48 protein-coding genes and 1 pseudogene (1 of these 49 running past the window's edge) are annotated in these 57,671 nt (G+C 54.0%); 39 read left to right on the forward strand and 10 right to left on the reverse strand.

Annotated elements, in window-relative coordinates:
- The 8 genes and pseudogenes from IK012_RS12505 to IK012_RS12540 form a co-directional block, all read left to right on the forward strand.
- Positions 1-616 (forward strand): annotated as a pseudogene (locus tag IK012_RS12505) (Asp-tRNA(Asn)/Glu-tRNA(Gln) amidotransferase GatCAB subunit B); the annotation flags it as partial.
- On the forward strand, positions 616-978 hold the full coding sequence (locus IK012_RS12510; RefSeq protein WP_290955111.1) for a hypothetical protein: 363 nt from the start codon (positions 616-618) through the stop codon (positions 976-978). The pseudogene IK012_RS12505 and the gene IK012_RS12510, both read left to right, overlap by 1 nt.
- 206 nt (positions 979-1,184) lie before the next feature.
- A complete protein-coding gene (locus tag IK012_RS12515) occupies positions 1,185-2,018 on the forward strand; it encodes a TIGR02147 family protein (RefSeq protein ID WP_290955112.1) in 834 nt (277 codons plus the stop codon).
- Positions 2,011-2,733, forward strand: coding sequence for a hypothetical protein (locus IK012_RS12520; RefSeq protein ID WP_290955114.1), 723 nt, complete (start codon positions 2,011-2,013; stop codon positions 2,731-2,733). Before IK012_RS12515 ends, IK012_RS12520 begins: the two co-directional genes overlap by 8 nt.
- 10 nt (positions 2,734-2,743) lie before the next feature.
- Complete coding sequence (locus IK012_RS12525) at positions 2,744-4,174, forward strand: hypothetical protein (protein ID WP_290955119.1); 1,431 nt, start codon at positions 2,744-2,746, stop codon at positions 4,172-4,174.
- Between the two features lie 32 nt (positions 4,175-4,206).
- Positions 4,207-5,601, forward strand: a complete 1,395-nt coding sequence (locus IK012_RS12530) for a hypothetical protein (RefSeq protein ID WP_290955121.1) — start codon at positions 4,207-4,209, stop codon at positions 5,599-5,601.
- 51 nt (positions 5,602-5,652) lie between these two features.
- Entirely contained in the window at positions 5,653-6,777 is a 1,125-nt protein-coding gene (locus tag IK012_RS12535; protein WP_290955123.1) for a hypothetical protein, read from the forward strand.
- Between the two features lie 60 nt (positions 6,778-6,837).
- Positions 6,838-7,572: an IMP cyclohydrolase gene (locus tag IK012_RS12540; RefSeq protein ID WP_290955125.1), complete on the forward strand. Its 735-nt coding sequence runs from the start codon at positions 6,838-6,840 to the stop codon at positions 7,570-7,572.
- A gap of 1 nt (position 7,573) precedes the next feature.
- Here IK012_RS12540 and IK012_RS12545 read toward each other — a convergent pair whose 3' ends face one another.
- Positions 7,574-8,131, reverse strand: a complete 558-nt coding sequence (locus tag IK012_RS12545; RefSeq protein ID WP_290955127.1) for a methylated-DNA--[protein]-cysteine S-methyltransferase — start codon at positions 8,129-8,131, stop codon at positions 7,574-7,576.
- 70 nt (positions 8,132-8,201) lie between these two features.
- Here IK012_RS12545 and IK012_RS12550 point away from each other — a divergent pair, with 70 nt between their 5' ends.
- Complete coding sequence (locus IK012_RS12550; RefSeq protein ID WP_290955133.1) at positions 8,202-10,004, forward strand: FISUMP domain-containing protein; 1,803 nt, start codon at positions 8,202-8,204, stop codon at positions 10,002-10,004.
- A 16-nt stretch (positions 10,005-10,020) separates the two neighbouring features.
- Positions 10,021-12,555 carry an FISUMP domain-containing protein gene (locus tag IK012_RS12555; protein ID WP_290955137.1) on the forward strand — a complete coding sequence of 845 codons (2,535 nt, stop codon included), beginning with the start codon at positions 10,021-10,023 and terminating at the stop codon, positions 12,553-12,555.
- A 79-nt stretch (positions 12,556-12,634) separates the two neighbouring features.
- On the opposite strand, the gene gatA is transcribed toward IK012_RS12555, so the two are convergent.
- From gatA to IK012_RS12575, 4 genes are all read right to left on the reverse strand, one after another.
- A complete protein-coding gene (gatA, locus tag IK012_RS12560; RefSeq protein WP_290955139.1) occupies positions 12,635-14,053 on the reverse strand; it encodes an Asp-tRNA(Asn)/Glu-tRNA(Gln) amidotransferase subunit GatA in 1,419 nt (472 codons plus the stop codon).
- A complete protein-coding gene (locus IK012_RS12565) occupies positions 14,053-14,382 on the reverse strand; it encodes a DUF4321 domain-containing protein (RefSeq protein WP_173379036.1) in 330 nt (109 codons plus the stop codon). Before IK012_RS12565 ends, gatA begins: the two co-directional genes overlap by 1 nt.
- Before the next feature lie 101 nt (positions 14,383-14,483).
- A complete protein-coding gene (gene ung, locus IK012_RS12570) occupies positions 14,484-15,161 on the reverse strand; it encodes a uracil-DNA glycosylase (RefSeq protein ID WP_290955142.1) in 678 nt (225 codons plus the stop codon).
- Positions 15,162-15,214: 53 nt separating this feature from the next.
- The gene (locus IK012_RS12575; RefSeq protein WP_290955144.1) at positions 15,215-16,579 is read right to left on the reverse strand and encodes a class I SAM-dependent methyltransferase; all 1,365 of its coding nucleotides are present in this window, start codon (positions 16,577-16,579) and stop codon (positions 15,215-15,217) included.
- 96 nt (positions 16,580-16,675) lie between these two features.
- Here IK012_RS12575 and IK012_RS12580 point away from each other — a divergent pair, with 96 nt between their 5' ends.
- From IK012_RS12580 to IK012_RS12590, 3 genes are all read left to right on the forward strand, one after another.
- Entirely contained in the window at positions 16,676-18,112 is a 1,437-nt protein-coding gene (locus tag IK012_RS12580) for a fibrobacter succinogenes major paralogous domain-containing protein (protein ID WP_290955146.1), read from the forward strand.
- A 205-nt stretch (positions 18,113-18,317) separates the two neighbouring features.
- Positions 18,318-19,763 carry a glycosyl hydrolase 53 family protein gene (locus IK012_RS12585; protein WP_290955148.1) on the forward strand — a complete coding sequence of 482 codons (1,446 nt, stop codon included), beginning with the start codon at positions 18,318-18,320 and terminating at the stop codon, positions 19,761-19,763.
- Between the two features lie 114 nt (positions 19,764-19,877).
- Positions 19,878-21,056: an iron-containing alcohol dehydrogenase gene (locus IK012_RS12590; protein WP_290955149.1), complete on the forward strand. Its 1,179-nt coding sequence runs from the start codon at positions 19,878-19,880 to the stop codon at positions 21,054-21,056.
- Between the two features lie 163 nt (positions 21,057-21,219).
- Here IK012_RS12590 and pheT read toward each other — a convergent pair whose 3' ends face one another.
- Positions 21,220-23,655 (reverse strand): phenylalanine--tRNA ligase subunit beta, encoded by a 2,436-nt coding sequence (gene pheT / locus IK012_RS12595; protein ID WP_290955151.1) that lies wholly within the window; start codon positions 23,653-23,655, stop codon positions 21,220-21,222.
- Positions 23,656-23,782: 127 nt separating this feature from the next.
- The gene (locus tag IK012_RS12600) at positions 23,783-26,635 is read right to left on the reverse strand and encodes a TIGR02171 family protein (protein WP_290955153.1); all 2,853 of its coding nucleotides are present in this window, start codon (positions 26,633-26,635) and stop codon (positions 23,783-23,785) included.
- A gap of 77 nt (positions 26,636-26,712) precedes the next feature.
- Between IK012_RS12600 and IK012_RS12605 the strand changes: the two genes are divergently transcribed.
- The 11 genes from IK012_RS12605 to IK012_RS12655 all read left to right on the forward strand — a co-directional run bounded on the left by IK012_RS12605 (position 26,713) and on the right by IK012_RS12655 (position 39,824).
- Positions 26,713-27,312 (forward strand): riboflavin synthase, encoded by a 600-nt coding sequence (locus IK012_RS12605; protein WP_173343137.1) that lies wholly within the window; start codon positions 26,713-26,715, stop codon positions 27,310-27,312.
- Positions 27,299-28,555: a bifunctional 3,4-dihydroxy-2-butanone-4-phosphate synthase/GTP cyclohydrolase II gene (locus IK012_RS12610; protein ID WP_290955155.1), complete on the forward strand. Its 1,257-nt coding sequence runs from the start codon at positions 27,299-27,301 to the stop codon at positions 28,553-28,555. Before IK012_RS12605 ends, IK012_RS12610 begins: the two co-directional genes overlap by 14 nt.
- Position 28,556: 1 nt before the next feature.
- Positions 28,557-29,021 carry a 6,7-dimethyl-8-ribityllumazine synthase gene (ribH, locus tag IK012_RS12615; RefSeq protein ID WP_290955157.1) on the forward strand — a complete coding sequence of 155 codons (465 nt, stop codon included), beginning with the start codon at positions 28,557-28,559 and terminating at the stop codon, positions 29,019-29,021.
- 18 nt (positions 29,022-29,039) lie between these two features.
- Positions 29,040-29,486, forward strand: a complete 447-nt coding sequence (gene nusB / locus IK012_RS12620) for a transcription antitermination factor NusB (protein ID WP_290955159.1) — start codon at positions 29,040-29,042, stop codon at positions 29,484-29,486.
- On the forward strand, positions 29,479-32,562 hold the full coding sequence (locus IK012_RS12625; RefSeq protein WP_290955161.1) for a DUF2723 domain-containing protein: 3,084 nt from the start codon (positions 29,479-29,481) through the stop codon (positions 32,560-32,562). The genes nusB and IK012_RS12625 overlap by 8 nt, the downstream gene beginning before the upstream one ends.
- 15 nt (positions 32,563-32,577) lie before the next feature.
- On the forward strand, positions 32,578-33,498 hold the full coding sequence (locus IK012_RS12630; RefSeq protein ID WP_290955163.1) for a glycosyltransferase family 2 protein: 921 nt from the start codon (positions 32,578-32,580) through the stop codon (positions 33,496-33,498).
- Between the two features lie 33 nt (positions 33,499-33,531).
- Entirely contained in the window at positions 33,532-34,245 is a 714-nt protein-coding gene (locus IK012_RS12635) for a polyprenol monophosphomannose synthase (protein ID WP_173378690.1), read from the forward strand.
- A gap of 5 nt (positions 34,246-34,250) precedes the next feature.
- Entirely contained in the window at positions 34,251-35,897 is a 1,647-nt protein-coding gene (locus IK012_RS12640; RefSeq protein WP_290955165.1) for a glycosyltransferase, read from the forward strand.
- Between the two features lie 68 nt (positions 35,898-35,965).
- Positions 35,966-36,223, forward strand: a complete 258-nt coding sequence (locus IK012_RS12645) for a Trm112 family protein (RefSeq protein WP_290955167.1) — start codon at positions 35,966-35,968, stop codon at positions 36,221-36,223.
- Positions 36,224-38,737, forward strand: a complete 2,514-nt coding sequence (locus IK012_RS12650; RefSeq protein ID WP_290955169.1) for a tetratricopeptide repeat protein — start codon at positions 36,224-36,226, stop codon at positions 38,735-38,737.
- Positions 38,724-39,824 carry a type IV pilus twitching motility protein PilT gene (locus tag IK012_RS12655; RefSeq protein WP_173378694.1) on the forward strand — a complete coding sequence of 367 codons (1,101 nt, stop codon included), beginning with the start codon at positions 38,724-38,726 and terminating at the stop codon, positions 39,822-39,824. Before IK012_RS12650 ends, IK012_RS12655 begins: the two co-directional genes overlap by 14 nt.
- Before the next feature lie 286 nt (positions 39,825-40,110).
- Here IK012_RS12655 and IK012_RS12660 read toward each other — a convergent pair whose 3' ends face one another.
- Positions 40,111-40,863: an endonuclease gene (locus tag IK012_RS12660; protein WP_290955171.1), complete on the reverse strand. Its 753-nt coding sequence runs from the start codon at positions 40,861-40,863 to the stop codon at positions 40,111-40,113.
- A 270-nt stretch (positions 40,864-41,133) separates the two neighbouring features.
- On the opposite strand from IK012_RS12660, the gene IK012_RS12665 reads away from it, so the two are divergent.
- Positions 41,134-42,483 (forward strand): cyanophycin synthetase, encoded by a 1,350-nt coding sequence (locus tag IK012_RS12665; RefSeq protein ID WP_290955172.1) that lies wholly within the window; start codon positions 41,134-41,136, stop codon positions 42,481-42,483.
- A 57-nt stretch (positions 42,484-42,540) separates the two neighbouring features.
- On the opposite strand, the gene xseA is transcribed toward IK012_RS12665, so the two are convergent.
- Positions 42,541-43,839, reverse strand: coding sequence for an exodeoxyribonuclease VII large subunit (xseA, locus tag IK012_RS12670; RefSeq protein ID WP_290955173.1), 1,299 nt, complete (start codon positions 43,837-43,839; stop codon positions 42,541-42,543).
- A gap of 195 nt (positions 43,840-44,034) precedes the next feature.
- On the opposite strand from xseA, the gene IK012_RS12675 reads away from it, so the two are divergent.
- The 11 genes from IK012_RS12675 to IK012_RS12725 all read left to right on the forward strand — a co-directional run bounded on the left by IK012_RS12675 (position 44,035) and on the right by IK012_RS12725 (position 55,523).
- On the forward strand, positions 44,035-44,430 hold the full coding sequence (locus IK012_RS12675) for a hypothetical protein (protein ID WP_290955175.1): 396 nt from the start codon (positions 44,035-44,037) through the stop codon (positions 44,428-44,430).
- Positions 44,430-45,584, forward strand: coding sequence for an OmpA family protein (locus IK012_RS12680; protein WP_290955177.1), 1,155 nt, complete (start codon positions 44,430-44,432; stop codon positions 45,582-45,584). Before IK012_RS12675 ends, IK012_RS12680 begins: the two co-directional genes overlap by 1 nt.
- Positions 45,585-45,588: 4 nt before the next feature.
- Entirely contained in the window at positions 45,589-45,795 is a 207-nt protein-coding gene (locus IK012_RS12685; RefSeq protein ID WP_290955182.1) for a type II toxin-antitoxin system Phd/YefM family antitoxin, read from the forward strand.
- A gap of 279 nt (positions 45,796-46,074) precedes the next feature.
- The gene (gene leuA2 / locus IK012_RS12690; protein ID WP_290955184.1) at positions 46,075-47,637 is read left to right on the forward strand and encodes a 2-isopropylmalate synthase LeuA2; all 1,563 of its coding nucleotides are present in this window, start codon (positions 46,075-46,077) and stop codon (positions 47,635-47,637) included.
- Between the two features lie 3 nt (positions 47,638-47,640).
- Positions 47,641-47,976, forward strand: a complete 336-nt coding sequence (locus tag IK012_RS12695; protein WP_290955186.1) for a hypothetical protein — start codon at positions 47,641-47,643, stop codon at positions 47,974-47,976.
- Positions 47,977-47,988: 12 nt separating this feature from the next.
- Complete coding sequence (locus tag IK012_RS12700) at positions 47,989-49,722, forward strand: fibrobacter succinogenes major paralogous domain-containing protein (protein WP_290955188.1); 1,734 nt, start codon at positions 47,989-47,991, stop codon at positions 49,720-49,722.
- 142 nt (positions 49,723-49,864) lie between these two features.
- Positions 49,865-50,803 (forward strand): fibrobacter succinogenes major paralogous domain-containing protein, encoded by a 939-nt coding sequence (locus IK012_RS12705; protein WP_290955190.1) that lies wholly within the window; start codon positions 49,865-49,867, stop codon positions 50,801-50,803.
- 30 nt (positions 50,804-50,833) lie between these two features.
- Entirely contained in the window at positions 50,834-52,162 is a 1,329-nt protein-coding gene (locus tag IK012_RS12710) for an FISUMP domain-containing protein (protein ID WP_290955192.1), read from the forward strand.
- Complete coding sequence (locus tag IK012_RS12715; protein ID WP_290955194.1) at positions 52,162-53,400, forward strand: pyridoxal phosphate-dependent aminotransferase; 1,239 nt, start codon at positions 52,162-52,164, stop codon at positions 53,398-53,400. Before IK012_RS12710 ends, IK012_RS12715 begins: the two co-directional genes overlap by 1 nt.
- Positions 53,401-53,530: 130 nt before the next feature.
- Positions 53,531-54,634: a glycosyltransferase family 4 protein gene (locus tag IK012_RS12720; RefSeq protein WP_290955196.1), complete on the forward strand. Its 1,104-nt coding sequence runs from the start codon at positions 53,531-53,533 to the stop codon at positions 54,632-54,634.
- A 253-nt stretch (positions 54,635-54,887) separates the two neighbouring features.
- On the forward strand, positions 54,888-55,523 hold the full coding sequence (locus tag IK012_RS12725; RefSeq protein ID WP_173380072.1) for a hypothetical protein: 636 nt from the start codon (positions 54,888-54,890) through the stop codon (positions 55,521-55,523).
- A gap of 124 nt (positions 55,524-55,647) precedes the next feature.
- On the opposite strand, the gene IK012_RS12730 is transcribed toward IK012_RS12725, so the two are convergent.
- Positions 55,648-56,232 carry an FKBP-type peptidyl-prolyl cis-trans isomerase gene (locus tag IK012_RS12730; protein WP_173380071.1) on the reverse strand — a complete coding sequence of 195 codons (585 nt, stop codon included), beginning with the start codon at positions 56,230-56,232 and terminating at the stop codon, positions 55,648-55,650.
- 74 nt (positions 56,233-56,306) lie between these two features.
- Between IK012_RS12730 and IK012_RS12735 the strand changes: the two genes are divergently transcribed.
- The 3 genes in view from IK012_RS12735 to IK012_RS12745 are tightly spaced (at most 19 nt apart) and all read left to right on the forward strand, a layout consistent with a single transcriptional unit that may run on beyond the window.
- Complete coding sequence (locus tag IK012_RS12735) at positions 56,307-57,038, forward strand: metallophosphoesterase family protein (protein ID WP_173380070.1); 732 nt, start codon at positions 56,307-56,309, stop codon at positions 57,036-57,038.
- A gap of 12 nt (positions 57,039-57,050) precedes the next feature.
- The gene (locus IK012_RS12740; protein WP_290955200.1) at positions 57,051-57,512 is read left to right on the forward strand and encodes a 23S rRNA (pseudouridine(1915)-N(3))-methyltransferase RlmH; all 462 of its coding nucleotides are present in this window, start codon (positions 57,051-57,053) and stop codon (positions 57,510-57,512) included.
- A gap of 19 nt (positions 57,513-57,531) precedes the next feature.
- A protein-coding gene (locus IK012_RS12745) for an FISUMP domain-containing protein (protein ID WP_290955201.1) crosses the window boundary here: on the forward strand, positions 57,532-57,671 show its 5' portion. Its footprint extends 664 nt past the window's final position; the window shows 140 of its 804 coding nt (coding positions 1-140); it begins with the start codon at positions 57,532-57,534; its stop codon lies beyond the right edge, outside the window.

Genomic DNA, 57,671 nt, shown 5'->3' on the forward strand with positions numbered 1-57,671 from the left:
CCCGGAACCGGACATGGTTCGTCTCGTGACTGACCCGGCCTTTGTGGAAGAAATCCGCCGCACGCTTCCGGAACTGCCGGATGCCCGCCGCAAGCGCTTCATGGACGACTTCGGTGTTTCCGAATACGACGCCCAGGTGCTGACCGAAGACCGCGACGTGAGCGAATGGTACGACACCGCCGCCAAGAACTGCAAGAACGGCAAGGTGCTCGCCAACTGGGTGATTACTGAACTTTTGGCCAAGATGAAGGATCTCGAAGGTGGCCTCGCTGCCCTCAAGATCAAGCCGGAACAGCTCTGCAAGCTCGTGAACCTCATCGCCGACAACACCATCAACGGCAAGATTGCAAAGACGGTCTTCGCCGAAATGTTCGAGACCGGCAAGGATCCCGAAGCTATCGTGAAGGAGAAGGGCCTCGTGCAGGTGACCGACACCGGCGCTATTGAAGAAGTGGTCCGTGCCGTGTGCGCCGAAAACGCAGCCCAGTTTGCCGAATTCAAGGCGGGCAAGGTCGCTCTGAAGGGCTTCCTCGTGGGTATGACCATGCGCAAGTCCGGCGGCAAGGCCAACCCGGGCCTCGTGAACCAGATTCTCGACAAGCTCGCGAAGGAATAATGGTCGCAATGAGGAACGGCATGATTGTATGTCATGGCGGACGCCGTTCCGCCATCGCCGTTCTCGTTTTATGCGTTTTATTGCTTTTTGCAGTACCTTCTTTTGCGGCGGACGTTCCGAACAAGTGCGACAGTCTCAATGTGAGCACGTTGAACATGACGCAAGAAGAAATTGCGCAAGTTTGCGGCATCGATTCGACAAAGCTTGCCGAGGGCCCGTCGCTACAGGAACTGAACGAAGAGAATCCCAAGTACATCAAGCGAGACTACAACCACAGGCAGCAGGTCATTGTCGGCAGCGTGGTGATGTTTTGCGTGGCCTTGGCCATGGTCTTGATGAACAATTATAACCCGAAACGGTAGTTTTTTACGGACAACTTAAATGCCGCTGTAGTTCGGCGGCGCCTCCTTGTTTTTTGAGGGGGCTTTTTTTGTATTATACATGATGTATAGTATTTATTTTAAAACTTAATTTTATTTATGAAAAATGTTGAATTTTTGCAAAAAACGTCTATTTTGTATAGTATTTTCTATTGACATTCGAAAAATAAGAACGTATATTAATATACATGAAATCGATACTCGAATATAAGGACTACCACCTGTATATGCAGGACTATTATGAAGAACGCAAGCGTCAGGGTGCGTTCTCGTGGCGCGAGTTCTGTAAGAGTGCCGGGTTTTCTTCGCCTAATTTCTTGAAGCTTGTTTGCATGGGGGACAGTAAACTGGGCAAGCCGAAGGTTGAAAATGTCGCGAATGCCATGGGACTTGTCGGGTTCGAAAAAGATTATTTCCGCGCGCTTGTCGCGTTCGGCAATGCGAAGAAGGATTCCGACAAGAAGGCTGCCCTTGTCGAAATGGAAAAAATCGCAATGGAACACAAGGTGCGCGTCGTTGACGGTGATGCCTTCCAGTATTATGAATCTTGGAAGTACCCTGTCTTGAGGGAACTTATCCCGATGATGCCGGGTGCCAACCCCCGCGATATCGCCGATGTTTGCAAGGAGCACGTGTCGGCCGAAGAAGTCCGGGACGTTTTGAACTTCTTGGTCAAGGCCGGGTTCTTGAAGAAGAACGGCGAGAAGGTCTATTCGCAGACGGAGCAGACCGTCATCGGCTCGAAGGAGGCTTTGCCCATCGCTATCCGCGCCATGCACAAGGAAATGGCGAACATGGCGGCGCGTGCCGTCGACCGTTATTCTCCGAATGAACGCTACTTCACCGGGGTCACGCTTAGCGTGAATGAAGAAGCGAACAGGAGGATTATTGCGGAAATAGATGCCTGCTGCAAGAAGGTTCTCTCTATCGCGAATGAATATGTGGATCAGGATCAGGTTTGTCGAATTAATTTCCAATTTTTCCCTGTTACCGATAAGGTGAAGGAGACGTCCCATGCTTAGGATTCTTTTTCTTGCCATAGGCGCTATTTTTTCTGTATGCATGGTATCGTGTTCTGGCGATGATGTTGCTGGTGGGACAATCGATCCGAGTACCATTGCACTGGGTGAAAGTTCGTCTGGTAATGCAGATGTTGAAGAAATGAGCAGTTCGAGCTGTGAAAATTGCAATATCAATATAAGGCCGAATGACGACGAAAGTTCCTCGAGTCAGCGAGCCGATGCGGGAAGTAGCAGCTCGGGGGGCGACGAAAGAAACACTCCTATTCAGGAATCGTCTTCGTCGGCAACGGAACAATCCGATGTTATCGTGACGGCAAGAAATTTCTCTCTCGAGTGCTCGGTCGATGTCATCTACGTGGACCTGGCAGAGATTCCTGCGTCGGAAACGCCTTCCGTTTCTAAGGACGTACTGGCGCCTTACGCTTCCAAGTCTATCGCTGCGGATTCTGTCAATATTATGATAAGCGATTACTTTGCGATTCCATGTGGTGAGAGCGAGGCGGAAGCTTTTGTAAAACAAACCAATGAGCCGGGAAATGCCTCATTTGGTCTTGCTGGCGATACGCTGTACGTCGATGTTACTCGGAGTAAGTCCATGACATATGGATGTGCGTGCGTGGCGCTGGTGAAATTTACGCTGGATGCTAACAATTCCGGCATACAATATACAGTATTTGAACAAACAGAAGCGATTCCGCTGGAAGAGCTTGAATAAGGAGGCTAACATGAAAAAGATACTTGCTACAGCTGCGGCTCTGTCGCTCATGCTCATTGCTTGCGGAGATGATTCGCCCGCGAGTGCCGGCGGCCTGGGCTCGGGAGGAATAATTCAGAGAACGGTTGTTTCTCATTCAGGAAAGTGCACTTCTCCTTATGACTTCGCACTGAAAAAGGAACAAGTCTCGGAAGAACTGCCCAAGGCGTACTTGAATCATGGCGAAGGCGGTTACGAGATACTGATTCAGGATGTGACTGAAAATTGCGGCATGATGGGGAATTGGATGGCTGAACGTGAAGGCGATACCTTGCGCATTTGGCTTGCTGTGGATTCTTCGATGAACGTGACGGATTGTATCTGCACGATGGATCGTTGGTTTGATATTTCGGCTGATGATGCTGATGTCAAATACTTCGAGTATTCTGGAGATGTTTATCAGGTGGTGCTTGGCCCGGCTCCAGCCAAACAGTCTTCCTCCAGTGTAGCCGAATCTTCGTCGAGTGATACGGAGTCTTCCTCTTCGTTTGCGCTCCCGGTTGAATCGTCTTCGTCGGTGGTTGTAGCTGGGGATTTGCACCACATAATTACGGATGCCAACGGACAATGCGGTGCGAATAGTAGAAGTAGCGATCCCCTGGTGGATGCAAACGTGGACTATCCCTCTTTAGATACGGTTCGCGTTCGTGAAGCGGCTATCCCTCCGGTTGCCTATCGCTATGTCGGTACCGAAAGGACGGGCTTTACCATCGAAAACCTTTCGATTACCTGCGGCCTTGTTGTCGATACCCTGGATGTCAATGTTTCGGGCGACACGGTTTACGTGAATGCGACTTTCGACCGCACGAATGCGCAGAGGTGCATTTGCAATTTCAAGATTGAGTTTGCCGTGGAAAACGACCCGGCCTACTCGCATGCGACGGTCCTCGTCTTTGACGAAAATCCCGATTACGAAGGTAATGAACCGGACATTCTGCCGATTGTCGATATGGACGTGGTTTCCATTGAAGAGGTTGTGGGCACCAAGCAGGCGAAGGACATCAACCTTATGTGCAAGAACGATCGCCAGACGACCAACGCGCCTGTGATGGCGAGCGATGCGCTGCTCCCGGGAAAGATCGATACTACGGAGAAGGTTACTGTTGCGGGCCGTGTGGTCGGTGACGACGGGTTCGATACCATCATTATTCCTGAAGTGATGATGCCTTGCGAAATCGTTTTTGAAAAGTTTGATGTCCATGCGTCCAACGGAACGCTGTATGTCGAACCGAAAGTGGATCCAGATAGCCCGATAACCAATTGCATCTGCCCGACACGTGTTACCTTCAAGATAGAGCATAACGAGGCGTTCTCCAATACGAATTATCTCGTCTTTGACGGGGGAGAGCCGATGCCCTTGAAGAATGGTGTCGTCGTGGATGCATCTGTTCTTGATAACTGATGTTTGACTTTAACTGAAGAAGGAAAATGAATATGAGAAAGATTTTTGCATGTGCTACCGCTTTGTCGCTTATGCTTGTCGCCTGTGGGGACGATGCCTCTTCGACATCGCCTAAACAGTCGACCGGAGGGGAAAAGAAAACGAATGCGGCGAGCAGTTACCATCCTGGAGAGTGTCTTACCGAGATTGCTTGCGCAAAGAATGAGGACGGAAAGGCCTACCTGATTTCTGGAGAAAACGGTGGCTATCAATTGGTTGTCCAGTTGGTGCCGTTCCCGCGCAGCGCTTGGATTGAAGGCGATTTCTTCTCTGAACGTTCTGGAGATACCTTGTATGTCTGGGATGAAAAGAAATATTCAGATGAAACCATAGCGATGCAGCAACCTTGCGTTGCAGACCTCGTGTTTGATATTTCTGCGGAAGATGCGGATATCAAGTTCTTTAAACACTTTGACGATGTTTACGAGGTGGTACCCGGTCCGGTAGCGAAATACGATATCGTATGCAATATAGAGTCTTCTTCGGGCATGAATAATCCTGCCTCGAGCGGGTCGGTCGAATCGTCCAGTTCGCAGGGCACGTCTTCTGCGGTACAGCCGGGTTCTTCGTCTAGCGTGACGCCGCCGAGTTCATCTTCGCGCCAGGTTTACAACGGCCCTGTGCCGCTGAAAAGTATCACGGCGACTTGTCAAGATAAGGACATGACGGATGTTCCGGTTGTACCTCCGTCACCTACGGCATATCTCAGCGTCTCCAACAGCTTTGCGCAAATTGACTTGTTCAATGTCAATCTGACGTATGCTTGCGATTCCGCATCGCAGATGGCTTTCTGGGATAGTCTGAAGGCGGACAATACCGTGGCATCGGTTATCGGGGATACGCTCTTCGTGAACTTCAAGCGCTTCGACGAGAAGGGCGTGGAGTACAAGTGCGGATGCACGGCCAAAGTGGAATTTACGTTTGACGAGCAATATGCCGGCTTTGGCTACACGGCGTTCGAGAACAACAGGCCTCCGCTTGAACTGGGGCATAGACTGGTCAACCAGCCGGATCCGAGCTACCAGAAGATTGAAAAGGCCGATGCGAAGTGCGTCAACAATGACCCGACGGAAGATCCGCTGACCGATGCCGCAATCCCTCCCGTGGCGCATATGCATGTGAACGGCGATTCGGCGCAGATTGTTATTGAAAGCGTTGAGGTTGTCTGCGGAACGGAAATCGAGAGCGTCGAGGTTCAGGTAAGGGACGGTATGCTTTATGTGACGCCGTATTACGATCCTGCGAGTAGGCTGGCGGATTGCATCTGCTCGACGAAGATTAGCTTCAACGTGAAGGCGCTGGACCTGTATAAAGAGGCCACCTTGCTGGTCTATGACGATGGTAGCGGCTTTAATCTCAGCAACAAGATGCGTCTGATTGTAGAATAATTACATTTTAATCGGGCGGACGAAAACAAGGCCGCATTTCAGGAGGTAAATATGAAAAAGATTTTTGCTCTTGCGGCGGCCTTTGCTTTCTTGCTCTTGCCGCTCTCGTTCATGGCCTGCGGTGGCGATTCGCCGGCGGATGCCGATGGGAAGAAGGTAAATGGGGAGGGGAGTCTCCATGTCGGAGAGTGCGATTATTCTGAAAATTATTGCTCGTGGGAAAAGAATGCGTTCATATTGCAAAGCGATGAGGGCGGCTATCAGGTACTTCTCAAGGGAATACAGGTAACATCCATTAGGATTGATGGCGATTATTTCTCCGAACGTTCTGGGGATACCTTGCATGTGTGGGATGATGTCGAAAGGGTTGACGAGATAAAGATAACGCTGGATTGCCCTGTTGAAGCCAAGTTCGATATATCCGCGGCAGATGCTGATATCAAGTATTTCAAGTTCCATAGTGATGTCTATAAGATTCTGCCCGTTGATTCGAGCTATGAAAACTCATCTTGCCATGTTGATACGAGCGCTTTGGAGAAATCTTCTTCCTCTGGCCAGGATGTAGAGTCTTCTTCAAGTGTGGGTGAGGTGCCTTCTTCTAGCCAAGATGTTGAGCCCTCTTCCTCTGACGGGGATGTGGAACAGTCCTCTTCGAGCGTTCCACCGCAACAGTCTTCTTCAAGCGTACCGCCGGAACAGTCTTCCTCGAGTGTACCGCCGGAGCAGTCTTCTTCGAGTGTCCCACCGCAACAATCATCTTCGAGCGTACTGCCGGGAGATTATTCACCCCGCGATACGATAAAAATGAGCTTCAAGAACTGTTACGAAAGTCCTTACAACAGGCCGGCCCCGTTGAATAAACCGGCCTTGCTGAAAGAGGCTGCGGAAGATTTTCCGCTGGCGTACCTCTATCACGAAGGCGACAAGTACCAGCTGATGATTCCGAAGGTTCGTGACTACTGCGGTTTCGAAAAGGTGATGATGGACGTGGGGCGTTCTGGTGACACGCTGAAGCTCGATATCGTGGCGATGATCGCGACGGCATGCTTGTGCACGAGCGACCATTGGTTCGATATTGAGGAGAGGGATGCTGACATCAAGTTCTTTGCTCTCAAGCTTTACCAGAAAAAACTGCAGGTGTATGAAGTGGTTCCCGGCCCCGCACCGGAAGAGTAAATCGCCTTGAATTTTTTAAAACCAAAGGAGGCCCGGCCTCCTTTTTTTATATTTGGGATCATGAAGTACACAGACGAAGCAAAACAGAATTTCAAGGCTCTCTCCAACAACCCTTATCCGGGACGCGGCATCGTACTCGGCGAAAGCGCCGACGGCAAGTCCTACGTGCAGGTCTACTGGATCATGGGCCGTAGTGTCAACAGCCGCAACCGCGTTTTCGAAATCGAAGCCAAGACCGGCTTCATGAAGACGAAGGCTTTTGACGAATCCAAGCTCACCGACCCGCACCTGATTATCTACTACCCGGCCCGCCACACGGCCGACGTCCAGATCATTACGAACGGTGACCAGACCGACACCATTTACGACGCCATCAAGCTCGGCGGCACCTTCGAGAGCGCCCTCCGCACGCGCCAGTACGAAGACGACGCCCCGAACTTCACACCGCGCATTTCCGGCATCCACTACAAGAATGCTGAACCTGCCGTGTACAAGCTTTCCATCCTCAAGAGCCGTAACAACAGCGAAGAAGCCGGCTGCGAACGCATGACGTTTGAATACGAAAAGGCCCTGCCGGGTCTCGGCCACTTCATCAGCACCTACGAAACTGACGGTAGCCCGATTCCCTCTTTCAACGGTTTCCCGAAACTGATGCCGATCTTCGACAACGCCGAAGACACGCTCAAGAAGTACTGGGCCGCCCTGAACAAGGACAACAAGGTCTCCCTGATGGTCAAGTGGATTGACAAGAAGACATTCAAGGCCAAGACCCTGATTGTGAATAAAAATAAATAGTTTATTCTAAATCGAGTTCGTTTTGGATGGCGCCTTCCATGCACAGGAGGCGCCTTTTCAAATCGGTACCGAGGGCGTAACCGCCAATCTTGCCGCGGCTCGTGACCACGCGGTGGCAGGGGATGATGACCTGCAGCGGGTTGTTGTGCAGGGCGTTTCCGACGGCGCGCTCCGCTTTCGGGTGACCGATGGCCTCGGCGACCTGCTTGTATGTCCATGTCTTGCCGTAGGGAATGTTCCTGACGGCCTCGAATACCTGGATTTGAAAGTCCGTGCCCGGAATCTGGATGGGCACGCTGAATTCCTGCAGTTTGCCCGCGAGGTAGAGGTTCAGTTCCTGCACTGCGGTGCGGTAAGTCTTTACTGCGGCGCCCTTCAGGGCGGAATCTTGTTCTGCGGCGGCGTAGGCGCAGGCTTTTACCGAACTCGGGACGATTGCGGAATCTTCTGCACCCGCAAACTGCAGGCCACAAAGGAAGCGCCCTTCGAACGAAAAGGTCCATTGCCCCCACATGTTGCGGTGGCAGACTGTTTGAATGCCTTTAACCTGCTTTGCCATGACGTAAATATATACATTTTTTATACTTTATATTCAGATTATTGCGCAGAATATCGTAAGGAGAAAAAACATGGACTGCAGACAGGTTCTTTTGGGCGCACGGGCGATTTTGTGGGCCGGTGTGGCTATGATCGCTCTTACCAGTTGCGGCGATGACGACAGTTTCTCCCCGGTGGCGAAAGACCGCGGCTACGACTACAATGTGACTTCAACATCGGGCCTTTCGGAATACCCCTGCAATGCGAGGCGTGAGGGCCGCGATGCAGTTGTGGGGCGCGAAAGGGTTATGTATACGTGCGTCTTCGATCGCGTCGATTCCGTCTATCTCTGGGTGGGCGACGGCGATACGCTCACTGCCGAGGGTCGCGAGATCATCCGCGAGGAATCATCGAGCAGCATAGAATCTTCGGATAGTGACGGTTCCTCGTCAAGCAGCTATTCGTCTTCTTCCAGCTACTTGTATTCTACAAAATCATATGGCGGCTATAGCAAAGATTCTTATTCTTTTGCGCTGGATTCTAGGGATGACTTGCTTAATCCGGATGTGACTTATGGGACATTGGTAGATGAACGCGATGGTCAGGTCTATAAGACGGTTGTCGTTGGAAATAGAGTCTGGATGGCGCAAAATTTGAATTTTGCGGGTAATGACGATTTCCCTTATGTGGAAGATGGATCCGTCTGTTTCAATTACGATGAAGCCAATTGCGCGTTATTGGGTCGCCTGTATTCTCGCGTTGCGGCAATGAATAACCCAGATTGTGCTCTCAACAAACCTTGCAATATTGGAAATTCTGCTATTCGCGGTGTATGCCCGAATGGTTGGCATGTTCCTACCTATGCGGACGCAACGGCTCTGCAGGATGTCTTTCGTTCTAGGCTTTCGGAGGCGAAGTCCGCAAAAACGTGGGAGGGTGGCAGATATGGTGCAGGCTCCAATTCTTCGGGTTTTTCTATGCCTGCATCGGGTTGCCTTGATCTTGGAGATGAAAATTTCGAAAACGGAGGAAAGGTTGGGTATGTTTGGGCCTATATACAATCGCCAAATATGAAATATCTGATTTTCCTTGGCTCGAATGATTATGTGGACATACACCCCGGTTATGATTACGATATTCTCATGTCGGTTCGCTGTGTTTCGGATGATACTCTAAAGGTTGCATCTTCGTCCAGTTCGTCTAGTAGCTCTTCAAGCAGTTCGCTGTCTTCGTCGAGCCGAGAATTGTCTACTCCTATAACGGAAAAAGGCGAACAGTTTAACCCCGATATTGATTACGGAACCATGACCGATCCGCGTGATGGCAAGACTTATAAGACTGTGGTCGTTGAAGGAAAAACTTGGATGGCTGAAAACCTGAATTTTGCAGGCAACGAAGATTTCCCGCTTGCGGAACAATATTCTCTCTGCCCCTATGATGAAGAAGAAAATTGCGAACTGTATGGACGTCTATATACCCGCGAGGCCGCAATGAATTCAGATACGTGTGCGAGCGATAGATACTGCGGCTTGGCCGACCCGCTTCAGGGAGTTTGTCCGGCTGGTTGGCATATTCCGTCTGAGACGGAAACTACGGACTTGAAAGATTTGGCGTCGGACTCTTTCTTGACTCTGACATCTGCGAGGGGGTGGGGAAATGATACATTGTCGGTCTATTCTGGAGATGATACGTACGGACTCTCCTTCTTGCCGGCAGGAGAAAAATCGAATAATGATTATAAATATTTTGGTGCGAATGCATTCATGTGGGCCAATATCCCGGATGATGAACAACGCTATTTTATAATTAGCGCGTCACCAAAGGAAGTCTCTATCCATAGCGGCTATAGTAAAAGCGAGCTTTATCTCAGTGTCCGTTGCGTAAAGGACGAATAATTCCTTAGGAGGAAGTATGAAAAACTTCGTAAATTGCGAAATTGCTGTTTTGGCCGTTACGGCTGTGTTGGTGCTTGGCGGTTGTGGTGACGACGAAAGTTTTTCTCCGGTTTCGAAGGGCCGAGATTATGATTACGTGTACACGTCTGCGAAGGATTTGTCGAAAACTCCGTGCAACGAGATGCGCAAGAATCGCGAAGCCGTAATCGGGCGCGACAAGGATCGATACGAATGCAGGTTCGACTATCAGGATTCCGTATATATCTGGGTAGGTTACAGTGATACGCTTACGGCGGAAGGTCGTGAATATCATCGTACGGAATCTTCGAGCAGTTCCTCGCGAACGAAAACCAATGTGGATGCCCGCCTGAAGGAGAAGGGCGAGCAGTTTAATCCCGATATCGACTATGGGACGATGACGGACCCGCGCGATGGCAAGGCTTATAGGACAGTTGTCGTCAATGGCCTTACCTGGATGGCGGAAAACCTGAACTACGCTGATAATGAAGTAGGTGAATCTCTTTGCATTAACGATGAGGAAAATCTATGCGAACTGTACGGGCGCCTGTATAGCCGTGATGCGACAATGAATTCTTCTCGTTGTGAATATAGAGCAACGTGCGATTATTTGACGAGTGAGTTGATTCAGGGTGTTTGCCCAGATGGATGGCGTCTCCCGACAGTAGAGGAGGCGGAAGGTCTCGTAAATCTCGAGGATGGTGTCTCTAGGTCCTTGATGTCTGCGAAGAGCTGGGGGAGCGATACTATGACGGTTAAGCCGGGAACCGATGATTACGGATTGTCCTTTGTTGCGGCTGGGTTCTTTTCTCAGGGTTCCGTGAATCCGGAGAAAAACGGCTTTAATGAACTGGGAGAAGCCGCTTTTATGTGGGTTGCTCAACTATCGGGCAACCGCAGCCAGTATTATTTTTTGATACGTGGGTGGGATTCTACAGCAGTAGTCAATAATTACTACGATCATGAAGTTTACAACAGCGTCCGTTGTGTGAAGGGGGCTGGTAGCGTGCCGGGCTCGTGGAGAGTGTCTTCAAGTAGCGTGCAGAGCTCGTCGAGCATGAGTTCTTCGAGTTCCTCGGAACTTTTCGATTGGACTTTGCCCAAAGAGACCTACTTGAATCCTGAAATTGATTACGATACCATAATAGACTCCCGTGATGGCAAGGTCTATAAGACGGTGAAAATTGGCGAACAGACCTGGATGGCCGAAAACCTGAACTTTGACCCTGGTCAGGGAGGTCCTGACGGTGCAAAATACGATTGGTCCTGGTGCTACAATAATGAGCCCCAGAACTGCGACGTGGCAGGCCGCCTGTATACCTGGGCGGCGGCAATCGACTCGGTGAAGCTGGCGAACGACGCGGACAACCCGCTGGTCTGCGGAATGGGCAAAAGCGGTACATTCTGGACTACAGTACAGGGCATTTGCCCGGAAGGTTGGCATTTGCCCTCGACTAGGGAATGGAGTGACCTAAAGGATGCGGTTGGTGGCCTTCCAGGCAAGAATCTCAAGTCGCAGACGGGATGGAATGGCGACGGGAATGGCACGAATATTACCGGTTTTTCTGCGATTCCCGCTGGCTGGCGTCACAATGGCATCTTTGGCAATAACGGCATCATCGCATACTTCTGGGGGTCTTACGGCTCCTACGAAAACAAGGCGGAATATATGGAATTGTTCGCGCACCCCGATAGTTGGGAAGTGTATTACCTCGAAAAAGACTATGGGTTTTCAGTCCGCTGCATAAAGGACGAAGTTCTTCCGGCATCATCCAGTAGTTCTTCCAGCCAGTCATCATCCAGCGTAAAATCGTCTTCAAGCTTCAGTTCGTCTAGCGTAAAATCATCTAGCAGTGTAAGCTCTTCAAGTTCCGTGAGCAGTTCCTCGAGAATCAAGCAGGCAAACGCCGAACCTCTCCTGGAAAACGCTGGCGACCAGTTCAACCTGGACATCGATTACGGCACACTGATCGACGAGCGTGACGGCAAGACATACAAGACTGTGGAAGTCGGCAACGCAGTCTGGATGGCCGAAAACCTGAACTACGCCGGCAACGAAATAGGAGAATCCGTCTGTTTCAACGACGAAGACCGTTTCTGCGAATTTTACGGACGCCTGTATAGCCGTGACGCAGCGATGAATAGCACGGATTGCGCATTTTTGTCCGGCTGCAATTTGGGCTCCGCTCCTGTCCAAGGAATCTGCCCTGACGGGTGGCACATTCCGACAAATAAGGAGGGGCAAGCCCTTGCAAATTTTGCAGGCAAACTCGCACTCCCGTTGAGGTCGGCAAAGGGATGGGAAACAGAATTTACACCCGGGACAGATGAGTATGGGCTTTCTTTTCTGGGTTCTGGAAGTTTCTCCAGCAACATAGGATTCCATTCTTTTGGTAAATATGAAAACTTATGGCTCTATTTTGCATCTACAAGCCAATACTACCTTGGGGTAAACGGTTCAACAAATGAAGCAGAAGTCTGGGTCTATGGTAGCCATGAGATTTATAGTTCAGTCCGTTGCGTGCAGGATTAGCGCTAATAGGTGTTTGTCGAGATTTGCAAAAAAGCCTGTCCATAAAAGGACAGGCTTTTATAATGCTTTTGACTTGAGGCTACTTGTTCAACGCCTCTGTTGCGGCGGCGACGCTCAGCAGGTCGGCTTCCTGGAATGGCTTGCCGATCCACTGGAGACCTACGGGGAGACCACCGGCCATGCCGCACGGCACGCTCACGCCAGGTAAGCCCGAAAGGTTCAGGCTCACGGTGTAGATGTCGCTGAGGTAAACGGCCATCGGGTCGGATTCGTTCATGCCGCACTTGAGCGGGAGACCCGGCATCGTGGGGCTAGCAATCACGTCGCAGCTTTCGAATGCCTTGTTGAAGTCGTCGGTGATGAGGCGGCGGACCTTCTGGGCCTGCACGTAGTAGGCGTCGTAGAAGCCTGCGGAAAGAACGTAGCTTCCGAGGAGGATACGGCGCTGGACTTCCTTGCCGAAGCCTTCGCTGCGGGACTTGGCGTACAGGTCGAACAGCTTGCGGGCTTCCTTGCTGCGGTAGCCGTAGCGCACGCCGTCGTAACGGCTGAGGTTCGAACTGGCTTCTGCAGTTGCGATGATGTAGTAGCTCGATACGGCGTAACCGATGTGCGGGAGGCTCACTTCCTTCAGCGTGGCGCCTTCGGCTTCGAGTTTCTTGAGCATGCCTTCGATGGCGGCCTTGCATTCCGGATCGAGACCTTCGGCGAAGTATTCCTTGGGAACGCCGATGACCTTGCCCTTCACGCCAGCGTTGAGCTTCGCGCCGAAGTCTTCGGGTTCGCGGGTGCTCGTGGTGTTGTCGTGCGGGTCGATGCCGCAGATGGCTCCGAGGAGCGTGGCGGTATCCCTGACGGTTGCCCCGAAGGGGCCGATCTGGTCCAGAGAGCTTGCGTAAGCGAGCAGGCCGTAACGGGAAACGCGGCCGTAGGTGGGCTTGAGGCCCACGACGCCTGTGCAGGCGGCGGGCTGACGGATAGATCCACCGGTGTCGGAGCCGAGCGCACAGGCGACCGTGCCACTGGCCACGGCTACGGCCGAACCGCCGCTGGAACCACCCGGAACGCGGGTTTCGTCGAGCGGGTTCACGACCTTGCCGAAGTACGATGTCTCGTTGCTCGAGCCCATCGCGAATTCGTCCATGTTCGTCTTGCCCACGATAACGGCACCGGCGGCTTCGAGCTTTTCGATGGCGGTTGCGGTGTAGGGGGCTACGAAGTTTTCGAGAATCTTGGATGCCGCCGTAGTGCGCGTGCCTTCGATGCACATGTTGTCCTTCACGGCGACGGGAATGCCGTCGAGTGCTCCGAGGCTCTTGCCTTCGGCGCGGCGCTTGTCCGATTCCGCGGCCTTCGCGAGGGCGCGTTCGTTCAGCACGCTGATATAGGCGTTCAAATTCTTTGTCGATTCAATTTTTGCGAGAGAGTCTTGTGCGAGAGCGACCGCCGAGGTTTCGCCGCTGGCGAGCTTGGCGCTCAAATCCTTGATAGTTTGCATTACCTGTTTCCTCCGGACCACTTCATGATATAGATCGAAATGGCCATGCCGATGACGCTGACCACGTTGAGCTTGAGCCCGAAACCGAGGGCGAATTTTACCATGTAGAGGTCCAGGACGACCGGGTCCGCCTTGTCACCCAGGAATCCCAGGTTCAGGTCGAACGATGCCACGAAGAAGTTGCGAACGATGTTGTCGTAACCACCCGCGTTCATGAGTTCACCGAGTTCCCCGAAGAGGAGCCCGAGGCATTCACCGAGCACTCCGCCGATCATGAGGCCGAGCACGATAAAGAGGATGAGTCGTCCAAAGGTGTTTCTGTTAGTCATATGAGTTAATATAGCAATTAAGTTAACAGTCACTAGTTACCAGTTACTAGATATGCTCTCTAAAAACGTCCTAGGAACTAGTAACTCAGAACTAGGAACTTCTAATGGATGCTCCAGTCGATGGGTTCAAGCCCCTTGCTTTTGAGGTATTCGTTCGCTTTGCTGAAGTGCTTGCAACCGAAAAAGCCGCGGTAGGCCGAAAGCGGGCTCGGGTGAGGCGCTGTAAGAATCAAGTGGCCGCGGTTCGGGGCGACGAGAGTCTGCTTCTTGATGGCGAAGCTTCCCCATAGGAGGAATACGAGGTTCTCGCGAACTTCGGAGAGTCGCTGGATGATGGTGTCGGTAAACTGCTGCCAGCCGATTCCCGCGTGGCTTGCTGCCATGTGGGCGCGTACCGTGAGCGACGCGTTGAGCAGGAGGATTCCCTGGTGCGCCCAGCTTTCGAGGTTCCCGTGCGGGGGCGGATTGATGCCGAGGTCGTCGTGGAGTTCCTGGAAAATATTGATGAGGGACGGGGGAGGCTCGATACCCATGGGCACCGAGAAGCACAGCCCGTGTGCCTGGCCGGGATTGTGGTAAGGGTCTTGCCCGATAATGACTGCCTTGACTTTGTCTACGGGGCAGAAGTCGAGTGCGGCGAAAATCTTGGATCCCGGCGGGTAGATGACGTGCCCCTGTTGCTTTTCGCGAACAAGTGTGTCTTTAATTTGTTTGAAATACGGCTGCTCGAACTGGTCGGCGAGCAGGTTGAGCCAGGATTCTTCGAGTTTTACGGACATGGTGATGCGCGGCTTCGCCGCAGTTAATAGTTAATAGTTCCTAGTTACTAGAATTAGATGGGTAACTTAGAGCTTGGAGCTCGTTTTGTTAGTATAGCAATCTTTTCGCCTTGGGCGCGCGTGTAGAAAAGGATGGCTTCGCTTTTTCCCTTGGGCTTGAGGCGCTTGATTTCTGCATCGGGGTCGAGCTTCACGCCGCGCAACTTCAGGGTGATTTTCCCGATGTCGTGTTCCTTGAGCATCGTGCGGACGGCGCCTGTTGCGATTTCGGTATGTGCGAGTACTTCGTAGCTTGCAAATCCCGGCGCGGGGAGCGGGCTTTCGCTGGTCACGTAGGCGATGCCTTCTGAAATCAGGTGCGCATCCGGGTTGTGCGCGAGGGCCGCCGCATTAAAGAGGTGGCTCCGGATGAGGACGGGGGCAGGTTCTGCCAGATATTTGCTGATTTCTCCTAGAGGCAAGTCGCTCCGGCTCGTCGCCGTGCGGTAGGTGCGGTCCTTGCCTTCGAGGGAATCGTTCCTGTCGAGTTTTTCTTGCAGGTCGTCGTCGAGGGTTTCGAACGAGCGGTCGCGTTTGCGGCCCCATTCGGCAAGCGTTTCGCCCGTCTTCCCGACAATGACGGCGCGGACGGTATCGGGGTGCTTCGCGAGTTCCCCGAATAGCACGAGGCATTCACGGCAGTCGCTATGCCCGCCCAGGTACAAAATTTCTGTGCCGTCGGGAATCTCGGCGGGAGGGTAACCCGGCGGGAGTTTCGCCATGCCGCCCTTGTAGTGTCTGCTGATTTCAACGACTTCTTCGAGCGTGGGCGTGAGGTTGCGCAGGTCGCGCTGGTTTTCGCCTTCGAGTGCGCGCCTTGCCGGATCGATGGTGAAGTAGTCTGCGCCTTCTTTTTCTGCGCCATCCTTGCCCGTGCCTTCCTCGGCCGCACCGTTGCCCGCGCCGTTACTGCTCGCAACTTCGCGCACATCCGCGCAAATCGTTCCGACGTCTTTCCCGAATACGGCCATGTTGTGCCGGTACATTGCAAGGCGGTTCTCGTCGAGGTCGACTCCCGTGATTTTCAAGCCCGCCGGCAAAAAGAAACTGTCACCGCCCATGCCGCAGCATAGGTCGTTCACGGAACCTTCGTGAGGCCAAATTCCCGCTTTCCACCGGCCGATGTCTTGCGCGGTGCTCTGCTCCAATGCGAGCTTGTCGCACAGCAAAAACTTTCCCTTCCGGCTTGCTTCTTCGAAAAATTTTTCACGGAACTTCGGGACGAGCGCTTTGTAGTCCATGATGGTGGCGCGCTCTTCGTTGCTGTAGCCGGCCTTGTGTAGCGCAGTCGAGACCTGCAACGCATCCCACTTGCGCGAAAGGGCTTCTTCGATAAAGCCTTGTACGGCGTCAGATGCGAGCAAATCCCAGTAATTCATGGTGTAAAGTTACATTTTTTAGGCTGATTTTTCAGCTTTTGTGTAAAGTCAGGGCATTTTAGTGTATATTATTTTTAAATAAAAAGGGGCGAAAATATGAATGCAACGAAGTTATTGGCGGTCGGGGCGGCGTTGACCATCATGGTTGCCTGCGGTGACGATGATAGCGATTTTCTCACGCATTCCGACGTGAAGGATTCTTCGTCGAGCGCATCGCCGAAATCCGGCAGCGGCAGTGCTCAGGGCACTATTGACCCGTCTACCGTGGTTATGGGGGAGATGACTGACTCCCGCGATGGTAAAACTTATAAGACCGTTAAAATCGGCGAGCAGACTTGGATGGCGGAAAATTTGAATTACGCCAATCTGCAGCCGACGGAAAGTTTGGATTCTAGCAGTTTCTGTTACAACAATTCCGCTGAGAACTGCGCAAGGTATGGCCGCCTGTACCTGTGGAGCGCTGCAATGGATAGCGCTGGCACATGGCTTTTTAATGGTAAACGTTGTGGTGATGGTAAAAGTTGCGCGCCGACATATCCGGTGCAGGGCGTATGCCCCAGTGGCTGGCATTTGCCGACGAGGGGTGAATTCGAAACCTTGATTGACGCTGTCGGTGGTTCCGATATAGCTGGCAAGATGCTTAGGGCGACGAGTGGTTGGAAGGATCTGAATGGTGAAGACGGCAATGGCACGGATGACTACATGTTCTCGGCGTTGCCTGTTGGCTACTGGAGCAAAGAGTTTAAAACTTATTTCAACGAGGGAACCTCCACTTTCTTCTGGAGTTCTACGGAAATTAGTTCCGGCATAGTGTACATGATTAATATGTTTGACGGCCGTGTAATCATCTCTGACGCTTACAAGAAAGACGGGAATTCAGTCCGTTGCGTTAAGGACGGCTCTGAACCAAAGCAGGAACCGGACAGTTCCGTTAAGGGTCCCGCACTCACCGACTCTCGCGATAGCCAAATTTACAAGACCGTGAAAATCGGAGATCAGGTGTGGATGGCGGAGAATCTGAATTTCGAAACGGACGGCAGCAGCTGTTACAACGATTCTACTAAATACTGTACCGTGTATGGTCGCCTTTACACATGGGCAAGCGCAATGGATAGCGCGGGCTTGTGGTCTACGAACGGCGTGGATTGCGGTTATGGTCCAATATGCTCGCCAACCTATCCGGTGCGTGGTGTATGCCCTGAGGGATGGCATCTGCCGACGCAGGCCGAGCTTGAAACATTGCTAGAAACCGTCGGTGGTAAATCTACAGCGGCTAAAATGCTCAAGTCAATGGGTGGATGGGATGAAAAATTATTTAGTGGTACTGATGCATACGCATTCTCGGCGTTGCCTGCAGGCGGCTGGTTCGATGACAAAAATTACGATGACGAGTTCGAATCCGCGTATTTCTGGAGTTCGACAGAACTCACAAACAAGGCTGCGTACTGCATGAAAATGCACGGAGGCAGTGGGGCGGTAGTGGGCCTTGAAATCAAACAGGATAAATTATCGATCCGTTGCGTTATGGATTGATGGCTTCGGCTTCGTTGTCAGATGCGAGCAAATCCCAGTAATTCATGGTGTAAATTTACAATTTTGTGAAAATAATGCTTGAGAGACGGTTGTAAAATGCGATGGTACAAGCCAAACGGGACGTGTCGCGTGGCATGGCCTGTAAGGGCGTTTTTATTTGAATGTTTTTACATCGCAAAGGCAACTTTTAGGTTAAATTTAGGGTATGGGAAACAGAAAGGGTTGTTTTGAGTTTCGGGCGGCTTGCCGTCTTTTTGGTGCTGCGGCTTTTGCCGTGTTTGCTTCCGCTTTTTTTGTAGCGTGTGATAACGGCGGTGGTTCCGCCGGATATGACTTCGAAATCGTGGGGGATTCATCCGCGGACACGTCTCAGCCCAGTGTTGATGCGTCGTCCGATGCGCTGGCCTCGCTTCCGTCTTCCGAGGCGCTCGGTCCGCAATCGTCCGCGGTGGAGCCTCCGCAATCCTCTTCGGATGTTGCTGAGCCCGAATCGTCTAACGGCAATCCCGCTATGGAATCATCCAGTTCGCTTTCTTCATCGTCTCGAGCCCCGCAATCGTCGGCTGTGGAACCTCCGCGTTCATCCGCTTCCGAACAGCTGCTCGACTTTGAATTCTATACCGGAGCGGATATTTCCACCGTGCAGGAATACGAACGCAACAGGACCAAGTTCTATGACGTGGACGGTTCCGAAAAAGACATCTTTACGCTTCTCAAGGATCATGGTTTCAATGCTATCCGCCTGAAGACGTTCGTTGATCCCAAGGCCAAGTACGGCTATGCCGCGTCGGGTTGCGGACACGAGGCTGAAGCCTATGCCGACAAGGAACATATCGTCGCCTATGCACAGAAAATCAAGGCCGCCGGCATGGCGTTCCTGCTTGATATTCATTACAGCGACAACTGGGCGGATCCGGGCAAGCAGATTATTCCGGAACGCTGGCGCAAGGTCAGCAGTTCCGACGTTCTCGCGGATTCCGTGTATGCCTATACCCTCGACTTGATGAAAGCCCTCAAGCAGGTGGGCGCGATTCCCGAGATGGTGCAGGTCGGCAACGAGACGACTCCGGGAATTTTGATTCACGTGCCGAACAGCAAGACGGACTGCTGGGGCAACGGGGTGGATAAGGCTTCCACCGCCATCAATGGCGACATGGGTACTGCGAGCGGCAAGGCGAACGCGGCCAAGTATTTCAAGGCGGGCATCAAGGCGGTCAAGGAAGTCTCGCCTTCGACCAAGACGGTGCTGCACATCGAGCGCATCCGCCAGTCCAATACGGTCACCTGGTGGATGACGGAAATCTTCAAGAACCAGAAGGTTCCTGCCGACGTGATGGGATTCTCCGCCTATACGGCGTATGGCGACGGCGCTCCTGACAACTGGAAATCGCTTTTCCAGTCCGTCACTTCTAGTTACCCGGATCTGGAGTTCATCGTCGCGGAATACAACGGTGGCGATTCCGATAACCATTACAAGTTCGACGGCTCTCGCAAGCGCACGAACGAGATGGCGAAGGGAATGAACCGTTGGATAGGCACGTTCTTCTGGGAACCGACGCTCGGTGGTGCGTGGGGCCCGGCGCTCTTTGATTGGAAGGGAAGCAACCTTCAGGCGAACAGCAAGGCCTTCGAGGAATTTCCTGCGCAATAAAGTTTTTTTTGAACAAGTTAGGCGCCTGTTTCCTCCAGTGAACAGAAAAAAGTGAATAATCCCGTTTTTTGACGGGATTTTCTTGTATTTTTATGGCAAAACCAAGAGGAAAACATGGATAATTTCAACTTTTACAGCCCCACGGAATTTGTATTCGGTAAGGACCGCGAAAACGAGTGCGGTGAACTCGTGAAAAAATACGGTGGCACCAAGGTGCTCATCCATTACGGTGGCGGTTCCGCCGTGCGTTCCGGGCTGATTGACCGCGTGAAGGCTTCCCTCGATGCGGCTGGAATTGTCCATGTGGAACTTGGCGGTGTGAAGCCGAACCCGCGCGATACGCTTATTTACAAGGGTATCGAGATGGTGCGTGCGAACGGCGTTGACTTTATCCTGGCCGTCGGTGGCGGCTCCACGATTGATAGCTCCAAGGGTATCGCTGTCGGTAGCCTCTATGATGGCGATTTCTGGGATTTCTATGCACATAAACTCCCGGTCGCTAAGGCCCTCCCGATTGGCGTGGTGCAGACGATTGCCGCCGCGGGTTCCGAAGGCAGTGGCGCTTCCGTGGTGACCAAGGAAGATGGCATGCTCAAGCGCGATATCGGAAGCGACGTGATTCGCCCGAAATTCGCCGTGCAGAACCCGGCATTACTTTGTACGCTCCCGGCTTATCAGACGGCTTGCGGCATTACCGACATCATGGCGCATATCTTTGAACGATACTTCACGAACACCGAAGAAGTCGAGACGACCGACCGCCTTTGCGAAGGCCTGCTTTTGGCGATGGTCAAGGAAGGACCCCGCGCCATTGCCGACCCCGCCAACTACCAGGTTCGCGCCAACATCATGTGGGCGGGGACGGTAGCCCACAATGACATTGTGGGCTGCGGGCGCAGTCAGGACTGGAACAGCCACGCCATCGAGCACGAGCTCTCGGGACTTTACGACTGCGCCCATGGCGCGGGCCTCGCGGTCATTATGCCGGCATGGATGGAATACGTGGTGGACCACAACGTGATGCGCTTTGCCCAGATGGCTACGCGCGTGTTCGGCTGCGAGATGAATTTCGAGAACCCGAAGGCCACCGCCCTCGAGGGCATCAAGGCCTTCCGCCGCTTCCTGCATTCCATCGGCATGCCCATCAACTTCGCCGAACTCGGCGCGAAGGAAGAAGACATCCCGACGCTTGTCAAGAAGTTGAACCCGGGTGACGGCTGGGGCTTCGTTCCGCTCAAGGCCAACGACGTTACCGCCATCTACACGATTGCAGCGCACGCCACTTTGGAGTAAACGGCAAAAAGTCGTTCACAACGCCATTCTTTATGCCTCCGCAAGGGGGGCGGCAAGATTCAAAGAACTTGCTGTGTGAAAAAGAAACGCTCCCTGTCTTCGATGACGGGAGCGTTTTTTGATAGGAGTTTCGCCTCAAGGGCGAGCGATGCCGACTTGGCGCTTATCTCAGGGCGATGTCGCCGTTCGCGACGAGTTTGTCGCGGAGCTTGTTGTGCGCCTTGTTCACTTCGTCGTCGGTAAGCGTGCGGTCCATGGCCTGGTAGGTGAGGCTGTAGACCAGGTTCTTCTTGCCGGCTTCGATTTTTTCGCCTTCGTAGATACTCTTGAGGGTAATCTTCGCGAGGTTCTTCGGGTTCAGTCCCTTGATGCGGGCGACGATGTCTTCGTGGGTCATGGACTTTGCCACTTCGAGCGAAATGTCGCGGCTGGACGGCACCTGGCGGCTGAACGGTTCGAACACGATCTTCTTGTGGGTCGCGTGTTCCATCTTGTCCATGTCGAGCTCCATCACGTAGGTGGTGTAGCTGATGTCGTTGGCGGCCATCACGGAGGGGTGGAGTTCACCCATGGTGCCGAGTACGACACCGTCGGCGAGGACTTCGACCTGCTTGCCCGGGTGGAGGAAGATTTCTGCCTTGGCGGGCACGCGGAATTCCACCACGAGACCCACGCGCTTGAGGAAGCTCTGCACGAATCCCTTGAATGCGGCAAAGTCAATCTGTGCGGGCTTGTCGTTGAGCGGGTTCACGTCGAAGTTGCCTGCAATCGTGAGGGCGACGAGGTTCGATTCGTCGAATCCCGGGTCGCGCACGTCCTTGCGGTCGCGTTTGAACTGGCCCTTGGCCACTTCGAACAGGCGCACGGAACCGGGGCGGTTCTTCTCGTTCTCCGCGACGCTCTTGAGGAGGTTCGGGAGGAGAGATGTCGGAACGGCGCCGAGTTCTTCGGAAAGCGGGTTCAAAAGAAGTGCCGGTTTGCTGCGGCGGTCGTCGTTTGCAGCTCCGAACAGGGCTTCGGTGCGGGCCTTGCTCGTGAAGCGAAGGCTCAGGCATTCGTGCAGGCCCATGGCAGAAAGCGTCTTGCGAATCTTCCTGTTCAAAACTTCAATCGGCGGAAGTTCGTTCGGCTGCATCTTGAAGGACGGCAGCGTGTACGGGATGTTGTCGAAACCGACGAGGCGGGCGACTTCTTCGATGAGGTCCACTTCGCGTTCGAGGTCGGGGCGGAAGCTCGGGATCTTGAACGTGATGGAATCTGCCGTCTTGGAAACGACTTCGAGGGCGATGCCCGTGAGGAACTTTTCGACCTGGGCCATTTCGAGCTTCATGCCGATAACGCGTTCGGCCTGCGCGATGCGCAGTGTGACCACGTTGTTCTCTTTCTTGTGGTCGTCGCCGGTGTATTCGACGGTGCCCTTGAGGATGCGGCCGCCGGCCACTTCCTGGATGAGGGCGCAGGCGTACTTGCTGTATTCGTCCTGCGTGGCGAAGTCGATTTCGCGTTCGAAGCGGTAGCTGGAGTCGGTCGAGATGCAGAGGCGCTTGGCCTGCTTGCGGACCACCGTCGGGTTGAACCAGGCGCTTTCGAGGAACACGTTCTTGGTGGCGTCGACGATTTCGGATTCCACGCCGCCCATCACGCCGGCAACGCAGGCCGGACGGTCGCCATCGCAAATCACGAGGTCGCTTTCGAGCAGTTCGTGAGCGGTGTGGTCAATCGTTTCAATCTTTTCGCCCTTCACGGCACGGCGCACCTTGATCGAGTTCCCGTGGAGCTGGTCCATGTCGAAGCTGTGGAGCGGCTGGCCCACGTCCATCAAGATGAAGTTCGTGATGTCGACGACGTTGTTGATGCTGTTCATGCCCACGGCGTGGAGCAGCTTGGCGAGCCAGGCGGGGGACTTTTCGACCTTCACGTCCTTGATGACGCGGCCCACGTAGCGGGAGCAGCCGCAGCCGGGAACCACTTCGAGGCTCACGGCGGAGCTTGCGGCTTCGGCGTCTTCCTTGAGTTCGTAGGCGAGGGCTTTCAGCGGGCGGTTAAACTTGGCGGCCAGTTCGCGGGCGACACCGCGGTGGCTGAGGGCGTCCGGACGGTTCGGTGTGACGTTCAGCTCGAAGCACACGTCATAGAGGCCGAGGCTCACGAACGGGGTACCAGCCGGAATGCTGTCGTCGAGAACCATGATGCCGGCGTGGTCGTCACTGAGACCGATTTCGTCTTCGGCGCAGATCATGCCGAAGCTTTCGACACCGCGGATCTTGGATTTCTTCATCTTGAGCTTGGTGCCGTCGGGGAGCGGGAGTTCCGCACCGATGGGGGCGAGCACCACGGTCTGGCCAGCGGCCACGTTCGGGGCGCCGCAGACGACCTGGATCGTTTCCTTGCCGTCGTTCACGGTCGTGATGTGCAGGTGGTCGCTGTCCGGGTGGGCGTCGCAGGTGAGAACCTTCGCTACCACGAGCTTGTCGTAGACCTTGCCCGGTTCTTCCATGCCTTCGACTTCGAGGCCGATGGAGGTGAGCGCCTTTGCGACATCTTCCGCAGATTCCGGAAGATCAACGTGACGTCTGAGCCAATTCAAAGAAACTTTCATCTTTTCCTCTTTGGCAATGGTTTTGCCCGGGTGCTACAAAGCGGCCCGCAAGCAAAACATATGCCTGCTAAAATTTTCGGAGGTAAATGTAGAAAAAATGGAAAAAGACGGAAAGAATCGGGGCGGACTATTGCCCCAAATCAATATTCAAGGTCTTAATGAGGGAATCTATGCGGGGAGTCAACTTTGCCGCGCCAGCCTTGGAAAGATGCGCGTTGTCAAGAGCGTCTTCATCGGTGTAGTCGTGGTCTCCCATCTTGTTTTCATCCATCAAGACGAAATTGGGGTATGTCTGGCTCAAATTTGAAAGGTCTTCGATAACCTGGAGGGCGTCGCTCCGCCTAAGGCCACGATAGCCGAAAGCCCCGGTGTTCTTGTATTTTGGATTGACGGGTATGATGACTCCGACAATGGCGATATCGGATTTCTTGCAAGTAGCGATTAGATCTTCCAGCTGTTCAAAGTTTGCTTGGAATTGTTCGGCCTTGGTGTCCATCCAGCAGGAATCTTCGGCGACATTTGGCGCACCCCATCCGTTTGTTGGCATGGGCTTGAAGCCGCGTGTCGGTCGGAGTGCTTTCGCTTCGGAATCTTTGCCGGGGGCCTTGTATGTCTTTTCGAACAGTTTTGGAGGGTAGTTGTCGACCCAGTAATTATGATTTTTGTCGTAAACGAAGCCGGGATACGATGCGTATGTACGGTAGAAGATGTTGTTGGGGTTTTTACCGTCGTTGTAAGCTCGGTCTAGATCCAATGCGATAACCACCGTCTTCAGATTCTTTACGTGGGGAAGGATGTAATTCTTGAAGAAGAAGGAACTTCCCGAAATGGATGCCGCCGGTGTCGCTAGATTGATGGCGAATACGGGCTCGTCGAAAAGGAGCGGATTGATCCCGTGATAAGCGCGCGAAGAACCCAGAATTACCGTGTTGGCAGTGTCTTTGTATTGCCAGAGAATTTCCATTTTGTAACGGAATTCGATGGCGTAGGGGCATGCTCCGCTTGCGTTGTAATATATACCCGCGCTGTCGGGGTCAAGTTGAAATTCGGTTTCTGCGGTATCGACGGGGAGCGTGTCCGGTTCGATTTCCTTTTTTTCCATCCAGAGGGCGGGATGCCAGAGTTCGTCGCCTTCGACAAGTTCTGTAGTGCTGCTTTCCTTCGTGTTCACGAACGCAATTTTCGTGTGCGCCCCGTTTGCGTTGGTAAGCGTTGCGACGATGTTGGAATTGACTCCGTCTGTTGCCCATTCCGTATGGTCAAACGCGTAGCCTGCGGGAGACTTGATGGACTGTATGAGTTTCCCTGCGCTGTCTGCGATAAAGAGGCGCTCGTGCGTGTTGTAACTGCTTCCGACGAACTTGACGCCGGGTTTCCCGACGAAGTCGAGGAATGCGGTGCGCTTGCTGCCGTCCTGTGCGAGCGATGCGTTGCAGGCCTGTGCGCTGTCGTACCAAATTGTATTTGTTGCGTTTTGCGTGAGCGTGGAACCGGATTTGGCGACGCGGGCGCGAAGCAATTTTGCACCTGTGACAGCGAGCGTGTTGTCTTCGCTGATGCCGCCGTGGAAGGCACCGTCGAAGAGTTTCTGCGGAGTCCCGAACTTTCCGTTTGTGAATGGCACTTGCCAAGTCGACGCGGAAAGGAATGTGGTTTCGTCCTTGTTGTTGCCGGCGTTTGTCACATAGACGATTACGGTGTCTCCGTTTTCAAGAACCCGCCAACGCGGAATAGCGGCTGATTCGACATTCAGTTGGATTGCATCGCTGGCTTCCTTGTCCAGCTTGCGCACATAGAGCTTTGAATTTTTTGAAATGCCTTCCATTCCGGTGCAGAACGCCACGTAGTTCCCGTCGGGAGAGATGTCGGGATGGAACGCGTCCAGCGTGTCTTCTATTTCAATTACGGCTTGAGGCCCGTTCAGGTAATCGATATAGGCGATGTTGCCCGAGACGTCGTTTCGGAAGGCTAACTTTACGTTGTATGTACCCGTGAGGTTCTTGATGGTTTCGCTCCCCGCAAGTGGCGAGACGATGCTTGCCTGGGATTTGCCGTCGTTTCCCATCCAAAGGGCGTCGGGAATGGAGCCCAGCGCCAGCCGGAAGCCCACGTATTCCGCCCTGGTCGCGGAGGTTACGGTATAGACGTCTCCACGGCTGTAGGGATTCAGTTCGTTTGGGGCGGATGCGTAATTGCCGCCTTTTAGAATACGTTCGCCCTTCTCTCCGCCATCGGGTGCACCGGCGTAGTTGGTGATGGTCGTGTCGCGGAATAGCCCGAGCCAGTCGTTCACCCATTCCATAACGTTTCCCGCCATGTCGCAGAATCCCGCGGAGTCGGTTCCCGCGCCGCAAACTTCACGTGCGGTGTAGCCGGAGTTGTCGCTGTTCCAGCTTTTCTCCGTATTCCAAGCCCTTGTCGCTGCGAAAACCCATTCCGCTTCGGTCGGAAGCCTGTACCCCTCGGCTTCGGGGTGAAATGTCAATCCTTCCAAATTCGAACAGTGTCCTTCGGTGTCGAATGTTGCCTTGCCGTAGGTATAGACTGTATCTCTTTTTTCTTGGCTGCTTTTGGCATTCGCAAAAAGGACGACGTCGAAGTAAGTCACGTCGGTAATGGGCAGGCTGTCGCCCTTGCAGGGGAAGCGTTTCAGGTCCGCTTCTTTCGCAATCTTGTCGTAATCGCCGCAGGTGACTTCGTGGATGTCCATGAAGAATTCGTAGTCCAATACGACCTTCATGGCTGGCCTTTCGTTTGTTTTGAAACTCTTGTCATTGGAGCCGACGGTCACCTTTCCGCCGGAGAGCCGGATCATGCCGTCGATTTCTTTCAAAGGATTGGTTGTCGAGTCTTGGGGCTCAACTTCTGTCGAATCGCTGCTTTGTTGGCTGGATTCCTCGGATATAATTTGCATTTCGCTATTGCTGCATGCGGCGGCGAATAGAAACGGAAACAGGAGATATGCCTTGCGAATCTTCATAAATAGACCTTTCCAATCCCGTCAATTCTAAGATAACAAAAAAAATGTAGGGCGCGAAAATTCTATATTTGGCGCGTATGTTTACTGGAATTATTCAATCTACTGGCGAAATCGTCTCGATAGAGAGTCGTGGCGATGCGCTTTCTATGCGCCTCAAGTCGCCAGGATTCTTTAAAAATTGCAAATTGGGCGACAGCGTCGCTAACGACGGAGTGTGCCTTTCCATAGAATCTTGTACCGATGACGAAGCCACTTTTTGCCTGATGCACCAGACGGTCGAAAATACCGCCTTCAAGCAGGCTGCGGTCGGAAAACTGGTGAATTTGGAACTTCCGTGCCGTGCCGACAGCTTCATGGGCGGGCACTTCGTGATGGGCCATGTGGACTGCATTACGGAGGTCATCCAGGTGGTTCCGCGCGAAACGGGCGTGGAAGTCGACCTGAAGATGCCTGCGGACCTCAAGCGCTACATCATCCGCCGCGGTTCCATCTCCCTGAACGGGATTAGCCTCACGGTGGCCGAAAAGTTCGAAGATTCCATCCGCGTGTGCATCATCCCCGAGACGCTTGCCCGTACGAACCTGCGCAACTGGGTTGCCGGGACCATCGTGAACGTGGAAGTCGACATGCTCGGCAAGTACATCGAAAATTATTTGAAGGAACGTGACCTTGCTTAATACGATAGAAGAGGCCATAGAAGATTTTAAGAACGGCAAGTTTTTGATTGTGGTCGATGACGAAGACCGCGAGAACGAGGGCGATTTCGTTATCGCCGCCGAGAAGATTACGCCCGAAAAGGTGAACTTCATGCTCCACGAGGGCAGGGGCGTGCTCTGCTGCCCGCTCCCCATCAAGCGCTGCCACGAACTCAACCTCACGCGCCAGACCGCCGAGAATACCTCGATTCTGGGCACCCCCTTTACCATCATGGTCGACAAGATCGAGGGGTGCTCCACGGGTGTTTCCGCTCATGACCGTGCGGCGACCATTCAGGCTCTTGCCGACCCGAACTCCAAGCCGAGCGACTTCGGCCGTCCGGGGCATATTTCGCCCCTGTACGCGCAGGAAGAAGGCGTGCTCCGTCGCGCAGGCCATACCGAAGCTGCGGTCGACCTCGCGAAACTGGCCGGACTCCGTCCTGCCGCCGCCCTCATCGAGATCATGAACGAGGACGGCACCATGGCCCGCATGCCTCAGCTCGAGGAAGTGGCCAAGAAGTTCGGTCTCAAGATAATTTCCATCCGCGACCTCATCGACTACCGCCTCAAGAACGAGAAGCTGGTACAGCGTGTGGCCGCCCCGCACGTGCAGACCAAGTACGGCGATTTTACCGCGTATGCCTACAAGAGCAAGACCGACGGCGTGGAACACGTGGCCTGGGTCGCGGGCAACCCCGACTTCAGCAAGCCGGTGTACGTGCGCGTGCACAGCGAATGCCTTACGGGCGACATTTTCGGTAGCCTCCGCTGCGATTGCGGCGAACAGCTGGCTTCCGCAATGAAGTTCATCGGCGAGCATGGGGGAGTGTTCCTTTACATGCGCGGCCAGGAAGGCAGGGGTATCGGGCTTTGCAACAAGCTCCGAGCCTATGAGCTGCAGGAGAAGGGCATGGACACGGTCGAGGCGAACCTGCACCTCGGGTTCAAGTCCGATTTGCGCCAGTATGGTACGGGCGCGCAGATTCTTGCGGACCTCGGCGTGAAGGAAATGCGCCTGCTTACGAATAACCCGAGCAAGATTTCGGGCATTTCGGCCTACGGTCTCAAGATCGTGGAACGCGTTCCCATCGAAATCAAGCCGAACAAGGAAAACTTGTTCTACCTGCTCACCAAGCAGAAGAAGATGGGGCACCAGCTGCATGTGGCCGAAGAGTCCGGTGCATCGGCGTCCGATGCAAAAGTTTTAAAAGAGGATAAATAAGATGGCTAAAGAAATCAAGAATTCTCTCAATGGTTCTGGCCTCAAGATTGCGATTGCCGTCGCCCGCTTCAACGAGGTGGTGACGGACAAGCTCCTGGAAGGTGCGCTCCGTCAGCTTGAGCTGCTGGGTGTCGCCGACAAGGATGTCACCGTCGTGCGCGTTCCGGGCGCATTCGAACTCCCGGGCGTGTGCCGCAGGCTCGCTGATTCCGGCAAGTACGACGCCGTGATGGCCATCGGTGCGGTTATCCGTGGCGAAACTTCCCATTACGATGTGGTGGTGAACGCCTCTACCGGCGGTGTCGCAAGCATCGCGGCCGAAGGCAAGCTTCCCGTGATTCTCGGCATCCTCACGACCGATACCGTAGACCAGGCGATGAACCGTGCCGGCCTCAAGGCGGGCAATCTGGGTTCCAACTGGGCATCCACTGCCGTTGAAATGGCCAATCTCTATAAGTCCATCTAACAATTAAAGACTACGATTATGCAAAAAAGTTTTAGACCAGCTCGCGTATTTGCCATGCAGTTGTTGTACTCCATGGAATTGACGGGGCAGACGGTGGGCGAGGCGCTTCCGGGAGTTCTGGAAAGCCAACCCATTGATGACGACCAGAAAAAATATGGGATGAAGCTCGTGGACCTGGTTCTTGCCCATCGCGAAGAACTCGATGAGGATATCAAGACGTCCACGGTTCATTGGGAAATCGAGCGTATGGCGTGCCTCGACCGCATCGTCATACGCATTGCCATGGTGGAACTGCTCTATGTTTCCGATACGCCCATCAAGGTGGTGCTTTCGGAAGCCATCCAGATTTCTAGCAAGTTCAGCACCGCGGACTCGGGCTCGTTCGTGAACGGCCTTCTTACGGGTTTTATGCAGAAGCGCAACATTGTCGTAGGTTCGACGAAGGGAGGAAAAAAGAATGATTAAGGAAAAATGGATGAAGCATATTTTTGCGGGTATCACGGGCCTTGTCGCCCTGATCGTTTACTCGCTTACGATGGCTCCTACGGTAAGTTTTTGGGACTGCGGTGAGTTCGTTGCCTGTGCAAACACGCTGGGCATTCCGCATCCTCCTGGAACGCCGTTCTTTGTCTTCTTTGCCCGTGCCGTCATCGTGATTCTCCCGTTCGTGGGTGAAATCGCGAAGCGCGTGAACTACATCTCGGTGTTCAGTTCCGCGGCGACTGTCTATATTACGGCGCTGTTCGCCTGGGAATTCCTCGCTACCGTCCTCAAGACGGACGCCCTTGCCGAAAGGATTTCCGAAAAGGTCCGCAACATCGTGCTTGCGACTTCCGCTCTCGTTGCCGGCTTCCTCCTGACGTTCTCCGACACGTTCTGGTTCAATGCCGTCGAAGCCGAAGTCTATGGCCTCGCGATGTTCATCTTGATGCTCATCTCTTACCTCGGTCTCGTCTGGTACAACAAGCGCGAAGATTCTTCGAGCGACCGCATCCTTATCTTTATCTGCTACATCGCGTTCCTCGGCGTGGGTGCCCACCTCTACACGATGCTCACTATTCCGGCGGTATTCGTGCTGATGCTCGTTGCCCAGCCCAAGAAGATTTTTGAACGCCTGCCCATCTGGATTACGGGTACGCTCCTGTGCTCCGTGATTTACATGGTTTCCGCCTTCATTGAGATTTCGTTGGTTTGCCTTGTGGTGCTTGCGGTTCTCACGTTTGCAAAGCCGTTCTCCCCGAGGATGAACCATGCGGTGAAGCTTTCGCTCGCTTTTGCGTTCTTCGCCCTGATTGGCTACAGCACGCACCTCTACATTCCTATTCGTTCGGAACTCAACCCGATTATCGACGAAAACGATCCGGAAATCAACATCCGTGACGACCAGGGCAACCTGCAGCTCGGTAACCTCTTCAAGAGCGAAAACTGGGTCGCCTTCAACAACTTCGTTGAACGCAAGCAGTACGGTTCCGAAAGCATGCTGACCCGCGCGTTCTACCGCCGTTCCCAGCTGGCACACCAGGTGTTCTCCTTCCCGAACATGAGCTACGGTGGCTACCAGATGGCGCAGTACCTGCCTTACAAGGTGGGCGGCGTGAACTATGCGAACGGTGTCTATACCTTCGACAAGTCCGAGAACGTTCCTCTCGAAAGGTTCGGACACAAGTTCCCGACTCAGATGAGCTTCATGGGCGACAGGACATTCCCGCAGTTCTTGATTTTCTTGCTGTTTAACGGCCTGCTGGTCCTTGTCTGCGTATTCGTCTGCAAGCGCAACAGGCACCTGGGTATTTTCCTGTCCGTGCTCTACGGCCTTTGCTCTCTCGGTCTCCTGTTCTACATCAACTTCGCCGACGGTACGCGCATGGAACAGCGCGAACACGATTACTGGGTGAATGTGATGAACAGGAACGTGGCTGACCTCAATACCATGGGGGCGGGTATCGCGCAGGTTCCCGATCCGAACGACCTGATTGACCTCCGCCAGAAGATTGAAGTGGGCAAGTACCGCATCGATATGATGAAGCAGCGCGGTGCTTCCGCTGCCGAAATTTCGAAGGTTGAACGCGAAATCAATTCTTACGAAAGCTCCGCCGCATGGGCTAGCTGGAAGAAAATCGAGAACGGTTTTGCCCAGCGCGGGCTCCGTGCTCCGTTCCCGGAACCGGTTCATATGGAAGTGCGCGAACGTGACTACTTCTATACGCCTGCATTCATCTTCATGAGCATGATGTTCGGCCTCGGTGCCGGTATCCTCGTGCTCCTCGTCGCGACGACGGCTTCTACCGTTGCTCTTGCGACCCCGCTGGCTGCGGTTCTCGCCGTGATTTCCTTTGCGGTTCCCTGCATTTCGAACTACCAGGAACACGACCGTTCCGGCCTGTGGGTCCCGTGGGATTACGCTTACAACTTGCTGAACAGCTGCCGCCCGAATGCGATTCTCTTTACGAACGGCGATAACGACACCTTCCCGCTGTGGTTTGCGCAGGAAGTGGCCGGTATCCGCAAGGATGTGCGCGTGGTGAACCTCTCGCTCGGCAATACCGACTGGTACATCAAGCAGATGCTCGACAACGAGCCCGTTCTCAAGCTGAGCTATAACAAGAAGACCATCGACAGCGACATGGTGCTCGACAACAGCGTTGCCAATAACCCGAACCATCAGGTCTCTACCTGGGTGAACAAGGCGAACCGCCTGATGCCGCAGCTCAAGGCCCGTATCGAGAGCATGGAAGGCAAGGAACTTTCCCCGGCTGATTCCGCCAAGCTCCTCACGTTCAAGACGCACTACCAGGTGTGGGATGCATTTGTCGACTGGGCGAAGCGCACTCGCAGCGGCATGATGCTCACGCAGCACAAGCTCGTTATCGACCTTGCCCTGCAGAACATGGACAAGCCTATCGAAATCTCCACGACGGTCGGTACCTCGAACTTCATGGGTCTCGAAAAGTACATGGTGCAGGAAGGCCTTGTCTACAACCTCGTGAAGGGTGACCTCAACCCGAAGCGCAATGCCTTCGACGCGAAGTACGCGGCCGACCTCATCGACAGCGTCTACAAGTTCCGCGGCCTTGGCGATGGTACAGCCTACATCAATGACGAAACTCAGCGCTTGCTTTCGAGCTACGTTTCGCTGTACCTCCAGATTTCGTTTGATGCACGCGAAAAGATTGCGGCGCTCCGCACGAGCAAGCCTTTCACGGCCGAGAAGAAGGCTGCAGCCGACAGCCTCTGCACCGCAGCCATCAAGTACCTCGACCTGGGTAAGAAGCAGTTCAGCGATGAATGGCGCGTGTACTGGGCCGCAGCGTTCGTCTACGACATCGTGGGCGAGAGGCAGAAGGCCCTGGATTACCTCGACGAAGGCTTGAAGAACGTTCCCGAATACGACGAAGGCGGCCGCGCCAGGCTCCTGATGAGCGTGGAACAGATCAAGCACAGCCCCGAAAAGCCGATGGTTGTCGAAGAGGAAACGAAGCCCGCAGAACCGGTGGATTCGGCTACGTCCGATTCTGCGCCGGTTGTTGCCGCCGCCAACTAGCCTAGAGGTGCCGTGATGGATTTAAGCATGGTCATTCCGGTCAAGGAAGAAAGCGAAAACCTTCCGGAACTGCTGAAAGAAATTGTTGCCGCCATGGAGCCCACGGGCTTCACTTACGAGGTTATCGCCATCGACGACGGCAGCCGTGACAATACGTGGGAAGTTCTCGAGAACCTCTCGCGCGAATACCCCTTCCTGAAGGGATTCCGTTTCCAGTTCAACTGCGGCAAGGCCGACGCTCTCGCCTTCGGTTTCTCGAAGGCGACGGGTCGCTACGTGGCGACCCTCGATGGCGACCTGCAGGATGATCCGCTCGAAATCCCGAAGATGATAAAGATTCTGGAAGAGGGCTACGATCTCGTCTCGGGCTGGAAGGTCCGCAGGCTTGACCCGTGGCACAAGACGCTTCCTTCGAAGCTTTTCAACCTGACGGTTTCCGCCGTGTGCGGCAAGCGCCTGCACGATTTCAACTGCGGCATCAAGGCTTATCGCCATTCCGTGGTGCGTTACATCGAACTCTACGGCGATTACCACCGCTTTATTCCCGTGATGGCCAAGTGGCAGGGCTTCCGCATTACCGAGATGCCCGTCGCGCACCGCGCCCGCGTTCACGGGGTTTCCAAGTACGGCATTTCGCGTCTCGTTTCCGGGTTCCTCGACCTGGTTTCGCTCATGTTCATGCGCAGTTTCTCGGCCAAGCCGCTGCATTTCTTTGGCTTGATCGGCCTGGTGTTCTTGGCGCTTGGCTTGGGCGTGTGCGGTTACTTTGGTTATGAATGGTTCCAGACGGGAGCCATGCATGTACGTCCCTTGCTCCTTGCCGGCGGTTTTTCGCTGGTGATGAGCGTTCAGTTCTTTTCGCTCGGGCTTCTTGCCGAGATGCTCAACGGTCGCAAACGCAGAATTTATCCTATAGCCGAAACTTTTGGCGAGTGAGTTTTGTAGATTATTGCGTGTAGGAGTATAGATATGGTGTTCCCTAAGAGTCTTGTCATCATTCCCACTTACAACGAGAAGGAAAACATCCTCCTCATTATGTCGGCTATTCTGGAACAGAACAGCTGCCTCGAAGTCCTCGTTGTCGATGACGGCAGCCCCGACGGCACTGGTGACCTTGTGGAAGCGGAATCTGCGAAGAACCCGCGCGTTCACCTGATCCGCCGCAAGGGAAAGATGGGCCTCGGCTCCGCCTACGTGACGGGGTTCAAGTGGGCTCTCGAACGCGACTACCAGCGTGTTTTCGAGATGGACGCTGACTTCAGCCACAGTCCTTCTGACCTGAACCGTTTCCTGGAATCGGCCGAAAAAGCCGACCTGGTGCTCGGCAGCCGTTACCAGAACCACCGCATCAGCGTGGTGAACTGGGACTTGCGCCGCCTTATTTTGAGCTATGGTGCGAACGTCTATACCCGTATCGTGACGGGACTTCCGATTAGCGATGCGACCGGCGGTTTCAAGTGCTTCCGCCGCGAGGCCCTGCAGGCCTTGAACCTCGACAAGATGAAGAGCGACGGCTATTGCTTCCAGATTGAGACTACCTTCAAGATTTGGAAGAAGGGCCTCCGCGTGAAGGAAATTCCCATCGTGTTTGCCGACCGTACCCGTGGTACGTCCAAGATGAGCGGCGGCATCATTTCCGAAGCCTTCTTCCTTGTCCTGAAACTGCGTCTCGGTCTGGCATAGCGCCCATGTATTCTTGTTCCGTCATTATTGTTGCTTACAATTCCTGCGACTTTATCCCGGCTTGTCTCAAGTCCGTGCGCGACGCGTGTGCGGGTATCGACTCCCAGATAATAGTCCTCGATAATGGTTCCAAGGAACCGATCCTGCCCGAAATCAAGAAGTTTTTCCCGGAGGTCCTCTGGCTGAATTCCGAGGAAAATCTGGGGTTCGGCAGGGGGTGCAATTTTGCGGAAAAGCAGGCGACAAAGCCTTACCTGTTCTTTATCAATCCCGATACGGTCGTTTCGCGTGATTCCTTTACCAAGGTGCTCGACTTCATGGAGGAGCATCCGGAATCGGGTACGGTGGGGTGCCGCATCCTGAATGAGGATGGTTCCATCCAGTGGGCCTGCCGCCGTTCTTTCCCGACGATTGTCTCGGCGGTTTCCAAGACCATCGGGCTTGCCGCTCTGTTCCCGAAGAACAAGTTGCTCGCCTCGTACAACATGACGTATGCGGATCCTGATGAGGTTACTGAGGTCGATGCCATTAGTGGCTCGTTCTTCTGCATGCGTCGCGACGTGTATGAGAAGCTCAACGGCTTCGACGAAGATTTCTTCATGTACGGCGAGGATTTGGACCTTTGTTTCCGCACGAAGCAGATGGGTCTCAAGAACTACTACACGCCGGTCACGAACATCCTGCATTTTAAGGGCCAAAGCTGCCGTACACGCCGTTGGGGGTCTTACGTGGACTTCTACAAGGCGATGCTCATCTTTGTGAGAAAGCACAAGGACCTTTACTTTGTTCCGAATTTCCTCGTGTCGTTCGGTATCCTGTTTGCGGCGTTCGTGGGCATGTTCTCTCGCCTGATTCCGAAGTTCTGGAAGATGTTCCTCGATCTGGGTGTGATTGCAGTGTGGGCTCTTGTGTTTTTGCCCGGCTTGGGAAACGATGGATGCATTTTTACACCCATTAAGGAATCCATAGGGGTGATAACGACGTTTGAAGACTGGTGGCTTGTCGGCTTGGTCGCTATTATTAATATGGTCTTTCTTGTTTTCCGTGGGGAATACACAGAATCCAGCCTCAAGGGCGAAAAGTTCTTGCGGTACCTTGTGCCGCTGAACCTTCTTGCCGTTGGGGGGTATGAGGTGTTCCGTTACTTTTCCCAATTTTCTTATGGCCCGGGAGACAGGTCTACAATCTATTCCAGTATTGGGTGGTGCGCCTATGTCGTCTGTTCCAGCCTCCTTATCCCGCTAGCGCTTCTCGCTTGGCGCCGCGTCGCATTTTGGATAAACTATTTTTACCGCATATTCGCCAAGAAGCGCCACCGTTCCATCTTGCTTGGCGGCCGTGAAGATTCCCTGTCGACCTGGTTCGATAGCTACAACGTGATTCCGGGAATCGAAATTCTTGGTTGCGTGAGCGGCGAACCCGACAAGATTAGCGAAGAAAACCGTCAGCACCTCCTGGGGCCGCTTTCGGATATGGAATCCATTTGCAACCGTACCGGTTGCCGCGAACTCCTGGTCGTCTCGAATTTTTCGGGTTATCGCGAGGATTTCAACATGGAATGGCTCGAAAAACTGGGCCTGAAGGTGTTTTTGCTCATAGGAAACGGCAAAAACGGCAATTTTGCCCTCGTAGACCTCAAATATTTGCGCTAAGGTTAACCCTTTCTTCAAAAATTGAGTTATTTTTATGTCAATCATAAGTGGTTGATTATAAAGGTTTTATGTTCGATTCTAAACTTTTGGATATTCTCTGCTGCCCTGAAACTAGGGAAAAGCTTTCTTTGGCGGATGACGCCCTTCTTGGTCTCCTGAACGGGGCCGTTTCCGCAGGTACTCTCAAGAACGCCGCTGGCGAAAAAATTTCAGAACCTCTGGCCGAAGTGCTAGTGAACGCGGGGGGCACTCGTGCCTACATCGTTCGCGATGGCATTCCGGTCCTTTTGGCTGACGAAGCTATTCCGCTTCCCTTGGAGGGATAAATGGCTGTTACACTGGATACCCTGAAAAAGTCCATCGGCAAGAAGAAGGCCAAGTCCATGGCCTTCGCCTGGCTGGCGGACTACGAAAACATGGCTGGCGATGTGGATAACGCGCTCGCGCGTGTCGATGCCGGCTTGCAGATGTATCCCGGCGATATCCCGGGTATGCTGGTCCGCTCCAAGATCTTGTTCCAGAAGGGACGCTTCAAGGAATGTATCAAGGAATGCGAAAAGGTCCTTGAGAAGGAGCCGTTCTGCCTTTCTGCGCAAAAGCGCATGGGCGAGGCCTACGAACAGATGGAAAACCTCGATGAACGCAATCGTTGCTTCCGTCGTGTACACGACATGGATCCGCTCGATATGTTCTGGAAGGAAGAGTACGAAACCGTCTCGGATACCGCTGCCGTAGCCGGTGCCGTGGCTGGCGCTGCCGCCGCCGAGGCTCTGGGCGATGCCGATTTCTCTATGCCCGACTTTGCCGACATGGGCGAACCGCAGGCGCAGGAATCGGCTGAGGCTGCAGCTCTCAGTACTGCTGAGCAGAAGCCCGCCGAGGATGATTCCCCGTTCTCGAAGTCTCTGGATATGAACCTCGACGCTCCTGCCGAAGATTTCGGAAGCCGGAGCTCATCTCCGTTCTCCGCATCGCTTGGTGGCGATGACGAAGATCCGTTTGCCGCGCTCGCCGCCCTGGGTGGCGATGACAATTCCGTCGAGGAATCGGCGATGGATTCGCTGCAGCAGTCCCTGAATACCGCCCTTTCCGAGGCCAGTGCCGAGGCGGCATCCCAGAATGATATCCCTGCCGGTGAAGAAATTTCGGGCCACGACGTGGGCTCTGCGTTTGCCGACCTGTTCGGCGAAGAAGACGATCTGGATTCTCTGGGTGGAGGTTCCTCGCAACCGGCGTTCACGCCGGCAAAGCCTGCCGCTCCGGCAGAACCTGTGAACGCGTCTCCGTTTACGCAGTTCGATTTGCCGTCTACACTCGAAGACGAACCGCAACAGCCGGAACCGGCTCCCGCAAAGAGCGTGTTCGGAAATGAAATTGAAGACAAGCCTCAGTCCGTGGACAGCGCGTTCAATGACATCTTTGGCGAAGATGAACTTCCCGAAGAATTGCCGCCGTCTGCGCCCGCTGCTCCTGCCGCACCGCAACAAAAGGTGAACCTGGATACGTGGAACCCCGAACCTGCGGATGCGGGTGGGCTCTTCCAGAAGTCCGCTTCTGCCGACATGGGATTCGGTGCGAGCGAGGACTCGCTTACTCTTGAAGAACCGGCACCCGAAGTGAAGCCGGAAAAGACTCTTGACCTTCCTGCGGAAGATCCCGCCGACAAGCCCCAGAGCTTGGATAGCGCGTTTGCCGATATCTTCGGTGAAGACGAACTTCCCGAGGAACAGCCTGCGGCGAAGCCCGCGGAAAAACCGGCAATCGAAGAAAGCATGCTTTCGCTCGATGAACCGGCTCCCGCAAAGGCCGAAGTTTCCGATGAACTGGACCTCTCGGGCTGGGCTCCCGGTGGCAATGTCGCTGACGAACCGGCAGCCGAAGTGCCCGCTGTGGAACCGATAGCCGTGGAACCCGTTGTGGAACCGGCTCCCGCTGCTGCGCCTGAGGCTCCTGCCGCCGAAGCGAAGTCCGCATTCGACGGTGAAGGCTTCGGTATCGACAAGGCGTTCGATGAACTGTTTGCCGAGAAGGATGAACTTCCGGATGAATCCGCCGCCAAGACGGCCGCCGTGCCGACTTCTGATAAAGTAAGCGCCGTCGGAGTTGCCGAAAAGCCCGCCCAGAATGTGGCGATTGAAAAGGAAGAACTTGACCGCGAGATGGGTGCGGCATTCTCCTCGCTGTTTGCCGACGAAGACAAGTTTGTCCCCGAAGACAAGCCCGCGGTTGAAGCCCCGACTCAGGAAGATACGGGCGCGAAGATCGAGGAGGCTCCTCTTGCGGATGTCGCTCTCGAAGCCGATCTCGACAAGTCCTTCAACAACCTGTTTGGCGAAGACTCTCTGCCCGATGAATCTGCGGCAAAGACTTCCGCTCCTGCGGTAAATGCGACCGTGGCTCCGGCTGCGCCTGCCGCCGATCCGATTCCCGAACTTTCTAGCCGGTCGTCCGATTTGGAAAGCCTCGAATCCGAATTCTCCGGGGCGTTCAAGCAGTTGTTCAATACCGATGACGATTCCCTGGACGAAAAGCCCGTGCCTCCGAGCAACAAGGGCGTCGACTTCCTGATGTCGGGCGATTCCGACGATGAAGTTTCCGCTGGGCTCGTTACCGACCCGACAGCGCCTTTGGACAAGTTGCCCCCCGATATTGACGAGAGTTTGAATACGCCGACGCTTGCCGAAATCTATTTTGAACAGGGACTTTACGGGAAGGCTCTGGATATTTACCAGGATTTGGCCCGCAAGGAACCCGGAAACAAGGCCATCGCGCAGCGCTTGGCCGAGATAGAGGCAGCTTACCAGAACAGGTTCGGAGGTGGCATTAATGGCAGATCTTAAGATTGAACAGTTGTTGCGTGCGATGGTGGAATACAAGGCTTCGGACTTGCATATCCGTGCCGGCGTTCCGCCTATTTACCGTATCAACGGCTCTTTGACTAAGTTGTTCGAAACCCGAGTCGATTCGGCCATGATGGATTCCTTCCTGGACGATATCATGAACCGCGACCAGAAGCAGCGTTTCGAGGCGAACAAGGAATGCGACTTCGCCGTGGGCGCCCGCGATATGGGCCGTTTCCGTGTGAACGTTTTCCGCCAGCGCGGTACCATCGCTATGGTTATCCGCCATATCAAGGCCAAGATTCCCGCGTTCGAGGAACTTCATTTGCCCGATGTCATTCGCGACATGGCGCTTACGCGCCGCGGTCTCGTGCTTGTTACGGGTACGACGGGTTCGGGTAAATCGACGACGCTCGCTTCCATGCTGGATTACATCAACCAGACGGAACCGGTGAACATTATTACGGTTGAAGACCCTATCGAATACCTGTATCGCGACAATATGGCGATTATTTCGCAGCGTGAAATTGGCGTGGATACGCTTTCGTATGCGAACGCGCTGCGTGCAGCCTTGCGTCAGGATCCGGACGTGCTCCTGGTGGGCGAAATCCGTGATCTCGAGACGATGCAGATTGCGCTTACCGCCGCCGATACGGGCCACATGGTGTTCGCGACTATCCATACGACGAACGCGACTGAAACTATCCAGCGTGTGCTCTCGATGTATCCGCCGCACCAGCACGATGAAATCCGTATCCTTCTTTCCGAAGTGCTTGCGGGTATTATCTCGCTCCGCCTTTTGCCGACTGCCGATGGCAAGGGCCGCGTGCCCGCAGCCGAGGTGCTCGTGAATACGGCCGCCATTAAGGAATACATCCGCGACAAGGATAAGCTTTCGATGGTGGAACACGCCATTGCCGAAGGCCACATGCAGTACCGCAGCCAGACATTCGACCAGGCTTTGCTCGAACTCTACAGGACGGAACAGATTACGTTGGAAACGGCTATGAATGCGGCGACCAACAAGGACGATTTCGACCTCAAGGTTCGCGGTATTTCAGGCACGTCCGACCGCGGCTGGATGTAGTTTTCTTTCCCTGCATTTTTTTAAGGCTCTTGAAGTATGTTTGCTTCAAGAGCCGTTTTGTTCGCTCACACAATCACTTCGTTCCAGTGTTCGCTTAACGAAACGGCTCTCTACGCAAAAAAAGAAAAGAGTGTATCTAAAAAGGAATGTTTGTTGCAGGGAAAATGTTGTTTGTCTGCACTGCGAAGCCCTTGTGATTGTTAATCCCTACGGGCTTCGCGAAAGTCGGGTAATTAATTAAACGGCTATAGATGCTGGAAATGTTTGCTTCAAGAGCCGTTTTATTTCAATGCGGGCATTTTTCGTACACGAAGGGATTGTGGTTGCCTTGTACCTTGAAGATACGGCGGTCACGCTCGCATTCCTTTTCCGTGACGGGGTACATCTTGTCCCAGGCTTCGAATAGTTTGCGGTCCTGGTTCGAAAGCTTTACGCCGTAGGTCTTTTCCATGTAGAAACTGGCGCGGGCGATGATTCCGCGGGCTTCTTCGCGGGGCTGCGCCTTCTTTTCTTTGAAGTCGACGATGGTCTTGCAGGCGCCGTACATGGGTTCGGGATTGTTGGTCCACTGGCTGTACATGAAGTTGCTGCGGTCGCCGTTGATTTCGCCGATGGCGGGGTAGAGGTTGTGCATGTCGCCTTCCATCAGCTTGAACGTGGTGTCGTTTACGCTGCAGTTTTTGCGGCCTCCGTCCTTCCAGCAGGGCAGAAAGTGCCCCATGTTGTGGGCCGTTACCATGTGCTCCCATTCGATGCGTTCGGCGCGCTTGAAACTTTTGCGGTTCGGGTTTTCGCGCGGTTTGAAGTCGCAACTCGAAAAGTCGACGTTCTTCTTGTCGTCGTATCTGCAGCCGCAATAGAGAGTCTCTTGCAGCTCGCCGTAGTACACGCGTCGCAATTGCTTGCTCGCGTCGCGGTAGTTGTAGTGTTGCGGGGCCGCCGTCGGGTCGACGCGCGCTTCGGAGTACGTCGCAAAAATCGCGACCAAGGAAAACGCAAAAACGACGGCGCAACGCATGGGCTTGAAGGCGTTAATCATATAAGTAATAAAAATTGTAAAGATGTTGTTGGAAATTATAGCATTTAGTTAATAGTTAGTAGTTGCTAGTTACTAGAATATCAGGTTATAAGAAGCTTCTTGATTTAAACGATACTAGCAACTAATAACTCTGAACTTAGAACATGTGCGATATAAACTGTTTGTTGCGGGCGTTTTCTAAGCTCTGCCAACTAAGCTTTGTCAACTAAATTCTTGATAAAGATAATCACTAGTAACTAGGAACTCAGAACTAGAAACTATATTTGACGCATGCAATCTGCTGGAATTGAATATCTGGAATCGCGCCTGATGTTCGGGATGGTTCCCGGACTCGAATCGACGCGCGCGCTTTGCGATGCACTCGGTAATCCCGAAAAAAAGTTCAAGTCAATCCATGTGGTCGGTACCAACGGGAAGGGCTCCACGAGTTACTATCTGGCGGGTATCTTAAAGGCGCATGGACTCAAGACGGGACTGTACGTGAGCCCGCATCTGGTGAACCTGCGGGAACGAATCCGTATCGATGACGTGCAGATTCCTGCTGCGGTTCTGGACCGCCTGCTGTTGCAAGTGAAATCTGCTGCGCAGTCCGTGTCGAGGGAGCGCATCGCCGCGGGTGGTGTCGCGCTGGAACCCACCTTTTTTGAGGTGCTCACGCTTGTCGCTTTCTTGTACTATGCTGAAAGCGGAATCGATGTCGCCGTGCTCGAGGCGGGTATGGGCGGCAGGCTCGATAGCACAGCTGTCGCTGGCGGTGAAATCGCGGTCGTGACGAGCATCGGGCTGGAGCATACGGAAGTGCTTGGGCCTACGGAGTCCGCCATTCTTCGCGAGAAGATGGGTGTCGCGGGCGATACGCGCGAACGCGCCTGCGGGAAGACGTTTATCGTTGGCGGCATTTCGGGCGCATTGCTCGAAGAAGCGCGTGAATACGCCTCGGAACTCGGGTGCAATTGCGTTGTTCCCGAAATATGCGAGGATGTTCGGCTCCCGAATCTCGGGCACCACTATATCGAGAATGCGAGCCTCTCGCTTGCGGCCGCGGAATTGTTCCTGAATTCTTTAGATGGCGCGCATCCCGTGGTTTTCAATCCGGAACTTGCCCGCACCGTGCTGAAGTCGCGCTCGTGGGCGGGGCGCATGCAGGTGCTCGCGGGCCCGGACGGCAGGGCGCGTGTCATTCTGGATGGGGCGCACAATTCGCATGCGGTACGCCGTCTGGTCGAAACCTTGTGCGAATACTACCCGAATGCAAAATTCCATTGCCTGTTCGGCGCCCTCAAGGACAAGGACGTGGGCGAAATGCTCAAGATGATGGCCCCGCACGTTTCGCACTGGCATATCACCAAGACGCCGTACCCGCGTTTCCGTGAACTCTCGGACTTGCGCGCCGAAATGGAAGCGCTCCACCTTCGCGTATCAAGCGAGGGCATGCTTTCCCGCGGTCACTTGGAGCAGGTTTTGCGCGGGTGCAGCATGGACATCCGTAACGACGGCCTGCCGCTTTTGATAACGGGAAGCCTCTACATGCTTGGCGCCTGCATCGAAATATTGAAGGACGATTTCGCGGAACTCGCTTTCTTTAGGGGCATGGATCCCTCGACAAACGAGCACCGCTGACCGGCGCACGTAAAAACATCGAAAATGCGCCGCTTCTAGAAAAAAGATGCGACGTCCTTAACGCACGACGGATTCTACGGTTCCGTCCTTGAAGCGCGTTTGCAAAAGGTCGCCCGGAGCGAGCTGAGCCGCATTGCGGACGAACTTGCCGTTCTTGTCGAGCGTGAGCGTGTAGCCTTTGGCGATGATGTTCTGCGGATCTACGCCCTTGACTTTCGTTTCGATGAGCTCGAAGCGCGTTTTCTCGAGGTCGAGAATCTTGCGCGAACCCTGCTTCAAGCCTTCCGCATTGCGGTCGATGCGTGCGAATTCGTCGCGCAGCACGAACCTCGTGTCTTTCTGGAGGTTGGCGCGGATAAGGGCGTGCTTTGTCTTTTCGGCCTGGATGCGTGCGGAAACTTTTTGACTGAGCCGCAGTCCCGCGCTGTTCAGTTGCTGCGTGCAGTTGGCAAGCGTGAGCCTCGTGGCGTTTGCAATTTCTTTTGCCGTCTCTATAAGCTTGCTCCAGCTCTCCATCGCAATTTCGACAATGCGCTTGGCGCAATCCGTCGGCGTGATGCAGTAGACTCCCGCCACCTCGTCGAGCAGGCTCCGGTCGATTTCGTGCCCGATGCCCGTGAATACCGGGATGGGGTAGTTCGCTACCGCGCGGCAGAGCGCTTCGCTGTCGAAGTAGTTCAAGTCCGTCTTCGCGCCGCCTCCGCGCACGATGCACACGATGTCGATTTCGTCGTTGTCGCGCAGGGTTTCGAGCGCGTTGAGTACGCTTGCCTCGGTGGAGTTCCCTTGCATGGTGGCGAATACGGGCACGACCCTGAACTTGAAAGGCGAGGCGTCGAGCCTTGTGGTAAAATCCTTGTAGGCCGCGGTGTTTTCGCCGGTGATGAGCCCGATGCATAACGGCATCAGGGGCAGGGGGAGCAACTTGTTCTTTTCGAGCAGGCCTTCGCTCGCTAGCCGCTTCAATATGGCCATGCGCGTGAGGGCGAGTTCACCGAGCGTGTAGACCGGGTCGATGTCGAGAATCTTGGCCTGCAGTTTTCCGCTCGGGATATAGACTTCCGCCTTGATCTGGAGGCAGACCTTGAGTTGTTCCTTGATGGTGAATGGCGTCGCCGCGGTTTCCGTTTTGGCGCGGAGGGCCGCAAACTGGCCCGCGAAGCAGGTGAGGTCTACGGTCGCGATGGGCTTGACGTTGCCTTCCTCGAAATCCGCGATGCTGATGTAGACGACCTTGCCTTTTTCCGTGAGGCGGGTGATGACCCCGTGCACCCAAACCGCCGGAGTTTCGGCAAGCTTGTTCCGGATCGATGTCATGTACTGCATGACCGAGAATGTGCGTACGGGCTGGTCCATGATGGAACGATAGCAATTTTGTGAAAGGACGCGCCCGATAACCTCCAATGCGAAAAGTAAATTTTTATTTACTTATTTTTGATAAATTATCGAAAAAAGCCAATAGAATTGTATTTATAAATGGATTGTGGTCTAATTTTGGGGGTCTTTACTATATTTCTTTTGCGATTGGTTTAACATTATAAGGAGTTTTTGATGAAATACCGATTCTTTGCAGCGGGTCTTGCCGTTACGGCGCTCGCATTTCTGTCCGGTTGTGCCGGAAGCGTAAATGCCACCAAGTCGATTGATTTTGCCGACGCAAACAAGGCTATTGCCGAAGAGGCTAAGGCCGATGCCGCCCAGATGGAAGCGACGAATGCGAAGCTTGATTCCGCCAAGGCCCTGCAGGCCGAAGGTGAAGAAGAACAGGCCGCAGCCCTTGCCGAACAGAGCGTTCTTGAATACAAGCTCGCTGTAGCGAACGCCGAACGTGACGCTGCGAAGAAGGAAGACGAACGCGTCGAGAAGGAACTCCGCGGCGACGTCGAAAGAAAACTTATTTACCAGAGCATCCTTGACAAGGAAGTGAAGAACGGAGGGGCCAAGTAATGAAGATGAAGAACCTGTTTGCCATTAGCGCATTTGCCGCATCCCTCTGCTTTGCCGAAGATGCTGCTCCGGCTGCCGAAGCCACTGAAGTTGCCCAGCCGAGCGTTGTTGAAACCTGCGTTGCCTCGCTCGATGCCGCTGCTAAGGATATTCCTGCGAATGCGATTGCTGCAAAGTATACTCTTGCCGCCGCCAAGGCTGCCGTCGCTAACCTGGAAGCCGCCTTCAAGGACGATCCTGAATCGGAAGAAACTCAGGCTCTTGCTGCCAAGTGCGATATCTATGCGAAGATCGTGACGGCCCAGGCCGAAACGCAGAAGTATCGCAACCATACCGCATCGAACTGGGAAAAGCGCGCCGCCACGGCCCGCTCCATCGAAGCTATCCAGGAACAGATTAGCCAGGCCCGTAGCGGTAAGGTGAACGACCTCGAAGCCGAAAAGGCCAAGATGAAGGACCAGGAAGCCCGCCTCCAGGCCGAAATGCAGCAGAACCAGGAAAAGTTCCAGGCTGAAGCCGCCGCCAAGGAAGCCGCCCTCAAGGCCGCCAGCGAACGCGAAGCCAACCTCCAGAAGCAGCAGGCCGACTTGCAGAAGCAGCAGGCTGACCTGCAGAAGCAGCTCGAGGCCGAAAAGAAGGCTCTCGCCGAGGAACGCGCCAAGGCCGAAGCTCGCCAGGCCGAAGCCATGAACAAGCTGAACGAACTCCAGTCCAAGCTCATCCAGGTGACGAAGGACGCTCGCGGTATTATCCTCTCCATGAGCGATATCCTGTTCGACGTGAACAAGGCTTCCCTCAAGGCCGACCTCAAGACGAGCCTTGCTAAGGTTGCCGGTATCCTTTCCGTGTACCAGCAGTTCAACGTCTCTATTGAAGGTAACACCGACAACACGGGTTCCGAAGAGCACAACATGAAGCTCTCGCAGCAGCGTGCCGACAACGTGATGAAGTTCCTCGTGGACCAGGGTATCGACGCTGGCCGCCTTACCGCCAAGGGTCTCGGCATGAGCATGCCGATTGCCGACAACAAGACGAAGGAAGGCCGCCAGAAGAACCGCCGCGTGGACCTCGTTATCCAGGACAAGGCCCTGCAGCAGAACGTCGAACCGGCTGCCGAAGCTGCTGAACCGGCTGCCGCTCCCGAAGCGAAGTAGTCCTATGGCAAAGACCGTTACCGCCATGGAGGCGAGGCAGAACTTCGGGAACCTCCTGAACCAAGTCTCGCTCCAGCAGGAAGAAGTCGTAATCGAGCGTGCCGGCAAACCGCTGGCCCGCCTCGTGAACGTCGACTCCCCGGATCGTGGCGGTAAACTGGACTTCCGCGATATCGGCAAGCTCCCGAACGGAATTTGGGAAGAGCGCTAGGCCGCGGGTTTTCTTTGCCTGCGGTGGACTGCGCGGCCCCCTTGCCATATGGCCAGAATCTTTGTATATTCTGTAACATGAGAAATATCCTTAACCTTCGACTTCTACTTAGCATCGCACACGAAGCGAGGTTTTAGGCTATTTCAAGGATTTACGAATAGGAATTAACTTAAAGCGCCCGCTTCTGATGTGAAGCGGGTTCTTTTTTGTGGTGAAATGCTATTTTTGAACTGAAAAAAGGAACTTTGCGGCGCATGGAAGCCGGCAAGGAGATGAAAAATGAACGAGAATAAGAACGCAAGACAACCCTTCTTTTACGACGTCACGCTGCGCGACGGCAACCAGGCGCTCCCGAAGCCCTGGAACAATGCGCAGAAGAAGGACGTGTACCTGCAGCTGTTGAAGCTCGGGGTGCAGGGTGCCGAGGTCGGTTTCCCGGCATCGTCTGAAATGGATTTCGAGTCTTGTAAGGAACTGGCGCAGCTCACCGCGAAGATGGCCGAAGAAGGCGACGAGGTGGCAAAGCGCGTCGTGGTTTCGGGCCTGGCCCGCTGCGTGGAAAGCGATATCCAGCGCTGCTGGGAAGCCGTGCAGTTCGCTCCGCATCCGCGTATTCATACCTTCCTCGCGACAAGCCCGCTCTCCATGGAGCACGTGCTGCACCTGACCCCTGAACAGGTCAAGGAGAAGGCGGTTCATTGCGTGAAGTTCGCGAAGTCGCTCGTGGGCGACAAGGGCGACGTGGAATTCAGCGCCGAGCACTTTGGCGACTGCCTCGAGAATATGGACTTTGTTATCGACGTGCTGAAGGCCGTGGTCGAAGCCGGTGCGACGACCATCAACCTGCCGAACACGGTGGAACGCTACCGTCCGCTCCTGTACGTGAACCAGATCAAGCAGGTGTACGAGGCTCTGCCGAAGGACATCACGATTTCTGTGCACTGCCACAACGACCTGGGCATGGCGACCGCCGCCACCGTCGAAAGTTTCTTCGTGGGTGCGACCCAGTTGGAAGTTGCCTTGAACGGCCTGGGCGAACGCTGCGGCAACACGAACTTCTACGAAGTCGCTGTCGCGCTGCACAACTCCGGCGTGGATACCGGCCTGCACATGGAACGCATTTACGAAACGGCCATCCTGATTTCCCAGTGGTCGGGTGTCAACATCTATGCCCGCGCTCCGTTGATCGGCGCCGAGGCCATCGTGCACCGTAGCGGCATCCACCAGGATGGCGCCAGCAAGACGAAGGACATGAAGAAGGGCGCCTACCGCCCGATCGACTACTCCATCATCGGCCGCCACCAGAACGACGCCCTGAGCTTCACGAGCCAGAGCGGCCGCACCGCCGTGTACGAGATTATCACGAAGTTCGGCTACAAGATGACGCTCGCCGAAGCTGCCGAACTGCAGCCGGTATTGAAGGCCTGCAGCGAGAAGGAAGGCGAACTGAGTGCCGAGCGCGTGCTGGACGTGTTCCGCGAGCAGCGCGTGAACGTGAACGGCCGCCTGGTGTTCAACAACATCGAGGTCATCCCCGACGAGAACCGCTTCATCTTCCACTTCAAGAAGGACGGCGAGGCGCTGGTGAAGTCCGTGACGGCAGAAGGCCCCATCGAGGCGGCCCTGATGCTCATGCGCGAAATCGGCATGCCGGTCGAACTCGTGAAGTACCGCCAGCTGGTTGTGCCCGAGAAGGACAAGCTGTGGGCGGGCCGTGGCCTGAGCCGCATTGTGCTGAAGGCGAACGGAACCGAGGTCGAAGGCCGCGGCGTCTCTAGCGATACGCTCAAGGCGAACATGCGCGCCCTCTTCGGCGGCGTGAACCTCTTGTACAAGAAGTAGCCTATGCTCGAACCGTTAACCCGCCCCTTTAAAAGGCACTACGACAAGTACCGCGGAAAACTCGATGGTTTTGTCGGCCCTGTCAAGGAATCCGTGTCCAAGTTGATGGACATGATTCCGAATGGGGAGGCGTTCGCCGGTTCCGAGGATATGGCTGAAGCCGCCGAAGGTGATGTTGTCAAGTCTGGCTTCAAGGCTAAACTGAAAAACTTCAAGCAGTCTCTCAAGGGCCTCTCCGATTTTCAGAAACTCATCTTGCTGACCATCGCAGTCGTGCTCCCTGCGGGAATCCTGATTTCGATTATGGTTGTCGGCTTCATTAAAAAAAGGAAGCGTTAAGGACTAGTTCTAATGAAAAAGAATACCTTGAAATCTATTCTTTGTTGTAGCGCCTTGGCACTGTTCTTTGCCGCCTGTGGCGATGACGATTCGAGCAATCCGGTTGTAGACGAAGAACTTTCTTCTAGCGAACAGGAAACGCTCAGCTCCAGCGGTAATCAAGACGCTTCGAGCGGTTCGAAGGATTCTTCGGGCACTTCAAGCTCGTCGGCCTCTTCGTCGGGCGCATCTTCGGGATCGACGGATTCCTCGTCGGGAACGTCTTCGGCATCATCTTCTGGTTCTTCTTCAAATTCTGAATCGTCGGCCTCCGTTTCTTCGAGTTCAGTTTCCTCGAGTTCGAGCCGGACTTCGACGGGCGATGTCGAAGCGAAAATCATGCCTTCGGGAACATACGATTGCACAAAGTATAAGTGCGTCACGACGGCATCCCTGAACCAGACCATGCTTGCCGCAGGTGACTACGGCGAATTCCTCGACGAAAGAGATGGCCAAGTTTACAAGACAATCCAGATTGATTTCCAGACATGGATGGCGCAGAACCTGAACTACGATACTACGGGTAGTTTCTGCTATAGGGATGACAGCACCTACTGCGACAAGTACGGTAGGATGTATTCATGGAAAACGGTCACCGGCAGGAAGGATTGCGGATACAACACCTTATGTTCTTTGCCGCCCAGCGTGCAGGGCGTATGCCCGGATGGTTGGCATTTGCCCTCGCGTGAAGAATGGATTCGCCTGTTCGACGATGTCGGTATTTTTGGAATCGGTTCCAGTAGCAATTTGAGCTTTGCCGGCGAAAACCTTAAGGCCCAGACGGGCTGGAAAACGAACAACGGCTTGGATGATTACGGTTTTTCGGCGATTCCCTCTGGCCTGATGCAGAACAAGACGTCGTCTATTTGGGAAGGCTCGTCTATGTATGCCTGGACCTCTTCGGAAGCAGACGAGATTGGCGTATATCAGGTCCGGTTCTACGATAGCGATCGTTCCGTGACCGTGAATGTCGACAAAAAGGAATTGATGCTTGCTGTCCGTTGCCTCAAGAATTCCGATGTGAAAATTCTGCCTAGCAGCAGTTCGACGATGCCGAATTATTCTAGCGAGAGTGCTTACGACCTGGAAGATAACGAAGATTCGCTTGAATCGCTCTCTAGGGACGATTACCTTAATCCGGCGCTTCAATACGATTCTCTCGTGGATTCCCGCGACGGGCAAGTCTATAAGATCATCAAGATTGGGCAGCAAATCTGGATGGCGCAGAACTTGAATTATGCCGATAGCGTGCGCACGCCGACCCTTGCGGGCAATAGTTGGTGCTATAAAGATAAAGTTGAAAACTGTGCGCTTCTCGGCCGTTTTTATAATTGGGAAGGGGCGCAGGAAGTTTGCCCCGAAGGCTGGCATTTGCCGACTTCTGGCGAATGGAAAACGTTGGAAGGCAAGTTCGGCGGAAATACGGTGGCAGGGAAATACCTGAGGGCCAGACTGGGCTGGAGGTTCCGCAATGGGGCAGATGAATACGGCTTTTCGGCGATTCCCACGGGAGGTCGTTTTGCTGAAGAACTTAACGATAGCACTGCGGGTTACCTCTATTTGGGGCATGAAGCCTTCTTCTGGAGTTCGTCAACGATGGATGAGAAAATGGCGTTCAGGATGAATATTTCCTACTCCAGCGATTACTCGCATATAGGAATGTACAACAAGTTCTTTGGCCATTCTGTCCGCTGTCTCAAAGACTGATCGTTATGCTTTCTTCCCGCTTGCCCAAAGATCTTTCTCCGTCGCCGTTCTTTGCATTTTATCCGGCATCTCGTTCCTTTGTCTGAATAAAGTAACGCTCTGGAGCGAACTATTGTATATTTGCTGAAAAAAGGAGGTTTTTGTGAAAAAATATTTGTTGTCCGTGCTTGTTTTTGCGTTCCTCGTTGCTTGTGGTGACGATGGTTCCAGTAATCCGGTTGTTGTCGGAAATTCCTCTTCGAGCGAACAAGAGGACGATTCTTCTGTTTCTTCGTCGAGCGTGGCGAGTTCCCAAAGCGAATTGGCTTCTTGCAGTAGTATCCAGGAATCTTCATCTCAATCGAAAGAAGCGTCCTCTTCAAGTGATGCCCAAAGTCCGGTTTCTTCCTCCGTTCAAGAAAGCGATGAAAAATCCAGTTCGTCTGTTTTAAGTAGTTCGAGCGAAGTCGTGGAATCTTCCAGTAGCCTTGACAAAACATCTTCGTCATCCCGTTCGAACGAGACTATTCATAAGGATACCCGCGACGGTCGAGTCTATAGGGTGGTTCTGATTGGAGAAATGGTGTGGATGGCAGAAAATCTGAATTACGAAACGCAGAACAGCTATTGCGCTTACAGTTCGCCTGATAGCTGTGCCAAGTATGGCCGCCTGTATACTTGGGCCGATGCTGTCGGGAAGACAGAAGAGGATTGCGGCGCCGGCCACGATTGTGGGATGAAGAAAAACGATTATGCACCGGGTATTTGTCCCATGGGTTCGCATATTCCGACGCAAAAGGAATGGTATGCCCTTATGGAGGCGATTGGCGGTCAAAACTTGTCGGCGGTGACGAAACTGAAAGCGACCGCGGGGTGGGCCGACGATGCGAACGGTTCTGATGATTACGGCTACTCGGTATATCCCGAAGGCATGTGGTTCGGCGATACGGATGTTTTCCATAAAGGCGAGATGGCGGCATTCTGGGCTTCTACGGAGTATTCTGCTGATATGGCGAATTCCGTAAAAATATATAAGAATGATATTATGGCTGGGCCCGAAAATAAATCTTTTGGAATGAATGTCCGTTGCGTGCTGGACTAGCCCCTTCCGACATTTTAAAGAGGAAAAAAGTTGAAATCGATTTCAATGTTGTCTCCGTGGAAGTTGCTGGCCCTGGTCGGGGCTTTTGCTTGCACGATGCTTGTCGCCTGCGGAGACGATGAAAGCGATTTTGTTGCACGCCCTGAAAAGGAATTGTCATCTTCCGTAAAAAAGAACTCGTCTTCTTCTGCAAAGGATGCTTCTAGTTCGAGTAGTTTGAGGGAAGGCGCTCTTCCGCCATGCAGGGGCGAAGGCTTTGACAACTGCGAGTACGGCACCTTGCACGATGAGCGTGACGGGCAAACTTACAAGACCGTAAAAATCGGTGACCAGTGGTGGATGGCCGAGAACCTGAATTATAAAACGGACAGCAGTCTCTGTTACAAATTGGCCGATTCAAACTGTACCAAGTATGGTCGCCTTTATCCCTGGGGAGATGTCGTTCACGGGGGAGGCTGCCCGAACGGCTGGTTCTTGCCTACGAGCAGTGAAATATATGAATTGGAACTGAATACAGGAAGTTCCTTTGAAGCGCTTGTTGCGGAAGAGTATGGGGGCGTGGATGCGTATGGGTTTTCTGTAAAACTCATTCCTTCTCTATATGAGCCTGATGGTGACGTGTCTATAAAGTCTTTTGATGGTGAGATGGGCTCTAGTACTGAATTTTGGCCCGAAGACCAAGGCACCGTTACCTCGAATTTGAACTGGTCCTTTAGTTCCAAAGAAGGTGGTGGTTCTTATGGGGTATACGGGACTACTAGGAGTGGTTTGTGGAAATGGGTTCGCTGTGTTCGAAATCCCGATGGACTGTATTATGTTCAACCTTGTAAAACGGATAGTACGGATTCCTGCGAATACGGAACCTTGACCGATGAACGCGATGGGCAGACATACAAGACCGTGAAAGTCGGTACGCAGACCTGGATGGCCGAGAACCTGAATTATGAAATGGAAAACAGCAGCTGCTATGGGGACGATTCTCTTAACTGCATCAAGAAGGGGCGGTTGTATAGTGTGACCTCGGCGCAGAGTGCCTGCCCCAAGGGTTGGCATTTACCCACGACCGACGAATGGAAAGTCCTAGATAAGGTGACTGGTCTTGATGATCGCAGATGGCAGGCAAAGGGTGTTGAAAAATGGCCCTATGCTACGGATATGTATGGACTTTCAGTAATTCCCGGTGGAGCGTGGAATCATTTGGCTAGAGGTTATTTAAGAGGTGACGAGGATGCTTTTTTCTGCAGTGTTCTTGAAAGTGAAGAATGTAGTGGTGGGTGGTTTTCGTATTCCGGCAATAGTGGACATACCTGTATCAATGATGATACATGCTCCATCCGCTGCATAAAGGATGAGGATTGATGCTTTCTTCCCGCTTGCCTAAAGATCTTTCTCCGTCGCCGTTCTTTGCCGAACTGGAACGCGTAAAGGCAAGCGTGCTTGCGGAATGTGCCGGTACCAATGCGGTGCCGTTTATCGACATGACGGTGAGCAGCCCGGTAAAGGCGGGACTCCCGATAGACATGGATATGGCGGTGGAGGAGGCTCGCAAGGATTTCGGTTGCTGGAACCCCGATGCCGCTGGATGGAAGAGTGCGCGCGAAGCCGTGGTGGAATACTACCGCGAACGTGGCGGGAACTTCGATGCCGGCCAGATTATCCTTACGGCAAGCACGAGCGAGGCCTACTCCGTATTGTTCAAGGCGTTCTGCGATCCGGGTGATGTCATCTTGACGCCGATGCCGGGCTACCCGCTGCTCGATACCCTCGCGCAGTTGGAACATCTGGAATGTGCTCCGTACTTTTTGAAGCTCGCCCGCGATAAACGGGGGGCGGAATTCCGTTTTGTCCTGGATACCGACAGCCTGCTTGCCGCTCCCGAAAAGGCGAAGATTTTGTTGCTCGTCTCGCCGCACAATCCGACGGGCCATTGCGTGTCGCGTACCGAATGGAACGAGGTCGTCTCGTTCTGCGAACAGCATAACTTGATTCTCGTGGTGGACGAGGTCTTCGGCGACTACGGCATCTCGGACGATGTGCGTCGTACATGGGAGTTTGTTCCCGGCTTGTGTCATCCTGAGCGGAACGAAGTGAAGTCGAAGGATCTAGGCCCGAAATGTCCGATTTTCTGGTTGAACGGCTTAAGCAAGGCGGTGGGTTCTCCGCAGCTCAAGCTCGGCTGGATGGCGTTCTATGCGCCTGAGGAACAGTTCGAACCGATACGTGCCGCCCTTGAATTTGTGGAAGATGCTTACCTGAGCGTTTCCGCTCCGGCGCAGGCGCTTGGCTCATCGCTTCTTAAACAGTCGGCTGCATACGAGTCGCAGGTCCGCGAGCGCTTGCTTACCAACTGGAACACGCTCCGGCAGGCGTTCCCCTCCAAGTATTGCCCCGAGGTTATTGGCGGGTGGTATGCCGCTATCCGCCTGGGCGAAGATGACGAACAGCTCACCCTCGAACTTCTGCAGGCGCAACACGTGCTTGTGCAACCGGGCTTCTTCTTCGACTTTGACGAAGACGGCTGGGTGGTGGTATCGCTCCTGCAGGAACCGGCGTTGTTTAAGGAAGCCGTCGCACGTATGACCCGACCGTCATGCTGACTCCCGAATGTCATGCAGGCGAAGGTCAGCATCAGGGTGACTCCCGAATGTCATGCTGACGAAGGTCAGCATCAGCATTCCCCACCAGATATTTTTATATATTACACGCGGAAATTGAATAGGTTGTAACGTGGAAAAGAAAAAGATTTTGCTCATCAACTGGCGCGACATCAAGAACCCGGAAGCGGGCGGCGCCGAACTGTATTTTCACGAGATTTTCAAGCGCATCAATGCACGCGGTTACGACGTGACCGTTCTCGCTCACCGCGTGAAGGGCCTGCCCGATGAAGAAGTCGTCGACGGCATGCGCACTATCCGCGTCGGCAACAAGTTCCTGTTCAACTATACCGCGTTCCTTTATGCCCGCAAGCACCAGAAGGAATACGACCTCATCATCGAGGACCTGAACAAGATTCCGTTCTTTACGCCGTGCGGCACGAAGGCCAAGCGCCTCCACATGGTGATGCACTTTTTCCGCAAGTCCATTTTCCGCGAGACGTTCTTCCCGATGGCGCTTTACGTTTACCTGATGGAACGCTCGGTCGCCCTCTTCTATAAGAACGAGAACTTCCTCGCCATCTCGCAGAGCACTGCCGACGAAATTGCCGACATGGGTATCAAGCCCAAGTGGACCGAGGTGGTGGAACCGGGTATCGATACCGAGTATTTCCACCCGACGGAAAAGAAGGCCGACCCTCCGGTGATTTCCTATGTGGGCCGCCTCATGAAGTACAAGAACGCGCAGTTTGTCATCAACGCCATGCCGCGCCTCCGGGAACTCGTCCCGGGTATCGTTCTCGAGGTTGCCGGCGGGGGAGACTACCGGGCGGAACTTGAAAAGCTGGTGGACAAGCTTGGCGTGCGCGACTCCGTGAAATTCCTGGGCCGCGTCTCCGAAGACGAAAAGCGCGACCTTTTGAGCCGCTCGTCGCTCTTCATCAACCCCTCGTTCAAGGAAGGCTGGGGCATCAACAACATCGAGGCGAATCTCTGCGGTACGATTTCGATGAGCAACAATGTCGCCGGCCTCAAGGATTCGGTGGTGGACGGGGTGACCGGCCTCCTGTACGAAAATGACGACCCGGAGGGGTTCTGCCAGAAGGCTGCCGCCGTTTTGCACGACCGGGCCCGCCTGGAAACCCTCGAGAAAAACGCCCGTGAGCGCGCCCTGACCATGAGTTGGGACGCAATGGCCGATAAAATGGAAAAAGTTGTTGAAAAAGCGTTCGTATAGCGTTTTTTCACGGCTTTTTTTATTAAATTTGCTCCCGTGATTGCCCCCTGCGGTTTGTCGCTGCGGCGAAAACTGCCCCTTGCTCCGAAATCCTGAGCCGGACCTGGTCCGCTGGATAGGAGCCTTCTCGGCCGTCAAGCTTCCATAGAAGCGCTATTAAGATGGCCCTAAACAACACACACATGCAATCACCCCTTCGGCGGGTCTTTTCCAGCCTTCCGTTGTGGCCAACCCTTACTTATGAGGTGCCCAGATGGAAAACTACATCGCAATCGCACTTTCACTCGTCGCAGTGATTCTGTGCATCGTTATCCTGACTAAGGTTAACAAGATTCTCGACAATCTCCATACTCCGATTGTTAAAAAGCTCACCCCGGATATGAACTTGAAGCCGAATTCCCGCCGCTCTGTCGGTGCCCAGGAAATGGCTCAGCGCGGTGACCGCAACAACAAGGACCATGGTAAGGATCGTCAGAATAACAATAAGGACGCTCGTGGTGACAAGCAGGCTCAGCCTGCCCAGAATCGTGACCGCAACGAACAGCGTTCCGACCGTGGCCAGCGCCGTGACCGCCGTGAAGGCCGTCCCGACCGTCCGCGCCGCGAATTCAACAAGCCGGCCGCTGAAGCTGCTGCTCCTGCCGCCGCTGCCGAACAGGCCCCCGCAGTCGAAGCCGCTGCTCCCGCAGCTGCCGAAGCTCGCCGCCCGCTCGCTCCGCGTATTCCGGTTGAAACCCCGGCTGCTCCTGCAGTTGAGGCCGCTCCCGCTGTTGCCGCTCCTGCCGCTGCTGAAGTTGCCCCGGTCGAAACGACTTTCGACCCGAGCAAGGTCCGCTATGGCCGCCGCAACGTGATCAAGAAGGCTCCCGAACTCGCTGACGAAGCCTAATCTCGCGGAAAATTGCGAAACTTAAAAGTCCCTCGGCTCTGCCGGGGGATTTTTAGTTCGTATAGATTTTGCATTACGGGGTACGTACAGGCGGGGTAACCTGGGGTGGCGGGTCTAGCGCGTGCTAGAATTTTTCGTCGTAACCGTCATCGTACTCGTCGTCGTATTCGTCCTGGTCGGGGAATCCGGATTCCAGTTCGGAAAAACTCGGCTCCTCGATGTCCACCACCTCGACCTCGAATGTGAGGTCCTTGCCGGCGAAGGGGTGGTTGCCGTCCACGAGCACGGAGTCGCGGTAGATTTCCTTGACGATGTAGATGCCGTCGCTTTCGTCCTTGTCGAGGTTCAGGTCCTCGATGAACTCGTCGGCGGTGTCGGGCAACTGGAATTCACGGATGTCGTTGTCCATGAACATCTCCAGCTCCATTCCGATCCAGAGCTCGCCGACTTCTTGCAGTTCCTCCTTGGGAACCTTCATGATGAGGTCTTGGCGGTAGGCGCCGTAACCGAGATCGCACGGGATGTCAATGGAGAACTTCTCGCCAAGTTTTCTTCCGGCAAGGGCCGCTTCTAGCCCCGGAATGATGTTGTTGTAGCCATGGATGTACACGAACGGATGCGTCGGCTGGATCTCTTCCAGGATGCGTCCGCTCCTTTCCATGAGCACGTAGGCGATGCTGACCTTGGTCTTGTCTTCGATGACTTCCATACGGGGGGCAAATATAGTTAATAGTTTGCCTATTGCTAGTTATTGGTTAGTGGAGATATTATTAAATTTTCCGCATGCTTTACGGTATTTGTTCTGATATTCATTCCAACGCAACCGCATTTGAAGCAGTACTCCAGTCCATGGAGGAGAATCATGTTGAAAGGCGCGTCTGTTTGGGAGACTTGGTGGGGTATGGAGCGGACCCCGACGAGTGTGTGAAACTTGCCCGCGAAAACATGGATTTGTGCCTAATCGGAAACCACGATAGCGTCGCTATCAAGTACGAATCGAGCGTGGGGTTCAATCCGTATGCGAAGCAGGCTATCGAGTGGACGCAGGCGCATTTGAGCAAGAGTTCGATCGACTACCTGAAGGCGCTTCCCTATATCAAGGAAGAATTGGACGATATTACGTTTGTGCATGCCTCCCCGCTTTCGCCCGCGGACTGGGTGTATGTGACTGACTTGGAAGAGGCGCTTGATGCCTTCGACCATTTCCGCGGTACCTACTGCTTTATCGGGCATACGCACAGCCCGGTAATCGTGGCGAGCCGCCCGATGGCCATCCCCAAGATTCTCGACGAGTACGAATATACCATAGTGAATACCGAGCGCCTGTTGGTGAACGTGGGAAGCGTGGGTCAGCCCCGCGACCGCGATTGCCGTGCCTGCTGGTGCCTGCTCGATACCGTGACGAAGTGCGTCCGCATAATCCGCGTTGAATACGACGTGTTCCGCACGCAGGAACGCATGCGCAAGGCCGGTATGCCGAGCTTCCTCATCGACCGCCTGAGCATGGGAAGATAGTTTGTCTTCGATATGAAATGGGTTCTTGCAGTTTTTGGTAAGGCCGGCTCGCCGTTCATCGCGGACGAGGTGGACAAGTACGTGAAGCGCCTGCGCGGGGGAGTCTACCCGCTCGAAGTCGTGGAACTCAAGGAATCTAAAATCGACGACCGTGTTCAGGCTCTTGCTCAGGAAGCGACACTTTTTGACAAGAAATTCCCGAAGTCGGAATACCGCCGCGTCATCCTCTCCGAAGAGGGCAAGCTCATGGACACGGTGAAACTTTCGGATACGCTTCGCGACCGTTTCCCGGGAAATATCGTGTTCCTGATTGGTTCGGCCTACGGAATTGATGAAAATTTGAAAAAGACGGCGGATTTGCTGCTTTCGCTCTCGCCGCTCACGTTTACGCACGACCACGCCCGCGTACTTTTTGCCGAACAGCTCTACCGCGTGCAGATGGTGATGCAGAACCACCCGTATCATCACCGGTAAAAAATTTATGGGAGGAACGATGAAGTGTAAATTTGGAATAAGATGCGCTTTTGCCGTCCTTGCGGCTCTCTTGCTTTATGCTTGCGGTTCCTCGGGAACGGAGCCTGATTTCAAGGAGAGACCGGGTTCGAGCAGCTCCATCGAGGACGAAGAGATTAG

It is taken from the genome of Fibrobacter sp. (genome assembly GCF_017551775.1).
Lineage (GTDB): Bacteria > Fibrobacterota > Fibrobacteria > Fibrobacterales > Fibrobacteraceae > Fibrobacter.

Bases quoted from the DNA above. Each gene is read 5' to 3' on its own strand.
- IK012_RS12520 (WP_290955114.1), top strand. From the start codon at position 2,011: ATGCTTAGGATTCTTTTTCTTGCCATAGGCGCTATTTTTTCTGTATGC.
- IK012_RS12510 (WP_290955111.1), top strand. From the start codon at position 616: ATGGTCGCAATGAGGAACGGCATGATTGTATGTCATGGCGGACGCCGT.
- IK012_RS12725 (WP_173380072.1), top strand. From the start codon at position 54,888: ATGGAAAACTACATCGCAATCGCACTTTCACTCGTCGCAGTGATTCTG.
- IK012_RS12695 (WP_290955186.1), top strand. From the start codon at position 47,641: ATGCTCGAACCGTTAACCCGCCCCTTTAAAAGGCACTACGACAAGTAC.
- IK012_RS12655 (WP_173378694.1), top strand. From the start codon at position 38,724: ATGGCAGATCTTAAGATTGAACAGTTGTTGCGTGCGATGGTGGAATAC.
- IK012_RS12605 (WP_173343137.1), top strand. From the start codon at position 26,713: ATGTTTACTGGAATTATTCAATCTACTGGCGAAATCGTCTCGATAGAG.
- IK012_RS12640 (WP_290955165.1), top strand. From the start codon at position 34,251: ATGTATTCTTGTTCCGTCATTATTGTTGCTTACAATTCCTGCGACTTT.
- gatA (WP_290955139.1), bottom strand. From the start codon at position 14,053: ATGCAAACTATCAAGGATTTGAGCGCCAAGCTCGCCAGCGGCGAAACC.
- IK012_RS12515 (WP_290955112.1), top strand. From the start codon at position 1,185: ATGAAATCGATACTCGAATATAAGGACTACCACCTGTATATGCAGGAC.
- leuA2 (WP_290955184.1), top strand. From the start codon at position 46,075: ATGAACGAGAATAAGAACGCAAGACAACCCTTCTTTTACGACGTCACG.
- IK012_RS12580 (WP_290955146.1), top strand. From the start codon at position 16,676: ATGAATGCAACGAAGTTATTGGCGGTCGGGGCGGCGTTGACCATCATG.
- ribH (WP_290955157.1), top strand. From the start codon at position 28,557: ATGGCTAAAGAAATCAAGAATTCTCTCAATGGTTCTGGCCTCAAGATT.
- IK012_RS12665 (WP_290955172.1), top strand. From the start codon at position 41,134: ATGCAATCTGCTGGAATTGAATATCTGGAATCGCGCCTGATGTTCGGG.
- IK012_RS12590 (WP_290955149.1), top strand. From the start codon at position 19,878: ATGGATAATTTCAACTTTTACAGCCCCACGGAATTTGTATTCGGTAAG.
- IK012_RS12530 (WP_290955121.1), top strand. From the start codon at position 4,207: ATGAGAAAGATTTTTGCATGTGCTACCGCTTTGTCGCTTATGCTTGTC.
- nusB (WP_290955159.1), top strand. From the start codon at position 29,040: ATGCAAAAAAGTTTTAGACCAGCTCGCGTATTTGCCATGCAGTTGTTG.
- IK012_RS12635 (WP_173378690.1), top strand. From the start codon at position 33,532: ATGGTGTTCCCTAAGAGTCTTGTCATCATTCCCACTTACAACGAGAAG.
- IK012_RS12525 (WP_290955119.1), top strand. From the start codon at position 2,744: ATGAAAAAGATACTTGCTACAGCTGCGGCTCTGTCGCTCATGCTCATT.
- xseA (WP_290955173.1), bottom strand. From the start codon at position 43,839: ATGGACCAGCCCGTACGCACATTCTCGGTCATGCAGTACATGACATCG.
- IK012_RS12645 (WP_290955167.1), top strand. From the start codon at position 35,966: ATGTTCGATTCTAAACTTTTGGATATTCTCTGCTGCCCTGAAACTAGG.
- pheT (WP_290955151.1), bottom strand. From the start codon at position 23,655: ATGAAAGTTTCTTTGAATTGGCTCAGACGTCACGTTGATCTTCCGGAA.
- ung (WP_290955142.1), bottom strand. From the start codon at position 15,161: ATGTCCGTAAAACTCGAAGAATCCTGGCTCAACCTGCTCGCCGACCAG.
- IK012_RS12685 (WP_290955182.1), top strand. From the start codon at position 45,589: ATGGCAAAGACCGTTACCGCCATGGAGGCGAGGCAGAACTTCGGGAAC.
- IK012_RS12545 (WP_290955127.1), bottom strand. From the start codon at position 8,131: ATGGCAAAGCAGGTTAAAGGCATTCAAACAGTCTGCCACCGCAACATG.
- IK012_RS12715 (WP_290955194.1), top strand. From the start codon at position 52,162: ATGCTTTCTTCCCGCTTGCCTAAAGATCTTTCTCCGTCGCCGTTCTTT.
- IK012_RS12660 (WP_290955171.1), bottom strand. From the start codon at position 40,863: ATGATTAACGCCTTCAAGCCCATGCGTTGCGCCGTCGTTTTTGCGTTT.
- IK012_RS12555 (WP_290955137.1), top strand. From the start codon at position 10,021: ATGAAAAACTTCGTAAATTGCGAAATTGCTGTTTTGGCCGTTACGGCT.
- IK012_RS12740 (WP_290955200.1), top strand. From the start codon at position 57,051: ATGAAATGGGTTCTTGCAGTTTTTGGTAAGGCCGGCTCGCCGTTCATC.
- IK012_RS12675 (WP_290955175.1), top strand. From the start codon at position 44,035: ATGAAATACCGATTCTTTGCAGCGGGTCTTGCCGTTACGGCGCTCGCA.
- IK012_RS12575 (WP_290955144.1), bottom strand. From the start codon at position 16,579: ATGAATTACTGGGATTTGCTCGCATCTGACGCCGTACAAGGCTTTATC.
- IK012_RS12535 (WP_290955123.1), top strand. From the start codon at position 5,653: ATGAAAAAGATTTTTGCTCTTGCGGCGGCCTTTGCTTTCTTGCTCTTG.
- IK012_RS12630 (WP_290955163.1), top strand. From the start codon at position 32,578: ATGGATTTAAGCATGGTCATTCCGGTCAAGGAAGAAAGCGAAAACCTT.
- IK012_RS12680 (WP_290955177.1), top strand. From the start codon at position 44,430: ATGAAGATGAAGAACCTGTTTGCCATTAGCGCATTTGCCGCATCCCTC.
- IK012_RS12735 (WP_173380070.1), top strand. From the start codon at position 56,307: ATGCTTTACGGTATTTGTTCTGATATTCATTCCAACGCAACCGCATTT.
- IK012_RS12585 (WP_290955148.1), top strand. From the start codon at position 18,318: ATGGGAAACAGAAAGGGTTGTTTTGAGTTTCGGGCGGCTTGCCGTCTT.
- IK012_RS12650 (WP_290955169.1), top strand. From the start codon at position 36,224: ATGGCTGTTACACTGGATACCCTGAAAAAGTCCATCGGCAAGAAGAAG.
- IK012_RS12600 (WP_290955153.1), bottom strand. From the start codon at position 26,635: ATGAAGATTCGCAAGGCATATCTCCTGTTTCCGTTTCTATTCGCCGCC.
- IK012_RS12540 (WP_290955125.1), top strand. From the start codon at position 6,838: ATGAAGTACACAGACGAAGCAAAACAGAATTTCAAGGCTCTCTCCAAC.
- IK012_RS12565 (WP_173379036.1), bottom strand. From the start codon at position 14,382: ATGACTAACAGAAACACCTTTGGACGACTCATCCTCTTTATCGTGCTC.
- IK012_RS12550 (WP_290955133.1), top strand. From the start codon at position 8,202: ATGGACTGCAGACAGGTTCTTTTGGGCGCACGGGCGATTTTGTGGGCC.
- IK012_RS12625 (WP_290955161.1), top strand. From the start codon at position 29,479: ATGATTAAGGAAAAATGGATGAAGCATATTTTTGCGGGTATCACGGGC.
- IK012_RS12700 (WP_290955188.1), top strand. From the start codon at position 47,989: ATGAAAAAGAATACCTTGAAATCTATTCTTTGTTGTAGCGCCTTGGCA.
- IK012_RS12730 (WP_173380071.1), bottom strand. From the start codon at position 56,232: ATGGAAGTCATCGAAGACAAGACCAAGGTCAGCATCGCCTACGTGCTC.